This window comes from Lentzea sp. NPDC092896 (assembly GCF_044754905.1).
Taxonomy (GTDB): Bacteria; Actinomycetota; Actinomycetes; order Mycobacteriales; family Pseudonocardiaceae; genus Lentzea.
Genome location: NZ_JBIVPX010000001.1, coordinates 1756243 through 1812527, shown reverse-complemented (window position 1 = coordinate 1812527; position 56285 = coordinate 1756243). Strand labels below are relative to the sequence as shown.

The window sequence follows — 56285 nt, the reverse complement described above, 5'->3', positions numbered from 1 at the left end:
CAGTCGAACGGCAGCCCGACGTGGGTCAGGTGCGCCGCCGAGTAGACCTGACCGCTCTCGTCCACATAGGACTGCGCCGTCAGACCCCGCAGCCTCACCCTGGACGACTGGCCGGGCACCATCGGCACGCCGGTCAGCGAGCCCGTGTTCCAGGCCAGCACGACGATCCGGTCCTCGGCCGAGTACTGGATCGCGTCGTTCAGCAGGTGTGCCTCACCGCCGTGCACGACGTCACGGACGTCCTTGTAGCGGGCGATCAGCGAGGCTGCCTCGAAGCGTTCCTCTGCCGACCAGTGCCGCACGTCCGCGCCGATGCCGAGCACACCGGCCATGGCCAGCACGAACCGGAACTTCAGCGAACGCGGGCGCGCGTCGAAGAAGCCGGGAGCGTCCGTGACCCACGACGACATCAGGTGCGGGGCGTGCATGTGCAGGAAGCCGTGCTGGATCTTCAGCCGGTCGAGCGGGGCGGTGTTGTCGCTGGGCCACACCACGTCCACCTTGCCGGTGGTCGCCAGGTCCGTTCGGCCGCCGCCGCCCGCGCAGCCCTCGACCAGCACGTGCGGGTGCTTCTCGCGCAGGTGGTCGAGCACGCGCCAGTAGTTGCGGACGTGGGCGTCGTCCTGGTCGAGCGGGCGTTCGGTGGCGGGGCGGTTCATGTCCCACTTCAGGTAGCTGATCCGGTAGTCGGTCAGCAGTCTGTCCAAAGTGGAGACGACGAACTCGTGGACCTCGGGCAGGCCCAGGTTGAGCAGCATCTGGTTGCGGATGAGCGTGGGCTCGCGGCCCTCGGTGCGGTAGACCCAGTACGGGTGTTCGGCGTAGAGCTGCGACTTGGGGCTGACGCACTCGGGTTCGACCCAGAGGCCGAACTCCAGGCCCATCCCCCGGACGTCCTCGACGAACGCGCCGAAGTCCGGCGACTCCGGGTACCAGTCGCCGAGGCCGCCGGTGTCGTCGTGACGGCCGACGAACCAGCCGTCGTCCACCACGAAGAGTTCGACGCCCAGGTCGGCGGCGATGCGGGCCAGCTCGCGCTGCTTCGGCAGGTCGACCTCGAAACCCGTGGCCTCCCACGAGTTGTAGAGCACGGGCTTGCGGGCCGGCCTTGAACGAAGCCGGTCGTAGGCGTGCCAGACGCGCGCCAAGCCGTCCGTCGAGTACGCCAACGCCAGTTCCGGGGTCGTGAAGGTCTCTCCCGGTCCGACCACGACCGGGCCGAGCATTCCGGCACGCACGCGCGTGAGTCCGGAAGGCTCGACCTCGGCCGTGATCTCCCAGGAACCGGACCACGCCAGCGACACGCCCCACGTGTCGTCCACGGACAACCAGGGCGCGTAATTGTGCCCGGGAACGCCGTAGGAGCTGCCGATTCGGAACCCGCCCGCGGGCAGGGAGACGTGGTCCAGCTGGAACTCGCGAGCCCACTCACCGTGCAGAAAGGACAGCCGGGGCTCCCGGACGGGCAGGCACACACCCGCCGAGCCGATCCTGGCGAGACGAACCGATTCGTCTCGCAGGTTGGTCACCTCGACCCACCGCGACAGCACGTCGACCGCGGTTTCCGGCCGATAGCAGAGCACGGTGCGCAGGCCGGCGACCTCGTCGACGAAGGCCAGCCGCAGCACGCCGTCCGACTCGTCCGCGCCCTCGAACGTGCACCACGAGTCGCCGTCCAGTTCGAGGTCGGCGCCGGTGAACGGGCGCTCGCCGCGCGGCGCGTACTCGACCGGCGCCGCGTCGGCCTCGGTGATGAAGTGGATGTCGCCGAGGTTCCTGAGAGGCGACGGGCCGGTCTCGACGCCGTGCGGGCCCCAGGCCACGAGCTCGGCCCAGCGTCCGCCCGGTTCGACGGCCACCGTGTAGGAGGTGGTGGCCATCCGGAGGGTCCAGGTCATTTGACTGCTCCCACAGCGAGTCCGGAGATGAAGTGCCGCTGGAACCGCAGGAACACCGCCACGGTCGGGATCGCCGCGATCACCGAACCGGCCGCGATCACGTTCCAGTTGGAGACGTACTGGCCCTGCAACGCGAGCAGCGCCGGGGTCACCGGCATCACGGCCGAGGACCGCAGCACGGTGATCGCCCACAGCAGGTCGTTGAAGATCCAGGTGAACGCCAGCGCGGCCAACGCGGCCAGGGCAGGCCTGGTCATCGGCAGCACGATCCGCCAGAAGATCTGCACGGGACCGGCGCCGTCGATGGTGGCGGCCTCCTGCACCTCGTTCGGCATGGCGCGCATGAAACCCTGCAACACGAACGTGTAGAAGCCCAGCCCGAAGCCGACCTGCACCACGATCAGCGCGAAGAGCGTGTCGTAGATGCCGAGCAGTTCGGTCAGCTTCGACACCGGCACGAGCAGGATCTGCGGAGGCAGCAGGTTGCCCGCGAGCATCAGCAGGATGATCGAACGCCGGCCGGGAATCTCGAAGCGGCTCAACGCGTACGCCGCCGCCGCGCTCAGTGCGAGCGAGAGGAACACCGTCGGTACCGTGACGAGGACGCTGTTCCACATGGCGCCCGCGCCACCGTTGGTCCACGCGTCGGCGAACCCGGCGAACGTGAACGACCGGGGCACCGACGCGAGGCCGTTCGCGGCGATGTCGTCGAAGCTTCGGACCGCCGTGACGAGCACGGCGACGATCGGCAGCAGCCAGAGCACGGAGATCGTGCCCGCCACGGCGTGGAAGACGCGATTGGACATCAGTTCTCCCGGAACGCGCGGACGAGGTAGGTCACGATCACGCCGAACGCCAGCACGAAGATGACGACGGCGAGTGCCGATGCGTAGCCGAGCTTGAGCGACTGGAACGCGGTCGAGTACATGTAGGTGCTGAGCAGCTCGGACGAGTGGTAGGGACCCCCGCGCGTCATCGACCACACCACGTCGAACGACCGCAGCGAGTCGATCACGATCACCGACAGCACCACCGAGTTCACCGAGCCGAGCTGCGGCCAGGTGATGTGCCGGAACTTCTGCCAGGCCGTGGCACCGTCCAAAGTGGCCGCTTCGTAGAGCCCGGGGTCGATGCCCTTCAGACCGGCCAGGTACAGCACCATGACGTACCCGACCTGCCGCCACAACGCCGGCACCAGCACCGCGTAGAGCGCCGTGTCCGGGTCGGCCAGCGGGCTGCTGTCGAAGATCCCGCCGGGCTGGTAGAGCACCTGCCAGATCAGCGAGGTGGCGACCAGCGAGAACACCACCGGCACGAACAGCGCGGCCCGGTAGACGCCGACACCGCGGCGTTCCTTCTGCAGCAGCACGGCCATGCCGAGGCCGCCGACCGCGGACAGCCCGCCGAACAGCACGAGCCAGATCGCGGTGTTGGTGACGGCGGTGTGGAAGACCGGGTCGTCGATCATCCTGGCGTAGTTGTCGAGCCCGACGAACCGGGGCGGCGAGACGCCGTCCCAGTTCGTCAGCGCGAGCCAGAACCCCTGCAGCGCGGGCCAGAAGACCCAGAACCCCTCCACGAGCAACGGGATGAGCACGAACAACAGCAGGATCGGAGGGACCCTGGTGAAGCTTCTGGTCATGCTGGTCATGTCAGGACGACCACACCTGCTCGGCGGCCTTCTGCCACGTCGTCAGGATCGTGTCCAGCTGGTCGGGCTGCTGGAGGAACTTGATCAGCGCGGCGTCCGCGGTGGGCTGCAAGGCGTCGCTGGAGTCGCGGTTGAAGAACTGGGTGATCTCCGCGGCCTCCTTGAGGTGCTGGCGGCCCTTCGTGACCAGGGGCGTGCCGGAGTCCTTGGCGTTCGGGTGCGTCGGCAGGACCGTGCCGGACGAGGCCTTGATGTAGGCCTCCTGCCCCTCGGCCGTCGCCGCGTAGGTCAGGAACTCCTTCAGTTCCTTGACGTGCGGTGACTTGGCGCTCGCGAAGAAGCCGTCGGTCGGGCCCTCCTCCGCCAGCGGCACGTTCGGGTCGATGATCGGGAACCGGAAGAAGTCGATGTCGTCGATCGCGTCCTTCGGTGCCGCGTCGGCGAAGAACGCGCCGGTGAGCAGCATGCCCGTGCGGCCTTGCAGCATCGCGGTCGTGGCCTCCTGGAAGCCGATCGCGGTGCCGTTGGGGTCGGTGTAGGGCAGGACTTCACGCCACGGCGTGAAGATGGCCTTCACCTTGGGGTCGTCGAACTTCTGCTTGCCCGCGAGGAGCTCGCGGTGGAAGCCGGCCCCGTTGATGCGGATGTTGAAGTAGTCGAACCAGCTGGACGCGGTCCACGGCGAGTCCGATCCCGCGCCCATGCCGAGCGGGATCACACCCTTGCCCTGCAACGTCTTGCACAGGTCGACGAACTCGGTCCAGGTCTTCGGCGGGGTGACGCCCCACTTGGCGAAGTTGGACTTGCGGTAGAAGAAGCCCCACCAGTAGTACGTCGTCGGCACGAACACCTTGCCGCTCAACGTCTTGAACGACTGGGGGTAGTCGCCCATGGTCTGCCAGACGTCGCTGATGTCGAGCAGCAGCCCCTTCTCCTCGTACCCCTTGAGCAGTGCACCGGGGTACCAGGTGAAGAGGTCGGGCGGGTTGGCCGAGGTGAGGTAGCTCGGCAGCTGGGTCCGGAAGGTCTCGGAGGCAACGGTGTTGACCGAGGCCTGCGCACCCTTCTTGTCGTTGAACGCCTTCACCAGTGCGTCGATCGCCGCTTTGGCAGCAGGCGCCGAGAGGTTCGACTGGATCGTGGCCGTGCCCGCAGCCTGGGTGACCGGGCCTGAGGACGCCGAGGTGGCGCAGGAAGCCGTGCCGCTGACCAGCAACCCGGCTCCCGCGGCAGCGGTGACGCGGAGGAAGTGACGCCTGTCCATGGCGGACAGATTGCGCGCAGGTCATGATCATGTCAAGAATAATTCATAATTTATGATGTGCCGTATGCTCTCGGGTCATGAGCGAGAAGCGGCTTCGTGGCGTGCACGGCCAGACCGTCGAGGCGCTGGCGGGCCGGATCCTGGCCGGCGAGATCGGCGAGGGCGACACCCTCGACCTCCCGGCGTTGCGCGAGGAACTCGACGTCTCACTGACCGCGCTGCGCGAGGCCCTGAAGGTCCTGTCCGCCAAGGGCATGATCGACGCCAGGCAGAAGCGCGGCACGTTCGTGCAGCCGCGCTCGTCGTGGAACCTCCTCGACACCGACGTGATGCGCTGGCAGACCCAGGCCAGCAACACCGACCACAGCCTGTTCGACGAACTCACCGAGATGCGCGTGATCGTCGAACCCGCGGCGGCCCGCCTGGCCGCCGAACGCGCCTCGGCCGCCGACATCGAGGCCCTCGGCGCCGCGCTGGAGCGGATGGCGTCGGCGCGCGACCTCGCCGCGACCGTTCGGGCAGACCTGGAGTTCCACAGGCTCCTGATGGGGTCCACGCACAACGCGTTCCTGACGCACGTCGAGCGGATCATCGCGATCGGGCTGGCCGAGCGGGACAAGCTCGTGCACGGGAGCGTGGACGACGATCCGGTGCCGTCGCACCGGGCCGTGCTGGACGCGATCTCGGCTCGTGACCCCGAGGCGGCCTACGAGGCGATGCGGGCGCTGGTGGACAAGTCCGGGGCGGATCTCGATCGCCTGCGCTGACGTCCATCTGTTCTTAATCGATACGACACCATCGGGTCTCGCTTCAGCGGTTGTGAAAGACATTCACGTCCGTCAGCATCGGGCTTCATGCGCCTGATCACGCTCGCCGCCGCCGTCGCGCTGACGATCTCGGTCGCCACCCCGGCGGTCGCGGCCCCTGCTGCCCCGAGGATCGCCACCTACAACGTCTTCATGCTGTCGCGGAACCTCTACCCGAACTGGGGACAGGTCGCCCGCGCCGACCTGATCGACAGCACCGGAGTGCTGAACGGCCAGGACGTCGTCGTGCTCAACGAGGCCTTCGACAACGCCGCCTCGGACCGGCTGCTGGCGAACCTGCGCGACACCTACCCGAACCAGACGCCGGTGCTGGGCCGCAGCCGGGCCGGGTGGGACGTGACGAGCGGCAGGTACAGCGACTCGACGCCGGAGGACGGCGGTGTCGCGGTGCTGAGCCGGTGGCCGATCACCACGCGGGTCCAGCACGTCTACCGGGACGGGTGCGGCGCGGACTGGTTCTCCAACAAGGGGTTCGCGTACGTGCGGATCGAGGCGCCGACCGGGCCGCTGCACGTCATCGGAACGCACATGCAGGCAGAGGACTCGACCTGCACCAGCGCGCCGGGCGGCTACCGGGCCAGGCAGCGGGCCGAGATCAAGGCGTTCCTGACGGCGCGGAACATCCCCGCCTCCGAACCCGTGTACGTGGCGGGCGACATGAACGTCATCAAGGCGAGTGCCGAGTTCCCGCAGATGGTCGCCGAACTGGGTGCGCAGACGCCTGAGGTGGGCGGGCATCCCTTCTCGTGGGACTGCGCGGACAACAGCGTCTGCCGCGACCAGTACGGGCCGGAGTACGCGTCCGAGCACCTCGACTACGTGCTGACGGTCCAGGGGCCGGTGCTGCGCAACGAGACCCGGCGGGTGAAGAGTCCTGAGTGGTCGATCTGGTCGTGGGGGCGCAAGTACACCTTCAACGACTTCTCCGACCACTACCCCGTGTTCGCTAGCTGAGCGCGGGCGCGACGGTCAGGCCGAGTTCGGGCATGCCCAGCCAGTCCAGGGTGGCGCCCGACTCGGCCAGTTTGATCCGCACGGCGTAGACGCTGAGCAGCAAGGCCTGCAACGAGTCCACGCCGTACGCGGCGGCGATCTCTTCGTCGCCGATCTGGTGTGGACACTCCCAGTCGCCGTTGTCGCTCAACGGGTCCGGGCGGGGGGCACCGAACCGGATCACCACCTCGAAGGGTGATCCGTCCGGTGCCCTGCCCTCGATCTGCCGTTCCGCGACGACGACGCCCAAGTCCATGCGACTCAGCCTAGCGCGCTCACCAGCCGCTTCGCCTGGACGACGGACTTGCTGGAACCCTTGCGGGCCGCCACCTCCGCGAGGCCGTCGACGGTGCCGCCCGGCTTGAGCTGCTGGGCCAGTTCGACCGCGAGCTCGACCAGGTCCGCGACCCTGTTGTGCGACCAGGCCTTCGGCAGCGCGGTCGTCAGCAGGTCCCAGATCTGGGACGCGGCGCCGGAGCGTGCGGCGTCGCGCAGGCACGGGACCACGCGGTTCAGCGCCAGTTCGCCTCGTTCCAGCAGCAGGCCGACGACCTCGCCCAGTGCCTTGCCGTCGAACTGGTCGCGAGCGGCGAGGACGAGCAGGGCGTCGACCGCGTTGGCGCGGCCGACCGTCGCCTCGGCACCGAGGCCGTACGCGAGCGCCAGGTGCGAGGCGACGCCCATCGGGCCGTGCGCCTCAGCGAGTGCGGGCAAGACCGGGCCGTCGTCGCCCTTCGACTCGCGGCGGTTCGCGAGGTGGGGCACGAGGTGTGCGGCGATCACCTCGCGTTGCACGGGCAGGACGGCGGGCCACCACTCGATCATGACGCCCCACTCGTTGTGGCCGTACCAGTGCTTCTCCGGGTCGGGCAGGCCTGGCGAGAGCGTCACGAGCAGGCGCTTCTCCGTGACCGCCGGGCTGATGTAGCCGTAGCGCGTCTCGCGGGTGCGTTCGACCAGCTCGACCACCGGATCGGTCAGGTCGGCGAGCCAGTCGCGCAGCAGCCGGCCCGCGTTGCCGGTCAGCGACGCGAAGTCCTCAGGGCGGGTGTCGCGCGGCAGCCGGTGGTAGGCCTGCCTGAGGTCACGCGGCCACGGTTCCCAGTCCTCGGCGTCGGCCTTCGCGAGGCGTTCGAGCAGCGTGGCGGGGTCGAGCAGACCGGACACCTCGGTCGGGGTCGACACCAGGGCCGGGCGCGGTGACTTGACCAGGCCCTTGGCGATCTCGTGCAGCCGCTTGGCGAGCTGCTCGCTCACCGAGCCCATCTCGGCGCGTTTGAGCTGCTTCATCCACGTCCTGGCGGCGTCCATCGCCGACTCGACCGGGCCGATCGGGGTCATGGGCTCGGACACGGCGGCAATGATCGAGATGAACACCGACCAGCTGTCGCGCCGGGCGTGGTCGGGGTAGGTCTCGTAGGCGCTGCGGTTCTTGATCCACGGGTGTTTGTCGTAGATCGGCTCGAACGCCTTCGCCACCGCTTCCCTGTCCTGCCAGGCGAACCGGACCACGGACTCGATGATCCGCTCGGCGGTGACCGGGTCGACGTGGCCTGCGTTGCGGCCGAACAACGCCCGTACCTCACCGGTCAGTTCGTCGAGCGTGGCGATCGGGTCCGGCCACGGGCGCGGTGCGAACGGTGCGAGCGCGGCGACCTCCTCCGCGACGGTCTCGACGCCGAGTTGAGCGGCGAGGTCGGCGGGCAGCTGCTCGGCCAGCGCCGGCAGTTCGGTCCTCGTGGCGTCGCTGACCTTCGACTGGTGCTTGGCGATCAGCTTGACCGCCTGGCCGCGCACGTCGTCCGACTCGTGCGCGAACAGCTCCGCCACGGCGAGCACGACCTCGTCCGGAGTGGACTTCGCGTGCTTGCCGAGCCAGGTGAGCTGGGCGCGGATCAGCTTCTTCTCGGTGCGGCCGAACACCCACCGGCTCGCGTCGGCGAGCAGGTCGAAGTCGAGCCTTCCCGCCTCGTCCAGCGCCTTCAGCCGGTCCTGCGCGAGGGTGGCCACCACAGACCGCGAGTCGGGCAGCATCGCGACGTAGTCCCGTGCGTGCTCGGCGGTTTCGTCCAGCGTCACGTCGAGAATCTTGTGCAGCGCGAGGAAACCCTCCATCTCCTTGGCGCTGCCGCCCTGCTGGAGCCGGGCGAGGCAGCCGTCGAGGAGTACCTTCCGGTCCGCTCGCTCGTGCAGGAACTGCGGCCACTGCCAGATGTTCGCGAAGATCGACCCGGCGCCGACGACCTCCAGCATGCGCGGGATCAGCGCGTCGAAGGCAGGACGCCAGCGCGTGTGGCCGCCGAAGTCCATGAACGCCAGCAGGAACCCGTCGGAGTCCGGTGGGTCCTCCCCGCAGAACTCCAGCACGATCCGCAGCAGGTCGTGGCGGCCGGGTTCGCGGGTCGGCATCCTGGTGGCGATCCTGGCGACCAGGTCCGGCAACCACGCGGGGTCGCGCTGCCGCAGCACGTCCAGCGCCTCGAGCGTGCCGTTCTCCTGGCTCATGCGGTGCCACCAGATCTGGTAGCGCACCAGCCACGGCGCGAGCGTGGACGGGTTGGGCAGCAACCCTATGCCCGCGATGTGCATCGCCGGGTGGTGGTCCCAGTTCCGGCCGGACGCACGACGCGCCTTCTCGTACGCCACGAGGTCGGCGGCGCGTTCCTTGCGTTCCTCCGGGGTGAGGCTCTTGAGCACCTCCCCGAGGGCGAGCAGCTGGCCCGTCTCGATCAGCGCCTGGATCCGTTCGAAGCTCACGCCTTCTCCCCCAATGCGCTCACCAGGCGCTTCGCCTGCACGACCGCCTTGCTCGATCCCTTGCGGGCGGCGACCTCCGCGAGCCCGCCGACGGTGCCACCTGGCTGGAGCAGCTGCGCCAGTTCGACCGCCAGCTCGATCACGTCCGCCACCCGGTTGTGGGTCCAGAGTCGCGGGAGGGCGGTGGTCAGCGAGTCCCAGATCTGGCGTGCGGCACCGGAACGCGCCGCGTCGCGCAGGCCGGGCACGACCCGGTTCAGCGCGAGGTCACCGCGTTCGAGCAACTGTCCCAGCAGGTCGCCGAACGTCCTGCCGTCGAGCTGGTCGCGGGCGGCGAGAATCAGGATCGCGTCAACGGCGTGGGCGCGGTTGACGATCAGTTCGGCGCCGAGGCCGTAGGACAGCGCGAGGTGCACGGCGGGACCTGCCGGGCCGTGGGCCTCGGCGAGCATCGGCAGGAGCGGGCCGTCAGTGCCCTTCGAGGCCGTCCGTGCCCGCAGGTGCGGGACGAGGTGAGCGGCGGCGACCTCCCGTTGGACGGGCAGCACGGACGGCCACCACTCGACCAGCGGGCCCCACTCGTCGTACTCCCGCAGGGACTGCTCCGGCTCCTCCAGGCCCGGGGTGACGGTCGCGTACAGGCCGGTGTCGGCGATGTCGTCCGAGTACCGCCAGGAGTACCGGTAGCCGCGCTCGGCGATGGCGATCTCGGGCTCGGTCCTGTTCGCCAGCCGATCGCGCACCTCGGCGGCCGCCTTGCTGGTCAGCGACGCGAACAGGGCGGGGTCCGTGTCACGCGGCAGCCGCTGGACGGCCTGCCGCAGGTCGCGCCGCCACGGTTCCCAGCCCTCGGCCTCGGCCCTGGCCAGGCGGCCGGCCAGCACCACGGGGTCGATCAGGCCGGACATCTCGGTGGGCGTCGAGACCAGGGCTGGCTTCGGCAGGCGGATCAGGCCTCGCGCGATCTCGTACAGCCGCTTGGAGAGCTCGTCGGCGACTCCCCCGATGCTCGTGGTGCCCGGCCGTTCCCACTCGTGGTCGAAGTCCACTTCGGACTGCGCCTCCAGCGGGTGCGGCGTGCCGCGCCCGGCGAGAACGGCCTGGACGAACTCGGCACGGGGGTTGCGCCGCGAGCGGTCGTACCAGGGCGCCTTCTCGTAGAACGGCAGGATGGCCTTGGCGAGCGCTTCCCTGTCCTGCCAGGCGAACCGGACCAGTGCCTCGATGATCCGTTCCGCGGTCGACGCTTCGAGGTAGTCGGAGTTGCGGCTGAACGCGGCCAGCAGTTCCCCGGTGAACTCGTCGAGGGTGGCGATCGGCTCGGGGAACGGCCTGGGCTCGAACGGAGCCAGTTCCACGGCTTGGTCCTGGGAGGTGGTGCCGCCCAACTGCTGTGCCAGATCGCCCGGCAGTTGCTCGGCCAGGGCCCGGACCTCGGCCTGCGTCGCGTCGCCGGCGTTGCCGAGGTGCTTCACGATCAGCTTGACGGCCTGGCCGCGCAGGTCGTCCGACTCGTGCGCGAACAGCTCCGCGACGGTCAGCACGACCTCGTCCGGGTTCTCCTTGGCGTGCTTGCCGATCCACGCGAGCTGGGCGCGGACGAGCTTCTTCTCGGTGCGGCCGAACACCCACCGGCTCGCCTCGCACAGCAGCTCGAAGTCGAGCCTTTCCGCTTCGTCCAGCCGTTTCAGCTGCTCCTGGGCGAGCGCGGCGACCGTCGATCGCGAGTCCGGCAGCATCGCGACGTAGTCCCGCGCGTGGGTCGTGATCTCGTCGAGAGTGACCTTCATGGCCTCGTGCAGGCCCAGGAAACCATCGATCTCGCTGGGCGTTGCGCTCTGTTGAAAGCGGGCGAGGCAGCCGTCGAGGAGCACCTGACGGTCAGCTCTCCCGCGCAGGAACTCGATCCACCCCCGCCGGGTGGTGCCGAGGATCGCTCCGGCGCCGACGACCTCCAGCATCCTCGGGATCACCGCGTCGTAGGCGGGCTTCCACCTCGTCTGCGCCTCGGAGTCCATGAGGTGCAACAGGAACCCATCCGAGTCCGGCAGGTCGTCGCCGCAGAACTCCAAGATCACCGTGGTGAGGTCCTGCCGCCAGCGGTCCCGCGTCCGCATCCTGGCGGCGAGCCTCGTGACCAGGTCCGGCGTCCAGGCGAGGTCACGGTGTCGCAGCACGTCAACGAGTACGTCGACGCCGTTGTCCACCTCGTCCCCGTAGTGCTGGAAGATCCGGTGGCGGACCAGCCACGGCGCGAGAGCCGACGCGCTGGGCAGCAGGCCCGCGCCCGCGACGGAGAGCGTCTCCTCGTCGTCCCAGCGACGATCGCCCACCCGGTGCGCTTTCTCGTACGCGATCAGGTCCTTCGCGCACGCCTTGCGTTCGTCGGGCGTCAGGCTCTTCAGGAGTTCGCCGAGCGCGCGCGTCTCGTCCGACTCGATCAGGGCCTGGACTCTGTCGAAGCTCACGCCTTGCCCCTGACCATGTCCGCGGCCAGCACGTGCTTGCACTTGCCGCGCCCGCCGCGGTACTCGGCCCACCACTGGCAGGTGCAGGCCTCACCGTTGACGCGGTAGTCACCGACCAGTGCGGTGTCGCCGTCCCAGCTGACCGCGTTCTGCTCGACGAGCGCCTTCGCGTTGCGCAGCCTGGGGTTCATGGCCTGGATGTCGGCGCCGCCGTACGGGAGTTCACGGTGGAAGTACGACGCTTCGGCGAGGTCGTAGCCGACGCGACCGGACGTGCCGAGCTGTGCCAGCGCGTCCTTGACCCTCGCCGGGGTGAGGCCGGAACGGTCGGCCAGGTCCGCGATGTCCACGCGGGGTTCGAAGTCGAGGAGGGCGCCGACCAGTTCGGCGTCGGTGTCGGCGTCTCCGGCCGCGAGACCGTCGAGGACGGCGCCCTCACCGGACAGGCCTCGGGTCACCTCGGGCGAGAGGACCAGGGTCAGACGTTGCGAACCGAGGTCGACCTCCCAGCCGCTCGCCACGGGCTTGCCGTCGGCGGGCGGCCCGTAGAGGCGGACGGCTTTGGCGAAGCGCAGCAACGGGATCAGGGTCTCCAGGCGGTTCGGGCCCGCCAGGCAGACGGCGTTGGCCGAGGCCGTTCCGCTGAGCCGCAACGACTTCCCGGACGGCACCGCCCACACCGCCGCGCGTCCCTTGGGCAGCGTCTTGAGGAACCGCTGCGCGTCCATCGGGGCGAGTTCGGCCTTCAGGTCGAACTTCGAGGTGAGGACCTGGGTCTCGGCGAAGCCGCGCAGCCAGCGCGGTGGCAGCGGGACCTTCTTCTCCACGACCGCGCCGTCGAGCGTGCCGACCTCGACCTGGTCGGGGCCGACCGTGAGGTGCAGCGGGTCGCCCTTCGTGACGCGGGCCAGGGCGCGGCGCAGCGGCTCGTTGACGTCGACGTTCGTGGTGCCGCGGTCGTGGACCTCGCCGTCGAGGGCGTCGCCCAGCACGTCCAGGCGCGCGTAGACGCCGCAGCAGCCCGAGAACGACTCGAAGCGCAGCCGGTCGCCGTTGCAGGTGACGACCGGGTCGCGGAGACGTTCGGTGGTGGGCTGGAAGTAGCGGGTGCCCGCGATCTTGGCGATGGCGAGCAACGCCGTGGCGGCCTGCTGCGAGTCACCCAGGAAACCGGTGAAGAAACGCGGGTTCGGCGCCCTGCCGCCGGAGGTCTGCAGTCCCAGGGCGTGTCGCGTCTCGTCCAGCCGGGAGTCGGCGACGTAGGCGTACGAGTGCATCGCGCCACTCTAGGGAACAGACGTTCGACTCGGCGGCGGTTTGATCAAAGGTATCGGCGCAACAGGTCCTCCTCGGTCTCCCTGCGCACGATCGGCCTCGCGACCCCGTCCCTGACGGCGATGACCGGCGGCCGGCACACCTGGTTGTAGTTCGAGGCCAGCGCGTGGTGATAGGCACCCGTCGCCGGGACGGCGAGCAGGTCACCGGCGTGCACGTCCTGCGGCAGCAACACGTCCTCGGCCAGCACGTCGCCGGCCTCGCAGTGCCTGCCGACGACCGTCACCGGCTTGGGCTGCCCTCCGCGACCGACCAGGCGGACCGCGTACTTGGCGCCGTACAGGGCCGGTCGGGGGTTGTCGCTCATGCCACCGTCGACGGCCACGAACGTCCGCGCTGATGTTTTCACCGCGCACACCCGGTACAGCGTCACGCCGGCGTTCGCGACGATCGACCGTCCTGGCTCGATGAGCACGCGTGGCGGCGGCACGCGGTGCAGCGCGCACTCGTAGTTGAGGGCAGCGGTGATCCGGTGTGCGAACCCCGCGAGGTCGAAGTCGCTGTCCCCCTGCAGGTACGGCGCGCAGAAGCCGCCGCCGAGGTCGAGCTGCTCGATCCTGGTGCCGCAGGACGCGATCAGGCCGACCATCCGCCGCACGGCCTCCTCGTAACTCGCGACGTGCCTGACCTGCGAGCCGATGTGGCAGTGCAGGCCCACGAGCTTCAGCGACGGCTGTTCGACCACGCGCAGGACCGCTTCCAGGGCGGCGCCGGACGCCAGCGAGAAGCCGAACTTCTGGTCCTCGACGCCGGTCGCGATCTTGGCGTGCGTGTGGGCGTCGACGCCGGGCGTCACCCGGATCATGACCTCCTGGCCGTGCGTCGCCAACGCGCCCAACTGCGCGATCTCGTCGAGCGAGTCGACGACGATCCGGGAGACCCCGTACTCCAGCGCGGCTTTCAGGTCCTCGGCGGTCTTCACGTTGCCGTGCATGATGATCCGCCGCGCCGGGAAGCCCGCGGCCCTGGCCAGTGCGAGTTCCCCGGCCGAGGACACGTCCAGGGACAGGCCTTCCTCCGCCATCCACCGGTAGACCTCGGGGCAGGGCAACGACTTGCCCGCGAACACGACCTCCGCGTCCGGCAGGGCGGCGCGGAAGGCCTGTGCCCTGCCGCGGACCGTCCGTTCGTCCAGGATCTGGCACGGGGTGCCGAACCGGGCCGCGAGCTGCGTGGCCGGGAGTCCACCGATGACCAGGTCCTGGCCGGCGAGGTGCGTGCCGTCCGGCCAGAGACCGTCCTCCAGCACCGGTTCGGTGGCGCATCCGATGCTGGGCAACAACTCGGCGAGTGTCATGCGTCCAGCACACGCCTGGCGGCGGTCCGTGCCCAGATCCCGGACGAGACCCTGACACGGGTGGCCGCCACCTTGACGCGATCCTGACGATCACGGTGGCGGGGGCCACATCAGTGCGGGCAGCACCCCATCGGCGTCGCCGGCACCTCCACCGGTTCCTGTGCCGCGGCCTCGATCTCCCGGAGGATCCGCGCGCGGTCGGCCGGGCCGAGGTACCGGCCCCGGCTGACGACGGAGTGGACGCGGCTGACGTTCGTGATGTCCCGCAACGGGTCCGCGTCCAGCACGACCAGATCCGCCTGCTTGCCGGGCGTGACCGTGCCCGTCTCGTGCTCCAGGCCGAGGCAGCGCGCGGCGTCCCGGGTGGCCGCTTGCAGAACAGCCATGGCCGAGAGCCCGGCCTGCGCCAGGAGCGCGAGTTCGTCGTGCAGGGAGAAACCGGGGAAGACGTACGCGAACCCCGCGTCCGTGCCCGCGACGACGCCGACTCCCGCCTCGTGCATCTCTCGCAGCAGGCGCATGCGGGCGTCGCCGAACTTCCGCAGTTCGGCCACTTCCTCCGGCGTGCGCGGCTGGCGGCCGGCCATGATCGCCTGCCACTGCTCGCGCAGGCCCACCGGGATGTAGCGGATCCGTTCGAGGGCAGCCGGATCGTTCGGGAGGGTCTCGGGTGAGAGGTTCATGTTCCGCTCGACGAACAGCGTCGGCGACTGCCAGGTGCCCTGCTCGACCATGGCCGCGAACAGCTCGCGGGCGCGGGCCGGTGAGTGCGTGGCGACCGCGGCTCGTTCCATCCGGCCCGCGTGCCGGCCCCACCAGTTCGGGTCGGCCATGTCGTCGGGCATGGCGCGAAGCTGGGCGTAGAGGGCGTCGGCGTTGTCCGAAGTGGACGTGAACAGGTTGTACATGTGTTCGTGGGTGTGCTGCGCGAGCGCGTCCTGCACGGGCACGCGGGCCGGAACGTGGCCGGCGAACGGGATCCTCAGCCTGCGGGCTTCCTCGGCGATGGCGGCGTGGCACTCCGGGGACAGGAACGAGTAGACCTTGACGAAGTCCGCTCCCCCGTCCTTGGCCCTGCGCACGGCGGCGCGGGCCTCCTCCGGGGTCCGGACGATGTCCGAGCCCGGCCAGATGGCGGCGGGACCGTCGACGATGGCGCTGGCGATCACCATGCGCGGGCCGAGGATCTCACCGGATTCGATGCGCCGGCGCGTGGCGTGGACTTCGGGCAGGCCCATCATCTCGCGGATGCCCGTGACGCCTTGGACGACGTGCAGTGGTGCGACGGTGTCCTCGTAGTACGTCGCGTGGGTGTGCATGTCCCACAGGCCTGGGATCACGTACTTCCCGGTCACGTCGATCACCCGCACGCCGCGCGGGATCTCCCGGTGGCGGCCGGCGGCCAGGATCCGGTCACCAGCCAGGACGATCGTCGCGTCGCGGACGGGCGCACGGCCGGTGCCGTCGATGAGCGTCGCCCCGCGCAACACGGTCACGCCGCTCGCCGCCATCGCGGGTTGCCCCACGACACCCAGCGCGACTGCTCCGAGCGCGCCTTTCCCCAGCCAGGACAACACGTCCCGGCGCGCCAGATCCCCCACCGCTCCACCTTCCCCCGAAGTCCCCTGCCGCCAAGCTAGCGACTTCGGGGTGGTGGAGCAGTAGGGCTGACCCCCGTTCTACGGTCGGGTCCACACCGCCACGTAGTCGACCAGCATCGGCCTGCCCGGTGTGGTCTGCGCGGTCGGCGTCGCCCGTCCCGCCACGCCGTTCGGGAACGCGCCACCCACCGCCACGTTCAGCAGGACGAAGTAGCCCTGGTGCGAGGTCATGTTGTTCCACGAGGTGGCGTCCATCTGGTTCTGCCGCACGCTGTGGAACTGCTGGCCGTCGACGTACCACCGCAGCTGGTTCGGGCTGACCGACCGGTCCCACTCGAAGCGGTAGGTGTGGAACGCGGACTGGCAGGTGCTGCCGGGGCAGGCCCGGGACGCGCCGAGGCCGTTCGTCTCGTTGCACGGGCCGCCGGGGTTGACGCCGCAGTGCAGCACGCCCCAGACGCTGTTGATGCCGTTGACGTTCTCCATGACGTCGAACTCACCGATGCTCGGCCAGTTCCAGTAGTTGCCGCGGTACGGCGAGCCCAGTGCCCAGAACGCCGGCCAGTAGCCCAACGCGGCCGCGCCGGTGACGTTCGGCATCTGGATGCGGCCCTCGATGCGCAGGATGCCGCCCGCCGGTGCCTTGAAGTTCGAGCGACGGGTCTCGATGCGCGCCGAGGTCCACTCGCCCGACCCGGACCGCAACGGGGTGATGCGCAGGTTGCCGGAGCCGTCGAGGGCGAGGTTGGCGCGGTCGTCGGTGTAGCGCTGGATCTCGCCGGTGCCCCAGTTGCCGGGGCCGCCGGGGTAGCCGTGGCCGGTGTCGACGATCCAGTTGTTCCCGTTCGGTGCGGTGTTGTTCGCGCCGGTGAAGTCGTCCGACCAGGCCAGGGACCAGCCCGTCGGGGTGGGCGGGACCGCTGCCTGCGCGATGCCGGAGAGCGGGAGGATCAAAGCCAGTCCCAGCAGGGCGCGCGTGAGTTTTCGAGCCACGATGATGACCTCTCTGTCACGATCGCACGGCAGCGGAACTCCATGGAAGCGCTCTCACGGTCTCGCGTCAACCTCACACCTCGAAGCGGTACCCCATTCCGGGCTCGGTGATGAGGTGCCGCGGGTGGGCCGGGTCGTCCTCCAGCTTGCGCCGCAACTGGGCGAAGTAGACGCGCAGGTACTGGGACTCGTTGACGTGCATCGGGCCCCACACCTCCTGCAGCAGCTGCTTCTGCGACACGAGCCGGCCGGGGTTGCGCGCCAGGATCTCGACCAGGCCCCACTCGGTCGGCGTCAGGTGCACTTCGTGGCCGTCGCGGCGCACCTTCTTCACCGCCAGGTCCACGACGAACGACGACGTCTCGACCACCGGATCGCCCGCCTCCCGCGCGAGGTCGCGGCGCACGGCCGCGCGCAACCGGGCCAGCAGCTCGTCCATGCCGAACGGCTTGGTCACGTAGTCGTCGGCACCCGCGTCCAGGGCCTCGACCTTGGCCGACGAGTCGGTGCGCGCGGACAGCACGATGATCGGGATCGTGGACCAGCCGCGCAGCCCGGCGATCACGTCCACGCCGTCGATGTCGGGCAGGCCGAGGTCGAGCACGACCACGTCCGGCTTGCCCTCAACGGCGACGCCCAGCGCGGACTTGCCGTCGTAGGCCGTCATCACGTCGTATCCGCGCGCGCTGAGGTTGATCCGCAACGCGCGCACGATCTGCGGTTCGTCGTCCACTACCAGCACTGACGTCATCCGGAAGTCTCCTCGTAGGCGGGCAGCGAAATGACCACGGTCAGGCCGCCGCCCGGGGTGTCCTCGGCACTGATCTCCCCGCCCATGGCCGCGGTGAAGCCCTTCGCGACGCTCAGGCCGAGCCCGACGCCCGGTGTGGCGGAGCGGTCGCCGAGGCGTTGGAACGGCGCGAACACCTTGTGCCCCGCCTTCTTCGGCAGTCCTGGGCCGTGGTCCACGATCCTCAGCTCGACGTGGGAGCCGTGCGCGCTGGCCCGGACCGCCACGTCGGACCTGCCGTGCCGCACCGCGTTGTCCACGACGTTCGCGACGACCCGTTCCAGCAGTCCCAGGTCCGCCAGCACCGGCGGCAGGTGCTCGTCCACCACGACGGAGACGGTGTGCCGGTCGTCGACACCGGCCAGCGCCCGAGCGACCGCCTCGTAGTAGCTGACGGGCCGCAGCACCGGTTCCACGGACCCGGTGGCGAGCCGCGACGAGTCCAGCAGGTTGTCGACCAGCCCTGTCAACCGGTCCGCCGACTCCTCCACGGTCGCCATCAGCTCCGACACGTCCTCAGTGGACAGTGGCAGCGAGTCGTCACGCAGGCTGCCGATCGCCGCTTTGATCGACGTCAGCGGCGTGCGCAGGTCGTGCCCCACGGCCGACAGCAACGCCGTGCGCAGCTCGGTCGTCTCTACCTTGCGGTGCGCGTCACGCGTCTCGTCGGCCATTCGCTGCTGCCGCAACGCCATCAGCGCCTGTCCGGCCGCCGCTTCCAGCACGCGCTGGTCGCTCGCGGGCAACACCCGGCCGCGGAGCGCCAGGTGGATGTCGGACGTCACCATGACGTCCGCATCGGCCTCGTCCGGTTCGTCGCACGGCCGCGGTCCCACGCACGCGACGCGTTCCCAACCGCCTGCGCGGCGTTCGAGCAGCGCCACCGACTCCAGGCCGAAGTTCACCCGGATCTTGTCCAGCAGCCGCGCCAACGGGTACGGACTGGTGAGCACGGTGCGGGAGTAGGAGGCCAGCAGCGCGGCCTCCGTCCTTGCCCGCGCGCCCTGCTCCCCCAGCCGTGCCGCCCGGTCGACGGTCAGCGCCACGACCGTCGCGACGATCACCATGGCGGCCAGCGTGATCACGTTCTCCGGCGACCGCACGGCCAGGCTGTAGTAGGGCTCGGTGAAGAAGAAGTTCAGCAGCCCGGCGCCGAGAACCGCGCAGAACAACGCGGGCCCCAGTCCGCCCGCGATCGCCACCATGCACGTGACCAGCAGGAACGCCACCAGGTCGGTGGAGAAGTCCAGCTCGTCGCGCCACAGCATGCCGAGCCCCGTGACTGCGGCCGGCAGCACGAGCGACAGTCCCCAGCCGGTCAGGCGTCGTTTCAGCGACAACGGGTCGGTCGCGACCTTCCAGCGGAGACCGCGCCGCGCCTCGTCGTGCGTGACCATGTGCACGTCGATCGCGCCGGACTCCTGCACCACGGCGGCGCCGATGCCCTCGTCGAACGCCCGCGCGACCCGTGACCTGCGCGAAGTCCCCAGCACGAGCTGGGTGGCATTGACGCCGCGGGCGAACTCCAGCAACGCCGTCGGCACGTCGTCGCCGACCACCGAGTGGAAGGTCGCGCCAACGTCCTCGGTGATCTTGCGGGAGCGGGCGATGTGCTCGGGCGTCACGCCGGACAGCCCGTCGCCACGCATCACGTGCACGACGAGGAGTTCCGCGCCCGCCCGCACCGCGATCCGGCGCGCCCGGCGGATCAGCGTCTCGCTCTCCGGCCCGCCGGTGATCGACGCGACGACCCGTTCCCTGGTCTCCCAGGTGTCGGTGATCTCCTTCTCGCTGCGGTAGCGCTGCAACGCGACGTCGACCTGGTCCGCCACCCACAACAACGCCAGTTCGCGCAACGCCGTCAGGTTGCCGAGCCGGAAGTAGTTGCCCAGCGCGGCGTCGATCCGGTGCGCCGGGTAGACGTTGCCGTGCGCCAGCCGCCGGCGCAACGCCTCGGGCGTGAGGTCGATCAGCTCGACCTGTTCTGCGCGGCGGACCACCTCGTCCGGCACGGTCTCCCGTTGCCGCACACCGGTGATCCGCTCCACGACGTCGTTGAGCGACTCCAGGTGCTGGACGTTGACCGTGGACAGGACGTCGATGCCCGCTTCGAGCAGCTCCTCGACGTCCTGCCACCGCTTCTCGTTGCGCGAACCCGGCGCGTTGGTGTGCGCGAGCTCGTCGATCACCGCGACCTCCGGCCCGCGGGCCAGGATCGCGTCGACGTCCATCTCCTCGACCTCGAGGTCGCGGTGCCGGATCACCTTGCGCGGCAACACCTCCAGGTCCTTCAGCAGGGAGGCGGTCTTGTCACGGCCGTGGGTCTCCACGAGTCCGACGACCACCTCCGTGCCGCGCTCCCGGCGCCGGTGGGCCTCGCCGAGCATGGCGAAGGTCTTGCCGACGCCGGGAGCGGCGCCGAGGTAGATCCTCAGCTCACCCCGGCGACCGTCAACGGGCGCTGTCGACGGCACGGTTCAGCGCAGTCACGTTGACGGTGGTGGTGAAGGTGCCGTGAGTGTTGGCAGCGACCAGCTCGCGGACCTTCTCCACCGGCAACCCGGACGCGCGCGCCACACGAGGCACCTGCAACGCCGCGTACTCCGGGCTGATGTGCGGGTCGAGGCCGGATGCCGACGCCGTCACGGCGTCCTGCGGAACCTGGCTCTCGGGCACGCCTTCGCGTTGCGCGATCTCGGTCGTGCGCTCGGCGATGACCTTGGTGTAGTCCTCGTTCAGCTCGCCCTTGTTCGACCCACCGGACGCCGGCAGCGTCGCGGCGGACGGCCTCGGCACGAAGTACTGGTCGCCTTCGCGGGTGACGGCGACCAGCGTCGTGTCGGTGGCCTCGGCGTTGGCGTGCAGGCCGGGAATCCGCGACACACCCCACACCGACAGCGGGTAGAGCACCCCGAGGAGCACCGTGAGTGCGAGCAGGATCCGCAGACCCGCCCACGACTGCTTCAGAAAGTTGTCCATGGTTCAGCCGATCCCGGGGATGAGTCGCACGAGCAGGTCGATCAGCCAGATCCCGGCGAACGGCGTCACGACGCCGCCCAGGCCGTAGATCAGCAGGTTGCGCCGCAGCAGCGCCGACGCGCTGGACGGCCGGTACCGGACACCCTTGAGAGCCAGCGGGATCAGCGCCACGATGATCAGCGCGTTGAAGATCACCGCCGACAGGATCGCGGACTGCGGCGTGGCCAGGTGCATGATGTTGAGCTTGTCCAGCGCCGGGTAGATCGCCGCGAACATGGCAGGCAGGATCGCGAAGTACTTCGCCAGGTCGTTCGCCACGGAGAACGTCGTCAGCGCACCACGCGTGATCAGCAGCTGCTTGCCGATCTCCACGATCTCGATGAGCTTGGTCGGGTCCGAGTCGAGGTCGACCATGTTGCCGGCCTCCTTCGCGGCCGACGTGCCGGTGTTCATCGCGACGCCGACGTCCGCCTGGGCCAGCGCGGGCGCGTCGTTCGTGCCGTCACCGGTCATCGCGACGAGCCGTCCGCCCTCCTGTTCCTTGCGGATCAGGGCCATCTTGTCCTCGGGCTTGGCCTCGGCGAGGAAGTCGTCGACACCCGCCTCCGACGCGATGGCCTTGGCGGTCAACGGGTTGTCGCCGGTGACCATGACCGTCCGGATGCCCATGGCGCGCAGCTCGGCGAAGCGTTCCTTCATGCCGGGCTTCACGACGTCCGAAAGCCTGATGACGCCGAGGACCTGGCCGTTCTCCGCCACGACGAGCGGAGTGCCGCCCTGCGAACTGATCTCGTCCACGATCTCGCGGGCCGTGTCGGTCAGCTCGAACGCCGACGCGGCACCCTTGCGGATGATCCGGTCGCCCAGGTCGATGCCGGACATGCGGGTCTGTGCGGTGAACGGCACGAACTCGCCGGTCTTCTCGTGCTCGCCGGCGGGTTGCCCGCCCGCGAGTTCGAGGATGCTGCGCCCTTCCGGGGTGTCGTCGGCCAGGCTCGCCAGCCGTGCGGCCGCCACGAGCGTGTCGTGGGAGGTCGGGCCGACCGGGATGAACTCGGTGGCGCGCCGGTTTCCCCAGGTGATCGTGCCGGTCTTGTCGAGCAGCAACGTGTCGATGTCGCCGGCGGCCTCGACCGCCTTGCCGGACGTGGCGAGCACGTTGCGCTGCACCAGCCGGTCCATGCCGGCGATGCCGATCGCGGACAGCAACGCGCCGATCGTCGTCGGGATCAGGCAGACCAGCAGCGCGGTCAGCACGACCACCGACTGCTCGCCGCCGGAGTAGATCGCGAACGGCTGCAGCGCCACGACCGCGAGCACGAAGATGATCGTCAGCGTGGACAGCAGGATCGTCAGCGCGATCTCGTTCGGCGTCTTCTGCCGTTCCGCGCCCTCGACCAACGCGATCATGCGGTCCACGAAGGACTCACCGGGCTTCGTCGTGATCCTGACGACGATCCGGTCCGACAGCACCGTCGTGCCACCCGTGACCGCGCACCGGTCGCCACCCGATTCGCGGATGACGGGCGCGGACTCGCCGGTGATCGCCGACTCGTCGACGGTCGCGATGCCCTCGACCACGTCACCGTCGCCGGGGATGACCTCGCCGGCCTCCACGACCACCAGGTCGCCGATCTTGAGCTCGGTGCCGGCCACGACGTCGCCGTTGAGCATCCGGGCGACGGCGTCCTTCTTGGTCTTGCGCAACGAGTCGGCCTGCGCCTTGCCGCGTCCTTCCGCGACGGCCTCGGCGAGGTTCGCGAACAGCACGGTGAACCACAGCCACAGCGCCACCGCGACGGTGAACACGCTCGGGTCGGTCGCCGCGAACACGGTGACCAGCAGCGAGCCCACCCAGACCACGAACATGACGGGACTGCGCAGCTGGTGACGCGGGTGGAGCTTGCGCAACGCCTCCGGGATCGCCGCGGCGATGCTGGGCTTGGCAGGTGTCTTCTCCTGTGCCACAGCCGGTTTCTGAAGTGTGGTGGTCACAGCAGTGCCTCCGCGATGGGACCGAGGGCGAGAGCGGGAACGAACGTCAGCGCGGCGACCAGGACGATCGAGCCGGTCAGCAGCGTCGCGAACAACGGTCCGGTGGTGGGCAGTGTGCCCGCCGTCACCGGCACCTTCTTCTGCGCGGCAAGGGATCCGGCGAGCGCCAGCACCGCGACGATCGGGATGAACCGGCCGAACAACATGCACAGGCCGAGCGACGACTGGAACCAGTCGTTGGTCACCGTGATTCCGGCGAACGCCGACCCGTTGTTGTTCGACGCCGACGCGTAGGCGTACAGGATCTCCGACAGCCCGTGCTCTCCCGGGTTGTTCAGCGCGCCCTGCGTGCTCGGCAGGATCGCGGCGATCCCGGCGCCGATCAGCAGCACGGTCGGCATCGCGAGGATCGACACCGCGGCGGCCGTGACCTCCTTGCGCCCCAGCTTCTTGCCGAGGTACTCGGGCGTGCGGCCGACCATCAGGCCCGCCAGGAACATCGCGATGATCGCCATCACCAGGATGCTGTAGAGCCCGGTGCCGACGCCGCCCGGCGTCATCTCGCCGAACAGCATGTTCAGCAGCGTGCCGCCGCCGCCGAGTCCGGTGTAGCTGTCGTGCAGCGAGTTGATCGCGCCCGTCGACGTGCCCGTCGTGGAGTTGGCGAACAGCGCGCTGGCCGGGATGCCGAACCGGAGTTCCTTGCCCTCCAGGGGCCGCAGACCGTTCGCCTCCGCCACCCAGATCACGGTCAGCATCGCCGCCCAGATCACGCCCATCACGCCGATCAGGACATAACCCTGCTTCCTGTTGCCGACCAGCTGACCGAACGTGCGGGTCAGCGCCACCGGGATCACCAGCAGCAGGAAGATCTCGATCAGGTTCGACCACTCGTTGGGGTTCTCGAACGGGTGCGCCGAGTTCGCGTTGAGCACGCCGCCGCCGTTGGTGCCGAGTTCCTTGATGGCTTCCTGGCCGGCCACGGGCGCGTTCGCGATCGTCTGTCCGTCAACGTCCACACCGGACTTGAGGCTCATCGTGACGCCCGTGATCACCAGCACGATCGCCGCGATGAACGCGATCGGCAGCAGGATGCGGACGGTGCCGCGGACGAGGTCTACCCAGAAGTTGCCGAGCCGGTCGGTCTGGCTGCGCACGAAACCGCGGATCAGGGCGATGGCGACGGCCAGGCCGACCGCGGCCGACACGAAGTTCTGCACGGTCAGGCCGATCATCTGGACCGTGTGGCCCATGACGGCTTCCGGAACGTACGACTGCCAGTTCGTGTTCGTCACGAAGCTGATCGCCGTGTTGAACGCCATGCCCTCAGGCACGTTGCCGCGGTCGAAGTTGAACGGCAGCACGGACTGGATCCGCTGGATCACGTACAGGAACACGATGCCGACGAACGAGAAGCCCAGCACGCCGTACGCGTAGGTGCTCCACTTCTGCTCGGCGTCGGGGTTGATCCGCGCGAACCGGTAGATGGCCTTCTCGGCTCTCAAGTGGCCCTTCGCGGTGAACACGCGGGCCATGTAGTCGCCGAGGGGCCGGTACACGACCGCGAGGGCCGCGACGAGGATGCCGACCTGCAGGAGGCCGGCCACGAGAGGTGACATCAGAACTTCTCCGGCCTGACGAGTGCGATGAACAGGTAGACGATCAGCGCGAGCGCGATCACACCGGCGACGGCGTTCGCGACAAGTCCCGTGCTCACAACTTCTCCAGTCCACGCACCGTCAGGCCCAGCACGACGAAACTCCCGATCAGCAGCAACGCGTAGGCCAGGTCGGCCATGACGCCGCTCCCTTCAACGACAAGGATTCTTGATGACGCACGGAAGCGTGCATCACGAAATGCCTGATCAGGGGGTGCCTGACAGCGTCCTTACGGGGTGGGGCCCGGCTTTTACGCGTTCTTGAGGCCGGGGAGACCTGGGTCTCATCCGATAGGGCCTGTGGCGGTCACGATGTGTGAGAACGTCGGTGCCATGACGCGTGCGGAGATGCTCGACGAGGTCGCCGACCTGCTGCCGTCCCGGGGGCTGGTCGGGGTCGACGGCGTCGACGGCGCGGGCAAGACGACGTTCTGCGACGACCTGGCTCAGGTGCTGCGTTCCAGGGGCCGCGAAGTGGTGCGCGCCTCCGTGGACGACTTCCACCACCCGCGCGCGATTCGCTGGCGGCGCGGGCGGGCGTCGCCGGAGGGCTTCTTCCTGGACAGCTACGACTACGAGCGCTTCACCGGGCTCCTGCTCACGCCGTTCGCGGCCGGGCGGCCGTTCCGGCGGGCGAGCCACGACCTGGAGACCGACGAGTACGTGGACGCGCCGGCCGAGGTCGCGTCGCCGTCCGCGCTGCTGCTGGTGGACGGCATCTTCCTGCACCGCGACGAGCTCGTGGGGCACTGGGACTTCTCGGTGTTCCTGGACGTCGGCTTCGCGGTCTCGGTGGCGCGGATGGCCGTGCGCGACGGCAGCCCGCCCGATCCGGACGACCCCCGCAACCGCCGTTACGTCGAGGGGCAGCGCCTGTACTTGGCGCAGTGCGATCCGGCGGCTCGGGCAAGGCTGCTGATCGACCACCGGGACGTGATATCCACTCGCGCGTGATCAACCCAGTGAGCCGCGGCGAGACGAGGCACCGCCCTGCCAGAGGCGGCCATCCGGACCCCTTGAAGATGCTGGGCTACGTCTGGCCGGTCGTCGAGGAACTGCGGGCCGAACCCTCCGCGGACTGGCCGAGTCCGGACGCGTTGACGGAAGCCCTGGTGGAACTGGCGGAGTGGTTCGAAGAGGCGGGCTGGGACGACTTCGCGTTGCGGACGCACGAAGAGGTGCTGGAGTTCCGCCGGAAGGCCGGTGACGCCGAGAAGCTGCGACGCGTCCTGACGTTGATGCGCGACAACCTCATGCGGCAGGAGCGGCACGAGGAAGCGCTGGCGGTCGTGCGGGAAGAGCTACCGCTCGCGCGGCAGCTGGCCGTGCCGGGCGAGTACAGCACCGAGATCGCCAACGTGGCCAGGTACTGGATCACCAACCTGCTCGGCAAGACGGGCAGGCACGCCGAGGCCGCCGACAACGCCCGCGAGGCGGTCGCCGAACTGCGCGAGCAGCACGAGCCGATCAAGCACGGGTCGCCGCCCGGCTACCGGCTCGCGCACGCCCACAGCGAGTACGCGCGCCGCCTCACGGCGATCGGCCGGTACGAGGAGGCGTCCGACTCCCTCGCCGACGCGGCCGCGTTCTGGCGTCAGCACGCGGCCCTGAACTGTCACATCGCGCTCGAGGAGCTCGGTCTCCTCCAGCTGCGCCTGGGCCGGTTCGAGGAGGCTCGCATGTCCGCGGTCGAGGCGGTGGCCGTCCTCCGGCAGGAAGCGGAGACCGAGGGCAACTGGGACACCGTCGCCGGCGCCCTGCACAACCACGGCAACCGCCTGCGCGACCTCGGACTCGACCAGCAGGCGGTGGAGGCGGCCCAGGAATCGACTGACCGCTTTCGCGAGCTTCTCGCCAAAGCGGAGGGCCGGGCGACGATCATGAAGATGGAGCTGCGGGTCGCCCTCGCGCTCGTCAGTCTCGGCAGCCGGTTGCACGACGTCGGCAGGCTCGACGAGTCGCTCGCGGCCAGCGACGAGGCCATCGCCCTCGCCACCAAGCACGAGGAACGCGAGCTGGGCCGCAAGGAACTCGCACGGGCGTGGGCGAACCGGGCCAGTCTGCTGATCTCGCGCCAGGACTACCCCGGTGCCGCGGAGGCCGCAGCGAAGAGCATCGAGCTGCACCAGACGGAGGACGGCAAAGCATTGGCGCGCAACAACTTTGCTCTGGCCGCGGCGCACGCGGGCGAGCACGACGCCGCGCTGGAGGCGTCCCTCCGGTCGGTCGCTCACTACCGGAATCGGCATGCCGACGACCCGTACGAGTACAGCTACCTGCTGGCCGACGCCCTCTCCGACCACGCGCTGATCCGCGTCCTGCGCGCCGAACGCGCGGAGGCCGAGGCGGCGATCACCGAATCCCTGGCGATGTACGAGGAACTCGCCGCGCACAACCCCGGCCGCTACCAGCGCGAGCTGGACCGCGCTCAAGCGGTCGCCGCCCGGATCTAGAGGTTCTTCGCGAAGAACTCGGTCACCCGCTCGACGACCTGGGGCACGTACCTGTCGTACAGGTCGACGTGCGTGGCTCCGTCGACCCAGTGGAACTCCTTGGGGCCGCCCGCTTTCTGGTACGCCTCGACGCTCATCCAGGAAGTGACCGCCTCGCGCCCGGCCACCAGCAGCAACGGCCGCGGCGCGATCAGGTCGACCGCGCGGAACGCGTCGAACGCGGCGATCCGGCCGACGCTGCTCCACGTCACCGTCTTCGCCGAGCGCGGGTGCTCGCCGCGCGGCGTGCGGTAGTACTCCCAGCCCTCGTACGAGTGCGGGCCGCCGGCGCGGGCCTGCTCACCGGTCTCCGGGAACAGCGTGAAGCCGCCGTCCCGCACCTGGTCCAGCATGCCCTGCAGCACAACGGGATCCTGGGTGCCGTCGGCGCCGAACCGGAACTGGCGGGCGATGTCGGCCAGGCTGACGGTGGCGATCGCCCTGATCCGGTGGTCGGTCCCGGCGGCCGCCACCCCGTACCCGCCGGACGCGCAGATGCCGAGCACGCCGACCCGTTCGTCCTGCTCGCTCAGGAACGCCGCGGCCGCGCGGATGTCCTCGACCCGTTGGAACGGGTCCTCCAGGCCGCGCGGTTCTCCCGCGCTCTCGCCCTGGTAGGCGGCGTCGAACGCCAGCGCGAGAAAGCCCTGTTCGGCGAGCTGCCGTGCGTACAGTCCCGCCGTCTGCTCCTTGACGCCGGTGCCGGGATGCCCGACGACGATCGCTCCACGCGGAGCGCCTTCCGGCCGGTACAGGTGGCCGGCGATCTCGAGTCCGTTGCTGGGGAAGGTCACGTTGTCCATGTCCACCACGTTCGTCCCGCGAGGCAGGCGCAACCAGGGACGACCCAGCCTATGCACACCAGTACCAGGCACACGTCCCGAAAAACACGGACACTGGAGGCATGACCGACCTGGGCGAGTTCCTCCGCACCCGTCGCGCCGCGGCCGACCCGCAGCGCGCGGGATTCCCCGACGACGGCAGGACCCGCCGCGTCCCGGGGCTGCGCCGCGAGGAACTGGCCCAGCTCGCGCACGTGAGCGTCGACTACGTCGTCCGGCTGGAACAGGGCCGCACCAACCGGGTGTCCCGCACCGTCCTCGACGCACTGGCCGACGCGCTCCAGCTGGCCCCGGACGAACGCGACTACCTGTTCACGCTCGCGGACGTCACCCCGGCCAGACAGCCCGCCGCTCCCGAGGTCGCCGGACGGTTGCAGCAGTTGCTGGACGGCATGCCGGACATCCCGGCGATGGTCCTGCACCGCCGCATGGACGTGCTCGCCTGGAACACCGCGGCGTCCGCGCTGCTGACGGATTTCGGCGCTCTTGAGGCGCCGGAACGCAACCTGATCCGCCTGACGTTCCTCGACCCGGCGTTCCGCGCCCTGTACGGCGACTGGGAACGCTCGGCGCAGGAATGCGTTGCGGTGCTGCGGATGGAGGCGGGTCGCACCCCGCACGATCGCGCTCTCGCGGCACTCGTCGGCGAGCTGAGCGTGAAGGACCTCGACTTCCGCACGTGGTGGGCGACGCATCAGGTGCGCGGGCCGCGTCAGCTCGTGAAGACCTACCACCACCCGGTGGCGGGCACGCTGACCCTCGACGTGCAGCAGTTCACTGTGGACACCCACCCGGACCAGCTGCTCGTCGCCTACACGGCGGCGGATGACGCGTCACGGGAGGGCCTGCGCTTCCTTCTGCTGTCGGCGCAGGCCCTCCCGGCAGATCACTTGCCGGCGCGGTAGGCCGTCCAGGCACTCTGCATGCGGGTGTTCTGACCAGGGGTGAACTGGTTGTAGCAGTCGTCGAAGGAGTAGTCCATGTAGTTGTGGATCGGGTCGAGGCCCGTCGCCGTGCAGGAGTCACGGCCGGTCGGGCAGCCCGAGGTGGAGCTGGCCTGCGCCGGGGTGTCCGCGACCTCGTCGCCGGGCGTCCGGCAACCGCCCTGGAAGGTGTGCCAGAGCCCCATCCAGTGGCCGACCTCGTGCGTCACGGTCTTGCCGAGGTTGAAGTTGACCTCGGAACCGCCGGGGACGGTGGCGTAGTCGACCACGACGCCGTCCAGCTTCGGGTCGCTCCTGTACTCGCTCGGGAACGTCGCGAAGCCGAAGCCGTCGATGTCCGCGAACCAGACGTTGAGCGTCGCGGCCGTGCCGACGCGGGTCTGGGTCTTCATCTGGCGCTCGGTGCTCGCGTTGTCGGCGCCCCCGTTGAACCACGTGTTGTTCGTGTAGCGCTTGGTCTGCTGCAACACGAACTTGAAGCCCGTCTTCGCCGCGGCGCTCGACTCCACGCCCGCGAAGCCGTCGTTGAGGACCTTGAGCTGCTTGGTCAGGGTGGCGTCGGTGATCGCGCCCTTGCCCGCGGTGGTGGTCACGACGTGGAAGACCACGTTGATCGTGCCGCCCGCCAGCGCGCTGAACTCGCCGAGCGAGTTGTTCTTGGCGATCTTCGCGCGCAGGTCCGCGTTCATCCGGGCGGCCTGGTCGTCGGAGATCTCGTTGCGGTCGTGGCCGGTGCTGCCGGGCCGGCCGCGCGCGGCCGAGTGCTCGTCAGCGTGCGTGTCGAGGCACTCGGCAGAGCCGACGGCGGTCGCGGCGGGGGAACCGCCGAGCAGGGTGATCGCGCCGGCCGCGAGCAGTGCGGCGGCGAACGCCGGCAGCACGCGCTTTCTCGTGAGAGACATTGAACTTTCCTCCATGCAGGGTGGAGGAATAGTGACTCACGAACGGTCCTTTGTGGATCTTGACGTATTCACACAGTACGAACGTCGTGGGCCGGAAGGCCGCTCCACCACCGTGCGTAACGTTTGTAGACCTGGGGTTCCCGATCACCGAGGAGCTTGCGCAGTGCTGCGGCCTCGTCCGCCAGTCCGGCCCATTGTTCCTCGTCCAGGGCGTGGAACGCGGTCGCTTCAACGCCTCCGTCCTCGGTGGGACGCCACACCCCGGCCACGTGGCCGTCGACGAGAAGTGTCGGCAGTGTGTCACCGTTGTTGCGGATGACGAGTTTGCGATATTCATTCGGAATGATCCGGCTGCGGTCGGCGTAGGCGAGCAACGTGCTGTCCCACATGGCCATCAGCCGTGGCGGAGCCGGGGTGTCTTCGTCCGGGATTGTCCGATTGGGAATGTCGTAGTGATCGCCGTGCTGAACGAGGTCCAGCAACGCCAGCGCTTCCCGGATCGTGGTGCGCGGCAGCATGCTGAACTGGTTCATGTCGAGGACGGTCGCGGGCCCGAAGCCGGTGAGGTAGCGGCGCAGCATCTCGGCGACGGCCGCCATCCGTTCGCGGGGCTCGGCCGCCACGGCCTGATAGGACGGCCGCAGCCCGAACGACCACGGCCCGCCCGTCGGCGCGTGCACGAGACCGCCGTAGGTCCGCAGCGCCCACCAGACGCCGGGCTCACCGACGTCGCCGACGTGCGAGTGCAGCAGTTCCTCGATCTCCGCCTTCTGCCGGGGTGTGGCCGCGAACTCCAGCAGGTGTTCCAGCAGTGCGTCGGCCTGCTCGATCGTGACGTTCATGGACTTGAACCGCTTGTCGTACAGCCGTGACGCCCTCAACGCGGGCAGCATCGCGTGGTGGAACACCTCGTGGTCCGCGGCCGTGACGGCGTGCAGGGTGATCCGCATCAGCGATGCCTTGCGGACCACCCCGCTCGTGAACGCCTCGTCCAGATCAGCGGGGTCGAAACCCTCGATCCGGTTCCACAGCGCGATGTAGGGCGACGCGGGTTCCTGCGCCTGGATCGCCACGACCCGGCCCACGGCCGTCAGCAGGTCGACCGGTTCGCGCCGCAGCAACATCTGCCGGTCGAGCGTGGCGCGGTTGAGCTGACGTGCCGTGAAGGTCATGCCCGGAATCCTGACTCACCGCAGCTTCGACGGCCACCAGATTCGCCCGCCGATGTCCACCGACAGCGCCGGCACGAGCAACGACCGCACCAGCAACGTGTCCAGCAGCACGCCGAACGCCACGATGAACGCGATCTGCGTCAGGAACAGGATCGGCAGCACGGCGAGCGCCGCGAACGTGGCCGCCAGCACCACGCCCGCCGACGTGATCACGCCACCGGTCAGGCTGAGTCCTCTGAGCGTGCCCTCGACCGTCCCGAGTTGTTGAGTCTCTTCACGGACGCGGGTCATCAGGAAGATGTTGTAGTCGATGCCCAACGCCACGAGGAACACGAACCCGAACAGCGGCACCACGGGATCGGCGCCCGGGAAGTCGAAGACGTGGTTGAACACCAGCGCCGACACGCCCATCGTGGCCGCGAACGACAGCACGACGGTCGCGATCAGCAGCAACGGTGCCAGCAGTGACCGCAGCAGCAGGGCCAGGATCAGGAAGATCACGAGCAGCACGATCGGGATGATCAGCGCCCGGTCGTGCTCGGACGTGGTCCTGGTGTCGAGCAACGTCGCCGTCGGCCCGCCCACCTTGGTGCCGTCGATGCCGTCCACGGCCGCTCGAAGCCGTTGCACGGTCTCGACCGCGGCGTCGGAGTCCGGCGCGTCCTTCAGCGTGGCCTCGATCCGCACGAGCCCGTCGGCCGTTCCGGACGGCCGGACGTCCGCGACACCGTCCACCTTGGACTTCGTCACGACCTCGGCGGTCTGGCTCTCGGCGGTGATGATCACGGTCGGTGAGCCGGTGCCGCCGGGGAAGTGCCGCGACAGCACCTCCTGTCCCGCAACGGACTCGACCGGCGTCAGGAACACGTCGGACTGCGCGGTGCCGGAGGCCTTGAGCTGCGGCAGGAACGCGGCACCCGCGAGGAGCACCAGCGACGTGACGATCCAGATCGCGCGAGGCTTGCGGCGCACCATGTTCGCGACGCGGCCCCAGAGCCCGCTGGTCTCGGGGTGCTTCGAGCCGAACTTCGGTGCGAACGGCCAGAAGGCGCCCCGTCCGAGCAGTGCCAGCGTCGCCGGCAGGAACGTCATCGTGGTCAGCAGCGCGGCGCCGATGCCGATGGCCGCGACCGGCCCGAGGCCCTTGTTCGAGTCGAGGTCGCTGAACAGCAGGCACAGCACGCCGAGGATCACCGTGCCGGCCGAGGCCGCGATGGGTTCGATCGTGCCGCGCCAGGCCAGGCGGATGGACTCGTACTTGTCCTGCGTGTCGCGCAGTTGCTCGCGGAACCTGGACACGAGCAGCAACGCGTAGTCCGTCGCGGCGCCGAAGACCAGGATCGAGAGGATGCCCTGGCTTTGCCCGTTCAACGCCAGCACGTCGTTCTTCGCGAGCAGGTACACGACGAAACTGGCCAGGCCGAGCGCGAACACCGCCGACACGAGCACGACGAGCGGCAGCAGTGGACTTCGGTAGACCACCAGCAGGATCAACGCGACCACGGCGCCCGCGACGATCAGCAGCAGCCCGTCGATCCCGCCGAACGCCTCGACGAGGTCCGCCACCTGCGCCGCCGGGCCCGTGACCAGCACCGTCAGCCCCTGCGGAGCGCCACGCGTGCCGTCGCGGAGCTGGAAGACCGAGTCCTTGACGTCGTTGCCCGGGTCGAGCAGCACGACGAGCTGGGCGGCGTCCTTGTCGTTCGGCGCGGGGATGACCGGCGACGCCTGGAATCCCTTGGCCTGGTCGGCGAGGTACTTCCGGTCCTCTTCGGTCAGTCCGCCGGACCGTTCGATCACGACGATCGCCGGGATCGCGGTCTCGCGCTGGAACTTCTTCTGCAGCTCGGCGACCTGGGTGGACTCGGCGGAGTTCGGGAGGAACGCACTGCTGTCGTTCTCCGCGACCTCCGACAGCTTGCCCGCGTACGGCCCGGTGAAGCCGCCCAGGGCCAACCAGACGACGAGCAGTACCCCGGCGAGGACTCGCATCACGCATTCCTTCGATCGTCGAACGTTTCGATGGCCGAAACAGTAAGCTGTGACCGTGAGCGACGCAAGTGACTACGACCTGAGCATGATGCTGCGCGCTTTGGTGATGGAGTCGAACCGATTCCTGGAGATCTTCAGCGCCGCGCACGCCCTGCACCCGACAGACATGACAGCGCTGAACCTCATCATGACGGGTCCCATGACACCCGGCACGCTGGCGAAGGCCCTGAACCTGAGCGCGTCGGCCACGACGTCCGTGCTGGACCGGCTGGAGAAGGCCGGTCACGTGACGCGCGAGCGCGACCCGGACGACCGCCGCCGGGTCGAACTCCAGGTGCTCGACCGGGCGACGGCGCTGGCGGCGACGTTCTTCCAGCCGCTGGCCCGCGAGTACGCGGCGGTGTGGGGCGGGATGAGTGTCGCGGAGCGTCAGGTCGTACTTCGGTTCCTCGTGGCCACGACCGAGGCGACGGCCCGCGTGCGCGACGCGGTCAGCTGAGTCTTCCCGGCGGCAGCGTCCGTCCGCAGACCAGCAGCAACAGGTCCTGGGCCAGCGCTCGGACGGGTTCTCCCCCGCCGAACGTCCAGTCCAGGTCGGTGGCCTCCAGGCGTTTGCCGTCGAGGTCCGCGCCGAAGTACTTGACGTTGCCGGGCTTCATGCCGTCCAGGACGATTTTCAGCCGTTCGTGCGGGACTTTGCGGTCGATGCCCAGCGCGGTGGTGATGTCGAGGCCGTGGATGACGTCGTGCGAGAGCGCGCCTGCCGGACCACCGCCGGGCGGCGTCCACGGGTGGTCGATGTTGTTCTTCAGCGCGCCGAGCAGGTCTGCGGTGGGGAGCTGAGCGTCCTTGCGGGCCATGCGGTCGGAGGCGTGGTTGAAGCGGCCGGCCGACTTCAGGATTTCCAGGACCACTCGCGTGCCCGAGGAGCGGAACGGCAGTGTCGTGTGCGCGACGACGTGCTTCACGGTCCAGCCTTCGCACAGGCTCGGCGCGTTCCACTGGTCCTCGGTGAGGCCGCTCAGAAGTTCGGCCTGGTCTCGTCGTTCCGCCGCCACCGCGGCGCGGATGTCTTCAGTCATGCCTGTCGTACGTACCGGCCGCCGGGAACTCATCGGTGTCGGCTGAGCGGTCCGGTGAAAACAAGACTGTTCCTGCGCGAATCCGCCGTGCACCCTCGTCGTCACCGATCACCGAACAGCTGGGAGTTCTGGGGTGCCGACCAGCAACGAGGACGAGCTCGTCGCCGAGCAGGAGTACGTGACCGCGCTGTACGCCAGGCTGGACGCCCTGCGCGAGCAGGCCCGGCGGTCGACCGGCGAGGCGGGGGTCTGGCGGAGGGAACTGGCCCGCCTGGAGGCCGCGGAGGACGGACTGTGCTTCGGGCGGCTGGATCTGCGGGACGGGCGCCGCGTCTACATCGGCAGGCTCGGGATGTTCGAGAACGACGAGCCGCTGCTGCTCGACTGGCGCGCACCGGCGGCCCAGCCGTTCTACACCGCGACCATGGCCGACTCGCAGGACGTGCGACGGCGGCGGCGCATCACGACGCGTGGCCGGACCGTCCTGGCGCTGGACGACGACCTGCTCGACGCCGACACCGCCGGGCAGCCCGGCCTGGTCGGCGAGGCCGCGTTGCTGGCGGTGCTGACGGCGGAGCGGACCGGGCGGATGCGCGACGTCGTGACCACGCTGCAGGCGGAGCAGGACCGGATCGTCCGCGACGGGCACGGCGGGGTGCTGGTGGTGCAGGGCGGTCCGGGGACGGGCAAGACGGCGGTCGCGCTGCTCCGGCTGGCGTTCCTGATGTACACGCGTCCGCACCTGCGCACTCGGGGCGTGCTGGTCGTCGGGCCCAGCGAGGTCTTCCTGGACTACATCGGGCAGGTGCTGCCCGGCCTGGGCGAGCACGCCGTGGTGACGGCGACCATCGGCCTGCTGCGCCCGGAGATCCAGGTCGGCCGCACGGACTCGCCCGACGTCGCCGAACGCAAGGGCCGCGCCGGCATGGCGGGCCGGATCGCCGCCGCGGTGCGGGCTTCGGTGCGCGCTCCCGGCGAACCGGTCGAGGTGGAGTTCGAGCAGCAGGTGGTGCGGCTGGATCCGGCAGGCCACCAGGACGCCCTGGACGTGGCCTTCCGCAGCGGGTTGCCGCACAACCAGGCCAGGCTGGTGTTCCAGCGGCAGGTCGTCGACCTGCTCGCGCGCCGCCTGATCGACGAGATGGAGAACGTGGTGTTCACCGACACCGGCGAGGCCATCGACGGCGGCGATGCCGACGGCCGGCTCAGCGCGGCCGAACTGCGCGCGCTGGCCGCCGCCGGGGTGGTGCTCGGCCAGGACGAGGACCCGGACGGTCCACGGCACCTGCTCGACGAGGTCGACGCCACCCGGCTGTGCGGCGCGTTGTCGGCGGACGCCGGGGTGGCCCGCGTGCTGGACGGGCTGTGGCCGCCGCTGACCGCGCGGGACGTGGTGACCGGGCTGGTCGGCGGGGCCGGTCGCTGGAGTGCGGCGGACGTCCCGCTGCTGGACGAGGCCGCCGCGCTGATCGGGGAGAACGGCCGGGCGACGTTCGGGCACGTCGTCGTCGACGAAGCGCAGGAACTGTCCGAGATGGCCTGGCGGATGGTGATGAGGCGGTGTCCCAGCAGGTCGATGACGATCGTCGGCGATCTCGCGCAGACCAGCGACCCGGCCGGTGCGTCGTCGTGGGATCGCGTGCTGCGGCCGCACGTGGACGATCGCTGGCGGCTCGCCCAGCTCACGGTCAACTACCGGACCCCGGCGGAGATCATGGACGCCACCGCCGACCTGTTCGCCGCGCACCACCCCGGCCTGCTCCCTCCCCGTTCCGTGCGCGCCACCGGTGAACCGCCCTGGCGCCGAGGCGTCGCGCTCGCCGAACTTCCGCGGGTCGTCGCGGGTCTCGCGGCCGCGTTGGCGGGCGGCCAGTGCGCGATCATCACCCCTCCAGCCCACGTCGCCGTGCTCGGCCAGGCGCTGCGTTTCGCCACGCCACCCGCGATCACCGATCCGGTCGTTCTGCTGACGCCGGTGCAGGCCAAGGGACTGGAGTTCGACTCCGTGCTGGTCGTCGACCCGGCCGCGATCCTCGCCGCACCGTTGGGGCACAACGATCTCTACGTCGCCATGACGCGGGCCACCCGGCGGCTCGGGATCGTGCACCCCGGCCCGGTGCCGGACGAACTGGCGCGGATCCGCGTAGGGTCCGGTGCGTGATCGAGACGCTGGAGCCGTTCCGCGTCGAGCTGACCGGCTACTGCTACCGCATGCTCGGCTCGGGCTTCGAGGCCGAGGACGCCGCGCAGGAAACACTCGTGCGCGCGTGGAAGGCGTTCGACAGCTACGACTCCGCGCGCGCGTCGCTGCGGACGTGGCTCTACCGGATCGCCACGAACATCTGCATCGACATGCAGCGCAGCGCCCAACGCCGCGCCCTGGCCGTCGACCTGGGACCGGCCGGCGGCGATCTCGGGGCTCCCCTGCTGGAGAACGTCTTCGTGCAGCCCGTTCCCGACGCGCTGGTGCTGCCGGAGGACCAGGCGATCCGCCGCGAGACCGTGCGGCTGGCGTTCGTGGCGGCGTTGCAACACCTGCCCGCGCGCCAGCGAGCCGTGCTGATCCTGCGCGATGTGCTGGCGTGGCAGGCGTCCGAGGTCGCCGCGCTGCTGGACATCTCGGTGGCGGCGGCGAACAGCGCGTTGCAACGGGCACGCGCGACGTTGCCGGTCGCGGACGCCGGCGAGCCGTTCCTGCCCTCCGATCCCGCGCAGAAGTCGCTGCTGAGCCGCTACTGCGAGGCGTTCGAACGGCATGACGTGAAGACGCTTGTGGCTTTGTTGCACGAGGACGCGACGATGTCGATGCCGCCGTTCAGCTGGTGGCTGCGGGGGCGCGGGCCGATCTCGGTGGCTTTGAACGATCCTGCGGCCGCCTGTGCCGGCGCGTGGCTGGTGCCGGTGCGGGCCAACGGGTCGCCCGCGTACTGGCAGATGCGGCCGGGGATTTCGCGGCCGTTCGGGCTGGTGTTCCTGGACGTGCGGGGTGGGCAGGTGATCGGCAGCACCACGTTCTTGAACGTGGAGGAGTTGCTGCCTTTGTTCGGTGCACCTCCGATGAGTTCCGGGCAGTCGTCCCGTATCCCTGTGGACGACTAGGAGGATTTCATGGCCATCCAGCCCATCATCGTGACGCCGGGCCTCGACCGGATGCAGGCGTTCTACGAGCAGGTCCTCGGAGCACGCGAGGTGTACTCGTACCCGCCGGACGGTCCGGTGTTCTACCGAACGCTGAAGATCGGCGACGCGGAACTCGGGCTCGTCGCCGAGCCTGCTGACCTGTCCGCGCCGCCGCGCATCGCGCTGAGCATCGGAGTGGCCGACGTCGACGCGTTGCTGCCGTTGGTCGAGGCCGCGGGCGGCCGCGTGCAGGGTCCGGCGAACGACATGCCCTGGGGGCAACGGGTGGCGCACGTGTTCGATCCGGACGGAAACCCGGTCAACCTGACCCAGGAGCTCTAGGGACGTTGACCCTTCTGCAGGCGTTGCCCCTTCTGCAGGCGTGGTCCCTGTCTGCAGGCGTGGTCCCTGCCTGCGGGCGTGGTCCCTGTCTGCAGGCGTGGTCCCTGCCTGCAGGCGTGGCTCAGAACGGCGCCGGACACGTCCGGGGTATCGCGCCGTGGTTGTCGCGGTCACCGTGTTTGTCGCGGTCACCGTGCTTGTCGCGGCATCTGCAGCAGCACCGACACAGATCGAATCTTGTGCGACCACGCCCCTGCCGAGTGGCTCAAGATCTCAAGTTGTCCACAGGCTTGCAGTTCGCTGACCTGCGTCTTCACTGTTCACGGTAGCCTGTGGACAGAGCGGGAACCGGAATCGCGATCTGTTCGTTCCGCATAGGAGGAAGCGCGGGGGGCGAGGAGTCGGGTCGGACCACACCGCCGGGATGGGACCTCGTCATCGGTCAGGTCAGGCTTCGTCACCGGTCGGGTCAGGCCTCGTCATCGGTCGGGTCGGGCTACCGAATCGGCCAAGTCGGGACAGTGCCCGTCACGACCGCCCCGATCGTTCTAGTCTGGCTGACATGATCCGGATCGTGCCGTCGGACGAGGTGCCGTGGGAGGACGTCGAGGCGATCTTCGACAGCTCCGAGCCCGGCAAGTGCCACTGCCAGCGGTACAAGGTGAAGGGCTGGATGTGGCGCGACTCGACGCTCGACGAACGCGTCGCCGCGCACGAGGAGCAGTCCGCGCGCGGCAGCGGCCTCGTGGCCTATGTGGACGAACAGCCCGCCGGGTGGGTGGCGGTCGAGCCGCGGTGTGACTACGCGAAGCTGCTCGACATGCCCATCCCGTGGAAGGACCGCGCCGAGGACAAGGACGACGACGGCGTGTGGGCCGTGACGTGTTTCGTGGTGCGCAAGGGGTTTCGGAAGCAGGGGCTCACCTACGAGCTGGCGGCGGCGACCGTGGAGCACGCGCGCAAGCACGGGGCCCGGGCCGTCGAGGCGTATCCGATGATCGCCGCGCCTGGGCAGAACGTCACGTGGGGCGAGTTGCACGTCGGTGCGCGGCAGGTGTTCGAGGAGGCCGGGTTCGCGCAGGTGACGCACCCGACGAAGCGGCGGTTCGTGATGAGGGTGGACTTCTGACGCCGGTGAGTTCCAAGGCGAGTGGGCTTCCCGCGCGGGCGGCCCCCAAACGAGCGGACCTTCGACGCAGACCAGGCTTCAAGAACGCGGGCTTCCGACGCAAACCGGGCTTCAAAAGCGCGGGCTTCCGACGCGGGTGGGACCCAAACGAGCGGATCTTCAACGCAGGCAGGCATCAAGGAGCGAGCGGGCTTCCGACGCAGGAGAGGCCCAAAGACGAGCGGGCTTCCGACGCAGGAGAGGCCCAAAGACGAGCGGGCTTCCGACGCAGGAGAGGCCCAAAGACGAGCGGGCTTCCGACGCAGGAGGGGCCCAAAGACGAGCGGGCTTCCTGCGCGGGTGGCGTCGAAGACGAGCGGGCATTCGACGCGGCCAGCTTCGAAAAGCGCCGGACTTCCGAGGCGAGCGGGCCCCGAAGCGAGCGGGCTTCCGACGCGAGCGGGGCCCGAAGCGAGCGGGCTTCCGAGGCGAGCGGGCCTCTAACGCAGTTCGACTTCTGATGTGGAGGGACTTCTGATGCGGTTCGACGAGATCGTCATCCAGACTGAGCGGGGCGACGTTCCGGCGCTGGCCGCGGGCGACGGGCCGGTCGTCGTGTGCTGGCACGGGTTTCCCGACCATCCGGCGTCGTTCGGCCCCCTCGCCGAACGACTGGTGGCCGCCGGGCGCCGGGTGGTCACGCCGTTCCTGCGCGGGCATCACCCGTCGACGGCGGACCAACTGACGTTCAGCGACGGACTGACGCTGGCCGCGGACGCCGCCGCGGTGAACTCGGCGCTGGGTGGGGCGGTCGACGTGATCGGGCACGACATCGGGGCGGGGGTGGCCGGGCGGCTCGCGGCCGTCAGGCCCGACCTGGTTCGGCGGGTGATCACCATGTCGGTGCCGCCGCCGGCGACGCTGGGGCGGATCTTCGACGAACCCGCGCAGCAGCAACGGTTCTTCTACCTGTTTCTGTTCCAGGTGCCTGGGGTCGGTGAGGCGCTGCTGAACGACACGTTGATCGACTACCTGTGGCGCACCTGGTCACCGGGCCTGGAAGTGCCGGACTACGTCAGCGACATGTACGCGGATCCGGCGATCCGGGCCAACGCGCTGAAGCTGTACCGGGCCAACTTCGACCGGTCGTTGCACGATCCCGAGCTCGCCGATCTGGCCAAGCGAGCCGAGAAGCCCGCGGAGGTCCCGATGCTGGTGCTGGCCGGCGCCCGGGACGGGTGCATCACGCCGGACAACTACGCCGATGCCGCCACGGGTCTCGCGCCCGGTTCCCGGGTCGAGATCGTGGCGGGCGGCGGGCACTTCCTGCAGTTAGACAGCACCGACGAGGTCGCGGCGCTGGCCCTTGACTGGCTGGGCTGACTTGCGGATCCGGCCCCACGGCTTGAACACGGACAGGACGTAGGCGAACAGCAGCAGGGTGGGCGCGACTACCACCGGGTGGATGAGTCCAGAAGGGATCACGGCGGACGGGTCGCCCGCCAGCATGCGCCGGCCGATCCGGGCGGCTTCCGCTACGCCGGGGCGCAGGGCGAACGCGATCAGCAGGGACATGCCCACGTTCAGCACCAGCTTGATCGCGACCCACCAGTACCTGACGAGGCCGTACTTGCTGCCGACGCCGAGCACGACGCCGGAGATCATGCAGACGACGCTGGCACCGAACATCGGCCAGATCGCGAAGAGGTCCACCGCCTGGATCGCGACGCCTGCGGTGCCGGCGTCCTTAGTGGACAGTGCGATCACGACGAGGATCCCCAGCGCGAGGTCGATGCCGAGCCACGCCGCCGCCGACAGGACGTGCACGAGCAGCACGGCCTTGCGGGCGCGGCCACTGAGCTTGCGGGTGGTAGCCATTGCTCTCCCTCTCTCGTGGTGTCGAGATCCATGCTCGTCACCACGAGGGGCCGCATCATCCGCTCACGCTCTGATCTCGCCTACGTCAGTTTGCGTACAAAGAGCATCAGGCCAGGCCGAACTTCTCGGCGTGCACCTGGCCGCGAGGCACGTTGAGCGCCCGGAGTCCGCTCAGCACAGCCGCGGTCATCGCCGGCGGGCCGCAGACGTACACGTCGCGAACCACGACGTCGGGTACCAGCTGTCGCAAGGCGCCCGGTTCGAACGGCCGGGCTCCCTGGCCGGTCCTGCCGGTGAGCAGGTGCAGCCGGCCGCGGCGGGCCGCGACCAGTTGGCGCAACTCGTTCAGCAGCACGGCCTCGCGCTCGTCACGCACCCGGTAGAGCACGACGAAGTCGCCGGGGACGTGCTCCTGCAGCAGCGCTCGGATGGGTGTGACACCGACACCGCCCGCGATCAGCAGCACGCCCGGCCGGGTTCGGTGCAGCGAGGTGAACGCCCCGTACGGGCCTTCGACGAACACGCGTGTCCCGACCTGCAGGGTGCGCAGGCCCGCGCTGCCCTTGCCGACGGCCTTGGCGGTCAGCCGCAGCGTGCGGCCGTCGGGCTCGGCCGACAGCGAGAACGGGTTCGCGAGCCACCAGTGGCGGTGTCCGGGGAACCGCCAGATGCAGAACTGGCCGGACTTGGCGGCCAGCCGGTCGAGACCCTGTCCGGTCACGTACACCGACACCGCGTCGGGCGACTCCGGCACGACGGCCGCGACCCGGAACTGGTGGCGGGAGTTGAGGATCAGCGGCGTCACGATCCGGCCCGCGACCAGCGAACCGAAGGCGAACAGCCACAGCGCCCACCAGTAGACCGTCGCGAACACCGACGACTTGAACGTCGTGGTCTCCAGCAGCTGGTGCACGAACGCGAGCCCGAGCGCCAAGTACAGCAGCAGGTGCAGGCCGTGCCAGGTCTCGTACTGCAGTCGCCGCCGGATCGCGCGCGTCGAGACGACCCCGATCACCACGATGGTGGTCGCCGCGAGCATGCCGAGCAGCGAGGCGGGAACACCCGCCAGCGCGAGGAACGTCTTCCCCATCGACGCGTCGTCCAGGGTCGCGTAGCCCAACACGACGATCGTGGCGTGCGTGAGGACCGTCCACAACAGCGTGAAACCGGTCCACCGGTGCCACACCGTCAGGCGGTCCATGCCGATGCGCCGGTCCAGCCACGGCAGCCGCGCCACCAGCAGCAACTGGAACATCATGATCAGCGCGGCGTGCAGGCCGAAGAACTTCGCGACGGTGAGAACCTCGTTCTTGCCCGCACCCGCGGTCAGGAAGAGGAACTCGACGATCGCCAGGTTCACGACGACGAAAGCCCACAGCGCCAATCGCGCCTGGGTGACCGGGGCCAGACCGTTGCGGCGCGAGTTCGTCGTCACCAAGCCCACCTCTCACGGCGATGTGAAGCCGGGACAGTATGAGTTCCCGACAGCTTCAGCCGCCAGGCGTGACGATCCCTCTCTCGTAGGCGAACACCACGGCGTGCGTGCGGTCGCGCAGACCGAGCTTGGTCAGCACACGGGAGACGTGCGTCTTCACGGTGGTCTCCCCCAGGAACAACGTCGCGGCGATCTCCGCGTTGGACGCGCCCTTGGCCAGCTCCACCAGCACCTCGAACTCACGGTCGGTGAGCTCCGGCGGGCGCGTGCGTTCCCTTGGCGCCGTGCTGAAGCGGGCGATCACTCGTCGTGTCACCTCGGGCGAGAGCAACGCGTCCCCGCGCGCAACGACCCGCACGGACTCCACTAGGTCTTCCGGCGAGGCGTTCTTCAGCAGGAACCCGCTCGCGCCCGCCTGCAGCGCCTCGAAGAGGTAGTCCTCTCGGTCGAACGTGGTCAGGATGACGACTCGGGTGCCCTGACCCGCGGAAAGGATGTGGCGGGTGGCTTCCAGGCCGTCCATGCGCGGCATCTGGACGTCCATCAGGACGACGTCGGGGCGCAGCGACGCGACGAGTTCCACGGCCTGGGCGCCGTCGCCCGCCTCACCGACGACCTCGATGCCGGGCTCGGTGCCGAGGATGACCCGGAACCCGGCGCGGACCAGGTCCTGGTCGTCGGCCAGCACGACTCGCAAGCTCACGCCTTCTCCTCCACCACGGTCGGCAGTGACGCACGGACCAGATAGCCCGCGTCACGCCGTGGACCTACTTCCAGCGAACCGCCGTGCACGGCAAGACGTTCGCGCATACCGACGAGCCCGAATCCCGGATTCGTGGACGCGGCACGGCCACGGCCGTCGTCGGCGATCTCCAGTTCCAGAGCGCTGTCCAGGAACCGCATCCGCACGTCGACATGGTGCGCGCCGGCGTGCTTGACCACGTTCGTGAGTGCTTCCTGCACGACGCGATACGCCGACAACGCGACACCGGGTGGCACGTCGCGAGGTGCGCCGTAGACGCCGTGCGAGACATCAAGGCCGGCCGCGCGGGCACTGTCGAACAGTTCCGGCAGGTCGTCCAGGCCGGGCGCCGCCTTCAGATCGGGCTCCGCGTCGGCCCGCAGCACGCCCAGCAGGCCGCGCAGTTCGCTGATCGCGGTCCGGGCGGTCTGCTCGACGGTCTGCAACGCGTCGCGGGCCATGACGGGATCGGAGTCGAGAACCCGGCGCGCGGCACCGGCCTGGATGCCCATCACGGACACGTGGTGCGCCACGACGTCGTGCAGGTCGCGGGCGATGCGCATGCGTTCGGCGGCGATGGCGCCACGGGTGTTCTGCTCCTGCGAACGGCGCAGCTCCTCGGCCTGGAACTCCAGCTGGGCCCGGCGCCGGGCGCCCGACCAAGCCATCTCCCCCACCACGTAGGCGAGCATGAAGAAGAAGATGTTGAACTCCAGTCCGTAGAGGACGGAGGCGAGCACCGGGTCCATCGGCCCGGCGGCGTCCTTGAAATCGCCCTTGGGGCCGAGCAGGGAACGCACGAGGCTGAACCCGAGCCACAGGAACATGGCCCCGATCACTCCGATGCGGGACCAGCGCGCGAGGCGGCGGTTCTGCTCCCACGCGCCGACCGTGTAGATCGCGAGGAACAGGATCGCGGAGGGCACCAGGGTGTCGCCGGCGCGGTTGATCTGCGCTGCGATGAACAGGGCCGACACCACGAGCATGACTGCCAGCGGATAGCGGCGGCGCACGACCAGCGGCACGGACAACGCGAGCACCCAGGCGAGCTGCGCGGGCAGACCGGGCGGGTCCCGGAAGACGTACGCACCCATGCTGTTGACCAGCGTGGTGACCTCGACGGCGCACAGCAGCACGATCACGGCGATGCCGATGTCGCGCCGCCGTTGCGCGGGCGTCGGGCCTGGCCGCCGCCACTCGTTCCACACGGGCTCTTCCACCCGATCACGGTACCCGGCACGCGTTTTGCATCGGAAATCGAAGCAGTTCACCCCGCGGGGGTGTTCCGGGCCACAAAATTGGACGACCCCCGTCCCCCTGTTCAATACTGCGGCCCCGCCGCTGATTCATTTCTCCTGCGACAAGGCCTGGAATGTCCATTCGTCAGCTGTTCTTGCCCACTGTCCTCCTACTGGCGGCGCTCACCGGCTGCGCGGGGAATGACCAGATGAATCAGCCGGTCAGGACCGGCCCTGGCATCACCGACGAGGCGATCTCACTCGGCGTCCTGACCGACATGACCGGTCCCTTCAAAGGGACTTCAGTTCTCCGGATTCGCGGATATGAACTTTATCTGGACCAGGTCAACAAACGCGGCGGCGTGTGCGGACGGCGTATCGAACTGAAGCAGAAGGACCACGCCTACGACGTTCAGAAGGCACTGGACGGCTATTTCGAGCTCGAGCCGCAGGTGCTGGGATTCATCGACGTGACCGGCCAGCCGATGACCGCGGCCATCGAGCCCGACCTGATGCAGACGCGGGCGCTCACCGTGCCCGGCTCGTGGGCGGCCTCCCTGCTGGGCAACCCGCACATGATGATCGTCGGCACCACCTACGACCTCGACATCATCAACGGCCTCGACCACCACAAGCGCAAGGGCTCGCTGAAGGACGGCGACACGATCGGTCACCTGCACCTCAAGGGCAGCTTCGGCGAGAACGCGCTGGAGGGCAGCCGGTTCGTCGCGGAGAACTGGGGCATGAAGATCTCGGAGCAGGCGGTCACCGAGACGACGGCGAACCTCACCACCCAGATCGCCGCGCTGAAGGCGGCCGACGCCAAGGTCCTGGTGCTCAGCCTGACGCCGCCGCAGACCGCCGCGGCCGTGGGGATCGCCGCACAGCTCGGCTGGACGGTGCCGATCCTGTCGAGCGCGGTCAGCTACGACCCGGCGATCATGCAGTCGCCGGTGGCCGCGGTGTTCGCCGAGCAGGTCCTGTTGACGGCACCGGTCGCGCCGTGGAGCGGCGAGGCGCGGGGCGTCCGGGAACTGCGCGACGCCTACGGGCAACGGTGGCCGGGCGAACCGGGTTCGCTCAACACCGTGCACGGCTACACGGTCGCGTTGGCGTACGTCGCGGTGCTGGAGAAGGCGTGCGAGAAGAAGGACCTCACGCGTGACGGCGTGCTGCGGGCGTTCCACGAGACCAACTCCATCGACACCCTGGGACTCACCGGCGAGCTGCGCTTCTCGTTGGTGGGACGGCCTTCCGCGACGCAGTCGTACATGAGCAGGCCGGACGCGGGCGTGCCCGGAACGTTGAAGGTCGAGCAGAACCTGTTCGAGTCGGAACTGGTGAAGCTCAAGGGAACGCGGGCCCGTTGATCTACGGTTGACCGATGGACCTCAGCCTGACCGTGCTCGGGTGCGCGACGCCGTACCCGAGCACGGACAACCCGTGTTCGGGCTATCTGGTGTCGCACGGCGACACTCGCGTGTGGATGGACGCCGGCACCGGCACGCTCGGCCCGTTGCAGCGCCACACGCGGCTGGAGGACCTGGACGCGATCTGGATCTCGCACCTGCACGCCGACCACAGCGCGGACCTGCTCACCGCCTACTACGCCCTGCTGTTCGCGGACGTCGAACGCGAGCCGGTCCCCCTGTACGGCCCTCCCGGCATCGCCGACCGCCTCGCCGGGTTCCTCACCAACGGACCGGTGCGCAGCCCGATCGAGGACGGGTTCGCGATCACCGAGTTGCACGACGGCCACCAGGCCGCGGTCGGTTCGCTGCGGCTGACCACGGCGGCGGTCGAGCACGGCATCCCGGCGTTCGGCGTCCGGATCGAGTCCGAGAACCGCTCGCTGACCTACTCCGGCGACACCGCGGCGTGCCAGAGCCTCGTCGAACTGGCCCGCGGCACCGACGTGCTGCTGTGCGAGGCCGAGAGCGCGGAGAAGACTCCGGACATGGCCCACCACACGCCGGAAGACGCAGGTGAGACGGCATCCCGGGCGGGTGCGGGACGGTTGGTCGTCACGCACGTGGGCCGCTTCCTGGCTCCTCAGGAAGCGGTCGCCCGTGCCTCGGCCCGATACGCGGGGCAGGTCGACTACGCCGCGCCGGGCACCACGTTCAGAGTTGGTTGACGCGGACCAGGTTGCCGGCCGGGTCGCGGAACGCGCAGTCCCGCACGCCCCACGGCTGGTCCTCGGGCTCCTGCAGCACTTCGCCCGCACCTGACTTCTCGACCCATTCGCGCGCACGGTCGAACGTGCCCTGCAGGTCCTTGGTGGCGAGCGAAAGTGCCGTGTAGACGCCCTTCGCCATGAGGACGGCGATCGTGCGGCGTTCCTCGTCGCTCACGCCGGGATCGGCGGCGGGCGGGTGCAGCACGATGCCGGTCTCGGGCTGGTCGGGCGGACCGACGGTGATCCAGCGCATGGTGCCCTGGCCGACGTCCTGGCGGACCTCGAAGCCGAGCGCGTCGCGGAAGAAGCCGAGTGACTTCTCGGGGTCGTCTGCGGGCAGGAAGGCCGCGGCGATGATGACTGACATGCCGGTCAACCTAATCGGACGGACCGGTCGCCGCTTCTCGATTCCTGATCGGCCTCATCACGGCCTTGGCCAGGCAGTTCGGGATGCCCTGCCCGTCCTCGCCGGCGACCTTCTTGTACTGGCTCGGCGACATGCCGACCAGTTCGGAGAAACGGGTGCTGAACGTGCCGAGCGACGTGCAGCCGACCTCGAAGCAGACGTCGGTGACGGACATGTCGCCCCGGCGCAGCAACGTCATGGCCCGCTCGATGCGGCGGGTCATCAGGTAGCTGTAGGGCGACTCGCCGAACGCCGCGCGGAACGCCCGCGAGAGATGCCCCGCGGACAGGTGCACGCCGCGAGCCAGCGCCGCGACGTCCAGCGGTTGCCGGTACTCGCGGTCGATCCGGTCGCGGACCTTGCGGAGCAGCAGGAGTTCCTGCAGGCGCGGGTCTTGGGCGGTCACGATGAACAGCCTAAGCCCCGCGCCTGACAGTTTCCTGACTTCGAGCCGGAGAGAACTCAGGGAGTGCTAGCAGGCACCCTGGTCACGCCAGACGCCCCACTCGCCGGTGGTTCCTGGCTCCTCGCCGGTCGTCCACCACTGGGCACGCCACTTGCGACCGTTGTGCGACACCTCGTTGCCACCGGTGTAGACCTTGCCGCGCTCCCACGCGGGCAGCGAGCAGGCCGGCGGGTTCGTGGTGGTCGTGGTCGTGGTGGTCGTAGTAGTGGTGGTCGTGGACGTCGTAGTGGACGTCGGCGGGTTGCCGCCGCCGATGCGCGGGTAGTCCGCGGTGATCGCGTACGACTGACCGCCGAACGTGAACACGAAGTTCGACGGCGTCGAGATCGGCAGCTGGTAGCTGACGGTCACGTCGATCGACGCGCCCGGTGCCAGCGACTGCCACGACGGCAGCGTGAGCTCCGCCTTCTGGAAGTCGCCCTTCAGGCCGCCGACGTTGGCCCCGCTGTGTCCCTTCGACACGATCTTCAGCCCGAATCCGGACTGGTCGGCCATGCTGCCCGGCGCGCTGGTGCCGTAGTCGAACGCGATCTTCGTGCCACCGGGGATGGTGACGGTCGAGCGGTTCGTGAACTTGATCTTCGGCGTGATCGGGTAGTTGTTGTCGCCCAACGCGAAGCCGTAGACGTCCACGTCGACCGCGAGGGACTGGGTCTGCTGCGTCGTGGCCTTCTGGGCACCGTAAGGCGCGGCGCCGTTCAGGCCGGTGTTGATGGTCGACAGCAGCGTGTCGCCGATGAAGTACTCCTTCTTCACGGAGTCGTACCTGTAGTCGCCCGCGAGCTCCCAGATCATGATGCCGCCGAGGCCCTTGTCCTTGACGTACTTGGCCTTCTCCGCGATCGACTGCTCGGTCTCGGTGGACAGGAACACCTTCTTGTCGTCGTTCCACAGCCACGGCGACTTCAACGTCGAGTCGTAGTACGGCGCGTACGTGCCGGTGAGGCGGTCGGTCGGGTCGTTGACCGGGTCCAGGCCGTACTGCGAGGAGTACGAACCGGTGATCTTGGCTTCCAGGTTCTTGGTGTGCCACAACGGGTTCACACCGGACGGAACCTCGGCGCCACCCGCGGTGACGTCGTGCCAGATGTTGTCGATGCCGGCCGCGCCGTTGCCGCACGGCGTGGTCGAGCCGACCGACGAACCGGTGCCGGGCGGGCACTGCGACTGGTTGGGCAGCGGAGCCTTGCCCCACAACCCGTTCGTGCCACCGGTGACGCCCTGCCAGCCGCGCGAGTAGAACGGCACGCCGATGTTGATGCGCCCGGCCTGCATGGCGCCGCGGAAGTAGTGGTACGCCCAGTCGGTGTTCAGGTACCCCATGCCCTCGTACTGACCCGCGCCGTACACGCCGCCGGCCGCGAGCTCCCCGTCCTTGCCGTCGTCGTAGAGAGCCGCGTTCGGGCCGACGAACTGGTTCCACGAACCGTGCAGGTCGTAGCTCATGACGTTGAGGTAGTCGAGGTACTTGGTGACCTGGTACGCCTCCTGGCCGCGCAGCAGCCAGCCGGACGCGGGCACGGCGGCGGTCAGCATGTAGTGCTTGCCGTCGGCGGCACCGGCGCGGTCGAGCTTCTCGCGCAGCGTCTTCATGATCTTCTCGTAGCCGGCCCACAGCGTGCCGCGGTTGGCGTTGGAGATCCAGAAGTCGTCCGGGTTGCCGGCGTGGTTGTTCGACGTCGCGTACTCGTAGTCGATGTCGGCGCCGTTGAAGCCGTACTTGCGCAGGAACTCCACGGTGCTGTCGGCGAACGTGTCGATCGCCGCCTGGTTCTGGCCGAGCTTGTAGAAGCCGCCCGACGCGTTGCGCGTGCCGTCGGCGTTGAAGAAGCCGCCGGTCTCCGCCCAGCCGCCGACCGAGATCAGCGTCTTGACGTTCGGGTACTGCTTCTTGAACTTCGTGAGCTGGTTGAAGTTCCCCTTGTAGGGCAGCGACGGGTCCATCTCGGCGCCGGCTACGCCCGGCCACTCCATGCCGATGGACGAGTTGTTCGCGTTGCTGTCACCGACCGAGATCTTGTTCTGGCCGTCGATGTGCGCGAACGCGTAGTTCAGGTGCGTGACCTTGTTCCAGGGGATGTCCTTGGCGAGGTACCCCGGCTGGCCGTTCTTGCCGGTCCGCCAGCTGGTGAAGTACCCGATGACACGTCTGGACTTGTCCCCCATGTTCTCGCGGCCGGCGGTGTCGTAGACCGTGCAGTACGGCGATTCGACACCCGGCGTCTTGTACAGCCCGTCCGGCCGGCAGTCCTCGTGGGCTGCGGCTGCGGTGGGCGCGTTGGTCACGGCTATCACGGTCCCGGCTAGCAGAGCTAGCACCGGGACCACTCTGGCGAGCAGTCGCAAGGGAAAGGACCTCCTGGCTAGGGCGGCGGCCACTGGCAGGAACGGTAAAATGGTCCAGACCTTTGCGTCAATAGTCGATCACTGACAAAAGGTGTCAGTGAATCGGTTTAGCGTCTTTTCCATGAGTGAGAACGATTTCAACTTCCTGCACGGCCGCTGGCGGGTCGCCAACCGCAAGATCGCCGACATCGTCGGGCGCGGCACCGAGTGGGTCGAGTTCGAGACGCGGGCCGAGGCCAGACCCCTGCTGGGCGGCGCGGCGATCATCGACAGCGTCTTCGCGGACGACTGGGAGGGCATGACCCTGCGCCAGTACGACCCGGCCGGCGACGTCTGGCGCATCTGGTGGGCCTCCACCCGCGCTCCCGGACACCTCGACCCGCCGCTGGAGGGGCGGTTCGACGACGGGCACGGGGTGTTCTTCGGTGACGACGTGGTCGGCGGGCACGCGGTGAAGGTGCGGTTCGACTGGACGGTGGCCCCCGAACCCGTCTGGCAGCAGCAGTTCTCCTACGACGGCGGCGAGTCCTGGGAGACGAACTGGGTGATGACGTTCAGCCGCGCCTGACCAGCGCGTTCAAGGTTCCGCCATGACCGCGTCGGCATCCTGGGACCTCACACCGAACTGGGGAGGTTCCATGGTGGGCAGGAAGACCGCGGGCGCACTGGCGCTCGCAGCGGCCGCGCTCGTGCTGGGCATCGGCGCGGCGGCGGCCGCGGAGGACAACCGCGACCTGGGCACGGACGGCACGCGGGTGACGTCGGAACACGCCGACGCCACAAAACCGCCGACGCTGGTCGCGCAGCCCGACGGCAAGGAGCAGTGACGGGAAGGCCGGGGCACCTGCCCCGGCCTTTCTCTCAGTGGTGGTGCTGGTGGACGACCGCGTGGCCCTTGCCGCGCGCGATCATCCAGCGGTTCACCGGCACCGTCACCACGAACGCGACGGCCAGTGAGAACACCAGCGCCGCCCAGAACACCCAGTTCGCGAGGCCGGCGTTCATCGCGCCGGGCACGAGCAGCATCACCGCGTTGTCGACGACCTCCATGACCGCGATCGACACGGTGTCCGCGGCCAGCGCCACCCCGAGGGCCGCCTTGAACGCGAGGCCCGAGCGCAGCACCGGGCGGATCGTCAGCGAGTAGCCGAACACGAACGCGAGCACCACGGACAGCACGACCGTGGCGAGGTTGCCCCAGCCCAGCGCCGTGCCGATGACCATGCCGAGCACCTCGCCGATCGCGCAGCCGGTGAGGCAGTGCAGCGTCGCGGAGATCGCCTGCCTGGTAAGACTCATGACGGGGACAATACCCCTAGGGGGTACCCGTATCAAGCCCGGTAGTCGTAGGGTGTGCCGCATGACGAGGCGCCGGTTCACCCAATGGGTGCTGCTGTGCGCGCTCGTCTTCTCCGTCGTGGGAATGCACCACGTCGCGGCGGCGGAGACTCCCCACGCCGCGCACACGATGTCCCAGCAACAGGAACAGCCCCACGAACACGACCTGACGCACCTGTGCCTCGCGGTCTTGGTCGCCGCGGCCGTCGTGCTGCTGGGCTGGTTCCTGGTCCGGACGGCCCTCCCCCGGCTCGCCGAGCCCGTGGGCGAAACGCCGGCGAGCACCCCTCAACGTCCGCCTCCTGGCGGAAGACAGCTCCTCACGACTCTCTGCGTGCTGCGGAACTGAGTTCGTCAGTCCACCCAGCACCGTCCACAAACGCAGAGAGAAGAATCCCTTGAAGAAGTCCCTCATCGGGGCTGTCGTCGGCATGCTCATCTTGGGCGCCTGCGGCGGTCCCGCGAACACGGCTGCCGACGTCACGTTCGCGCAAGCCATGGTCCCGCACCACGAGCAGGCGCTGGAGATGGCGAAGCTCGTGCCGTCGCGCAGCAGCGACGACGAGGTCCGCTCCCTCGCCCAGCGCATCGAGAAGGCGCAGGGCCCGGAGATCGCTCAGATGAACGAGTGGCTCCAGCAGTGGGGCGCCGAGCAGGACCACGCCGGCCACGACATGACCGGGATGATGAGCCAGGACGACATGGCGAAGCTGGAGAGGTCCAGCGGCGCCGAGTTCGACCGGCTGTGGCTCGACATGATGATCAAGCACCACGAAGGTGCCGTCGAGATGGCGAAGACCGAGCTCGCCCAGGGCGAGGACGACAAGGCGAAGAAGCTCGCTCAGGCGATCGTCGACGGCCAGCAGCAGGAGATCACCGAGATGAAGGCGCTCCTGGGCTAGCCGATCTGGGTCAGCGCGAGCCCGCCCGCCATCAGCACGGCGCACGCCAGGCCGTGCACGACGGGGTTGCGGACCAGGAGCGCCACGAACTCACGCAGGAACGCGCTCGGCACGAAGTACCAGGCCGTGGGCGCGCCGATGACCTGCAGCCGCAGGCCCTGCTTGCGGGAGAGCACGGCGGTGCGGAACACGTGGTAGTTGTTCGTGACCGCGACGACCCGGCCGTTGAGACCTCGTTCGGCGAGCAAAGCCTTGCTGTAGCGCAGGTTCTCCTCGGTCGTGGTCGCCTGGTCCTCCATCACGACGTCGGCGTCGGGCACGCCGTGCTCGAGGAGGTACTCGCGCATGGCGAACGCCTCGGAGACCTCCTCGTCCGCGCCCTGCCCACCGGACACGACGAGCACGGGTGACCGGCCGGCCTCGCGGTCGCGGTGGTAGAGCCGCATCGCGCGGTCGAGCCGGTTCGCCAGCAGCTTCGGCACGCGGGATCCGATCAGGCCCGCGCCGAGCACCACGATGCCGTCGAACCCGTGGCGGCGGCCCGTGCGGCCGTAGATCACCGAGTACAGCAGGAGGCTCACGAACAAGAACGCGATGTACGCCGACATCAGGAACAGGCCGATGGCGGTGCCGCGAATCCAGTCGTTGGGCTGGGCGATTCCCCAGAAGAAGTAGATCATCTCGCCGAGCAGGGCGATGCCCGCGAGCAACGACAGGAGGTTGCCCAGCGAACGGCCCTCGCGGCGGACCATCACCATGCCGTTGGCCAGCAAGGCGAGCGGGAGCAGCAGCAGGCCGAGCACGGCCAGCATGAACACGAGCAGCAACGGCAGGCTCAGCACCGGGTTGTCCCGCCCGGCCTCCGCCAGCAACAGCAGCAGCATCACGAGCGAGATGCCGAGCCAGACGGCGTTGCTCAGCCTGCGGCGGTCACGCACCATCCCGATGACGAAGAAGAGGGCGGGGATGAGGAAGAGCAGGCCTGCTAGCACCGGCCAAGGGTAGTACCGGTGATCACTCGTCGCTCTCGGGCGCCGGAACCGGCTTCGGGCGCGGCCTCAAGCGCACCGCGCCCGCCGTCAGGTCGAGCGGTCCGGTCTCCTCGTAGTCCTCACCGGTGCCCGCGTCCGTCGCCTCGCGGCGGACCTTGGGGCCCGGGAACAACTCACCCAACTGTCCCATGCCTTCGACACTACCCTCAGAACAAGGCGATGAGCAGCACGATCACGGCGATCGCGACGACGATCGGAATCCACATCGAACCCGCCGGCCTGCGGTAGTGGCTGCGGACCGTGGTGCTGCGGAAGAAGCTGTACGGGGCGCTGCGGCGGTGGCGGCGAACCCAAGGCATGTCGTCCTCCTCGATCGGGGCTGTCCGCCTCCGGTTACCCGGTTCTCAGCCGTTCGAGTACTCCAGCCAGCCCAACCTTCGTCATTTCCGCGTCGTCGGTGTCGTTGCCGCGCAGGACCTCGTGCCAAGGGCCGAGCCGGTGCCAGAACGACGCCCGCTCGCGCAGTTCCGGCGTCACCCCGTAGGTCTCGGCGACGGCGTGGGCGAACTCGGGGGACGTGGAGTGCAGCGCCCACGCGAGATCGATCGCCGCGTCCCCGATGTGCAGGTCGCCGAAGTCGATCACGCCGGTCAGCACGCCGTCATCGCCGAGCACGTGTTCGGTGCCGAGGTCGCCGTGCACCAGCGTGTCGGCGGGCAACCCGTCGATCCTGGCCAGCAGCTCCTCGCCACCGGGCACCCGGACCTCGGCCCGGAAGCGGTCGACGGGCAACGGCATCGGGCCGACACCCCGTCGCTCCGCCTCCGCCACGGGTACCGCGTGCAACGCCAGCAGGAACTCCCCCAGCTGCCGGCCCGGAACGGCGTTGAGGCGGGTCAGTTCCTCGCCCCGCACCAGCTCGTGCCGCACCACCAACGGCTCCCGCGACACGATCTCCGGCACCGGGACGGGCAGCGGCAGCACGGGCGCGAGCCATGGCATCACCACCGTCTCGCGCACGAGTTGCGGCTCGATCTCGGGACGGCGCGGCCGTCGTTCCACCCAGCGCCCATCGACCAGGAACGCGGTGCTGTCCCAGCCTTCACCGAGGTACGTCACGTGCCCAGTTCTACCGGAGCGTGCAGAATCCTGGCGTGGCCGCCACCGTCTCCTCCAAGCTGCTGTCGCTGCTCGGCACGTTCGACGGCCGGCATCGCCGCCAGACCCTGAGCGGCATCGCGCGGCGCTGCGGGTTGCCGATCAGCACCACGCACCGGCTGCTGGCCGAGCTCACGGAGTGGGGCGCGGTGCGGCGGCTGGACTCGGGCGAGTACGTGATCGGGCGGCGGATCTGGCGGCTCGGGTTGCTGGCGTCCGGCGAGGTGGAGCTGAGCCGGGTCGCGGAGCCGTTCCTGCACGACATCCACGCGGCGACGCGGGCGGTGGTGCACCTGGCCGTGCGGGAGGGCACCGAGGTGCTGTACCTCGATCGGGTGTCGGGGCACGCGTCGGTGCCGATCGTGAGCTCGACCGGCAGCCGGTTGCCGTTGCACTCGACGGGCGTCGGGAAGGTGTTGCTCGCGCACGCGCCCGCGGAGGTGCAGGACGAGGTGCTCGCGCACGGGCTGACGCGGATCACGGCGTTCACGGTCACGGAACCCGGCCGGATGCGGGCGCAGCTGCACCGGATCCGGCGCGACGGGTACGCGCAGACGTTCGAGGAGATGACGCTCGGGGCGTGCAGCGTGGCGGTGCCGGTCGAGGTGGAGGGGAACGTCGTCGCGGCGCTCGGGATCGTGGTGCCGGACCTGCGCAACGTGCGGGCGCAGTTGGTGGCCGCGTTGCAGGTGGCGGCCAGGGGCATCGCCCGGATGCTGGAGCCCAGTTTCCATCCACCGGAAGCCGGGCTTGGATGATCACCCCGTCTGACGGTTGAATCGTCAACTGTGGCAAGCGACATGCGTGAGCTCCTCATCGGCGGCGACAGCGTTCCCGCGCTGGACGGCCGCACCACCGACGATCTCAACCCCTTCACCGGCGAGGTGTACGCCGTGGTGGCCGCGGGTGGGCCCGCGGACGTCACGCGGGCCGTCAATGCGGCCTCGGAGGCTTTCGCGGGCTGGGCGGCGACGGCTCCGTCCGTGAAGCGCGGGATCCTGCTGCGGGCGGCGGACGTGCTGGAGACCAGGACGGCCGAGGTCGTGGCGCTGATGGCCGCCGAGGTCGGTGGTGTCGGCGGGTGGGCCGGGTTCAACGTGATGCTGGCGGCCAACGTCCTGCGCGAGGCCGCCGCTGCCGTCACCCAGCCCATCGGCGAGGTGCTGACGACGGACGTGCCCGGTCAGCTGTCGCTCGCCGTCCGGGAACCGCTCGGCGTGGTGGCGGCGTTCGCGCCGTGGAACGCGCCGGTCATCCTGAGCGCGCGGGCCGTCGCGGCGCCTCTCGCCGCCGGGAACACCGTGGTGCTCAAGCCCAGCGAGGACGCGCCGATCGCGGCCGGGCTGTTCATCGCCGACGTGCTGCGCGAGGCCGGGTTGCCGGCGGGCGTGCTCAACGTCGTGACGAACGCTCCCGCCGACGCCGCCGCGGTGGCCGAGGCGTTGATCACCGACTCGCGGGTGCGGGCCGTGAACTTCACCGGGTCGACCGAGGTCGGCCGGATCGTCGGAACCCTTGCCGCACAACACCTCAAGCCCGCCGTGCTGGAGCTCGGCGGCAAGAACTCGTTGCTCGTGCTCGACGACGCCGATCTCGACCACGCGGTCGACGCGGCGACGTTCGGCGCGTTCCACAACGCCGGCCAGATCTGCATGTCGACCGACCGCATCCTGGTGCACCGGTCGGTCGCCGAGGAGTTCACCGCGAAGCTCGCGGCCAAGGTCGGGTCGCTGCCGCACGGCGATCCCGCCGACCCCGGCACGGTGATCGGCCCGGTGATCAACCCGCGGTCCGCCTCCCGCGTCGCCGCGCTGGTGGCCGAGGCGGTCGAGGCCGGTGCCACGGTGCGTGCCGGTGGCAACGGGGGTGCGACCGTGCTGGACGGCGTGACTCCGTCGATGCGCGTGTTCCAGGAGGAGATCTTCGGCCCGGCCGTCATCGTCGTCCCCGTCGCCGACGACGACGAGGCCGTGGCCGTCGCGAACGACACCGAGCACGGCCTCACCGCGGGCATCCTCACCGAGGACTCGCGGCGTGGTCTCGCTCTGGCGCAACGGATCCGGACCGGCATCGTGCACGTCGGCAACCAGACGGTGGACGACGAGCCGCAGGCGCCGTTCGGTGGCGTGAAGTCCAGCGGGTACGGGCGGTTCGGTGGCCGGTGGGGCCTCGAGGCGTTCTCCGCGACCCGCTGGGTCACCGTAGCCAGCGAGCACGGCCACTTCCCCTTCTAGAGGCCCGCTTCGTGGGCCACGATCGCCGCCTGGACCCGGTTCTCCGCGCCCAGGCGGCTCAGGATCGCGCTCACGTGCCCCTTCACCGTGCCCTCGACCAGGTCGAGGCGGCGGGCGATCTGCGCGTTAGACAGGCCCTGGCCGAGCAGCGCGAGCACGTCGCGTTCCCGCACGGTCAGCGACTCGACCTGAGCCCGTGCCTGCCCGATCCGGCCGCCGCGGAACCGGCTGATCATCCTGGCCGCGACCTTCGGCGCCAGGTAGGCGCCGCCGGACGCGAGCGCGTGCACGCCCGCGATCAGTTCGCGCGGATCGCCTGACTTCAGCAGGAATCCGCGCGCGCCGCCGTCCAGCGCCCGTTCCAGGTAGCCGTCGTCGTTGAACGTCGTCAGCATCGCCACCCCGAAACCGTTACGTACCAGCTCTTTGGCCGCTTCCAGCCCGTCGAGGCGGGGCATGCGGATGTCCAG

General features: G+C 69.4%; 54 protein-coding genes (2 of these 54 only partly in view). 19 read left to right on the top strand and 35 right to left on the bottom strand.

The window, feature by feature from the left end; translation table 11 throughout:
* The 4 genes in view from ACIQF0_RS08100 to ACIQF0_RS08085 are tightly spaced (at most 10 nt apart) and all read right to left on the bottom strand, a layout consistent with a single transcriptional unit that may run on beyond the window.
* Positions 1-1898, bottom strand: the 5' portion of a protein-coding gene (locus tag ACIQF0_RS08100; protein WP_401025967.1) for an alpha-galactosidase. The gene continues 46 nt to the left of window position 1, outside the view; the window shows 1898 of its 1944 coding nt (coding positions 1-1898); the start codon lies at positions 1896-1898; its stop codon lies beyond the left edge, outside the window.
* Positions 1895-2704: a carbohydrate ABC transporter permease gene (locus ACIQF0_RS08095; protein ID WP_360029640.1), complete on the bottom strand. Its 810-nt coding sequence runs from the start codon at positions 2702-2704 to the stop codon at positions 1895-1897. Before ACIQF0_RS08095 ends, ACIQF0_RS08100 begins: the two co-directional genes overlap by 4 nt.
* Positions 2704-3540: a sugar ABC transporter permease gene (locus ACIQF0_RS08090; RefSeq protein WP_360029639.1), complete on the bottom strand. Its 837-nt coding sequence runs from the start codon at positions 3538-3540 to the stop codon at positions 2704-2706. Before ACIQF0_RS08090 ends, ACIQF0_RS08095 begins: the two co-directional genes overlap by 1 nt.
* Positions 3541-3550: 10 nt before the next feature.
* Positions 3551-4813 (bottom strand): ABC transporter substrate-binding protein, encoded by a 1263-nt coding sequence (locus tag ACIQF0_RS08085; RefSeq protein WP_401025963.1) that lies wholly within the window; start codon positions 4811-4813, stop codon positions 3551-3553.
* Between the two features lie 77 nt (positions 4814-4890).
* Between ACIQF0_RS08085 and ACIQF0_RS08080 the strand changes: the two genes are divergently transcribed.
* Both ACIQF0_RS08080 and sph read left to right on the top strand, forming a co-directional pair.
* Positions 4891-5580, top strand: coding sequence for a FadR/GntR family transcriptional regulator (locus ACIQF0_RS08080; protein WP_401025961.1), 690 nt, complete (start codon positions 4891-4893; stop codon positions 5578-5580).
* 87 nt (positions 5581-5667) lie between these two features.
* The gene (sph, locus tag ACIQF0_RS08075; protein ID WP_401025958.1) at positions 5668-6594 is read left to right on the top strand and encodes a sphingomyelin phosphodiesterase; all 927 of its coding nucleotides are present in this window, start codon (positions 5668-5670) and stop codon (positions 6592-6594) included.
* Here the strand turns inward: sph and ACIQF0_RS08070 are convergent.
* From ACIQF0_RS08070 to kdpF, 13 genes are all read right to left on the bottom strand, one after another.
* Positions 6587-6889 carry a DUF6968 family protein gene (locus ACIQF0_RS08070; protein ID WP_401025955.1) on the bottom strand — a complete coding sequence of 101 codons (303 nt, stop codon included), beginning with the start codon at positions 6887-6889 and terminating at the stop codon, positions 6587-6589. The two genes, sph and ACIQF0_RS08070, sit on opposite strands and share 8 nt — an antisense overlap.
* A 5-nt stretch (positions 6890-6894) precedes the next feature.
* The gene (locus tag ACIQF0_RS08065) at positions 6895-9390 is read right to left on the bottom strand and encodes a DUF6493 family protein (protein ID WP_401025952.1); all 2496 of its coding nucleotides are present in this window, start codon (positions 9388-9390) and stop codon (positions 6895-6897) included.
* A complete protein-coding gene (locus tag ACIQF0_RS08060; RefSeq protein WP_401025950.1) occupies positions 9387-11858 on the bottom strand; it encodes a DUF6493 family protein in 2472 nt (823 codons plus the stop codon). Before ACIQF0_RS08060 ends, ACIQF0_RS08065 begins: the two co-directional genes overlap by 4 nt.
* Complete coding sequence (locus tag ACIQF0_RS08055; RefSeq protein WP_401025947.1) at positions 11855-13135, bottom strand: SWIM zinc finger family protein; 1281 nt, start codon at positions 13133-13135, stop codon at positions 11855-11857. Before ACIQF0_RS08055 ends, ACIQF0_RS08060 begins: the two co-directional genes overlap by 4 nt.
* A gap of 44 nt (positions 13136-13179) precedes the next feature.
* Complete coding sequence (gene lysA / locus ACIQF0_RS08050; RefSeq protein WP_401025944.1) at positions 13180-14490, bottom strand: diaminopimelate decarboxylase; 1311 nt, start codon at positions 14488-14490, stop codon at positions 13180-13182.
* Between the two features lie 110 nt (positions 14491-14600).
* Positions 14601-16091, bottom strand: a complete 1491-nt coding sequence (locus tag ACIQF0_RS08045) for an amidohydrolase family protein (protein ID WP_401025940.1) — start codon at positions 16089-16091, stop codon at positions 14601-14603.
* 78 nt (positions 16092-16169) lie between these two features.
* Positions 16170-17084 (bottom strand): glycoside hydrolase family 16 protein, encoded by a 915-nt coding sequence (locus ACIQF0_RS08040; protein ID WP_401025938.1) that lies wholly within the window; start codon positions 17082-17084, stop codon positions 16170-16172.
* A gap of 73 nt (positions 17085-17157) precedes the next feature.
* Positions 17158-17835, bottom strand: a complete 678-nt coding sequence (locus ACIQF0_RS08035; protein WP_401025936.1) for a response regulator — start codon at positions 17833-17835, stop codon at positions 17158-17160.
* Positions 17832-20348 carry a DUF4118 domain-containing protein gene (locus ACIQF0_RS08030; protein WP_401025933.1) on the bottom strand — a complete coding sequence of 839 codons (2517 nt, stop codon included), beginning with the start codon at positions 20346-20348 and terminating at the stop codon, positions 17832-17834. Before ACIQF0_RS08030 ends, ACIQF0_RS08035 begins: the two co-directional genes overlap by 4 nt.
* A complete protein-coding gene (locus ACIQF0_RS08025; RefSeq protein ID WP_401025930.1) occupies positions 20326-20853 on the bottom strand; it encodes a potassium-transporting ATPase subunit C in 528 nt (175 codons plus the stop codon). Before ACIQF0_RS08025 ends, ACIQF0_RS08030 begins: the two co-directional genes overlap by 23 nt.
* A gap of 3 nt (positions 20854-20856) precedes the next feature.
* Positions 20857-22821, bottom strand: a complete 1965-nt coding sequence (kdpB, locus tag ACIQF0_RS08020; RefSeq protein WP_401027752.1) for a potassium-transporting ATPase subunit KdpB — start codon at positions 22819-22821, stop codon at positions 20857-20859.
* A 23-nt stretch (positions 22822-22844) separates the two neighbouring features.
* On the bottom strand, positions 22845-24467 hold the full coding sequence (gene kdpA, locus ACIQF0_RS08015; RefSeq protein ID WP_401025927.1) for a potassium-transporting ATPase subunit KdpA: 1623 nt from the start codon (positions 24465-24467) through the stop codon (positions 22845-22847).
* Positions 24467-24565, bottom strand: a complete 99-nt coding sequence (gene kdpF, locus ACIQF0_RS08010; protein WP_319979798.1) for a K(+)-transporting ATPase subunit F — start codon at positions 24563-24565, stop codon at positions 24467-24469. The genes kdpA and kdpF overlap by 1 nt, the downstream gene beginning before the upstream one ends.
* A 273-nt stretch (positions 24566-24838) precedes the next feature.
* Here kdpF and ACIQF0_RS08005 point away from each other — a divergent pair, with 273 nt between their 5' ends.
* Together ACIQF0_RS08005 and ACIQF0_RS08000 are read left to right on the top strand one after the other, a co-directional pair.
* Positions 24839-25459: a uridine kinase gene (locus tag ACIQF0_RS08005; RefSeq protein ID WP_401025923.1), complete on the top strand. Its 621-nt coding sequence runs from the start codon at positions 24839-24841 to the stop codon at positions 25457-25459.
* On the top strand, positions 25456-26958 hold the full coding sequence (locus ACIQF0_RS08000) for a hypothetical protein (RefSeq protein ID WP_401025920.1): 1503 nt from the start codon (positions 25456-25458) through the stop codon (positions 26956-26958). Before ACIQF0_RS08005 ends, ACIQF0_RS08000 begins: the two co-directional genes overlap by 4 nt.
* On the opposite strand, the gene ACIQF0_RS07995 is transcribed toward ACIQF0_RS08000, so the two are convergent.
* Positions 26955-27800 (bottom strand): alpha/beta hydrolase, encoded by an 846-nt coding sequence (locus ACIQF0_RS07995; protein ID WP_401025917.1) that lies wholly within the window; start codon positions 27798-27800, stop codon positions 26955-26957. The two genes, ACIQF0_RS08000 and ACIQF0_RS07995, sit on opposite strands and share 4 nt — an antisense overlap.
* Positions 27801-27901: 101 nt before the next feature.
* Between ACIQF0_RS07995 and ACIQF0_RS07990 the strand changes: the two genes are divergently transcribed.
* Positions 27902-28744 (top strand): helix-turn-helix transcriptional regulator, encoded by an 843-nt coding sequence (locus ACIQF0_RS07990; protein WP_401025914.1) that lies wholly within the window; start codon positions 27902-27904, stop codon positions 28742-28744.
* Here the strand turns inward: ACIQF0_RS07990 and ACIQF0_RS07985 are convergent.
* The 3 genes from ACIQF0_RS07985 to ACIQF0_RS07975 all read right to left on the bottom strand — a co-directional run bounded on the left by ACIQF0_RS07985 (position 28726) and on the right by ACIQF0_RS07975 (position 32849).
* The gene (locus ACIQF0_RS07985; RefSeq protein WP_401025912.1) at positions 28726-29685 is read right to left on the bottom strand and encodes a zinc metalloprotease; all 960 of its coding nucleotides are present in this window, start codon (positions 29683-29685) and stop codon (positions 28726-28728) included. The two genes, ACIQF0_RS07990 and ACIQF0_RS07985, sit on opposite strands and share 19 nt — an antisense overlap.
* Before the next feature lie 68 nt (positions 29686-29753).
* A complete protein-coding gene (locus ACIQF0_RS07980) occupies positions 29754-30857 on the bottom strand; it encodes a winged helix DNA-binding domain-containing protein (protein WP_401025910.1) in 1104 nt (367 codons plus the stop codon).
* A 15-nt stretch (positions 30858-30872) separates the two neighbouring features.
* Positions 30873-32849 (bottom strand): MMPL family transporter, encoded by a 1977-nt coding sequence (locus ACIQF0_RS07975; protein ID WP_401025907.1) that lies wholly within the window; start codon positions 32847-32849, stop codon positions 30873-30875.
* A 55-nt stretch (positions 32850-32904) separates the two neighbouring features.
* Here ACIQF0_RS07975 and ACIQF0_RS07970 point away from each other — a divergent pair, with 55 nt between their 5' ends.
* On the top strand, positions 32905-33348 hold the full coding sequence (locus ACIQF0_RS07970; protein ID WP_401025904.1) for a MarR family winged helix-turn-helix transcriptional regulator: 444 nt from the start codon (positions 32905-32907) through the stop codon (positions 33346-33348).
* Here the strand turns inward: ACIQF0_RS07970 and ACIQF0_RS07965 are convergent.
* Positions 33341-33931 carry a maleylpyruvate isomerase family mycothiol-dependent enzyme gene (locus ACIQF0_RS07965; RefSeq protein WP_401025902.1) on the bottom strand — a complete coding sequence of 197 codons (591 nt, stop codon included), beginning with the start codon at positions 33929-33931 and terminating at the stop codon, positions 33341-33343. The genes ACIQF0_RS07970 and ACIQF0_RS07965 overlap by 8 nt on opposite strands.
* A 133-nt stretch (positions 33932-34064) precedes the next feature.
* Between ACIQF0_RS07965 and ACIQF0_RS07960 the strand changes: the two genes are divergently transcribed.
* From ACIQF0_RS07960 to ACIQF0_RS07940, 5 genes are all read left to right on the top strand, one after another.
* Entirely contained in the window at positions 34065-36092 is a 2028-nt protein-coding gene (locus ACIQF0_RS07960; RefSeq protein ID WP_401025900.1) for a HelD family protein, read from the top strand.
* Positions 36089-37030, top strand: coding sequence for an RNA polymerase subunit sigma-70 (locus ACIQF0_RS07955; protein ID WP_401025897.1), 942 nt, complete (start codon positions 36089-36091; stop codon positions 37028-37030). The genes ACIQF0_RS07960 and ACIQF0_RS07955 overlap by 4 nt, the downstream gene beginning before the upstream one ends.
* 9 nt (positions 37031-37039) lie before the next feature.
* Entirely contained in the window at positions 37040-37393 is a 354-nt protein-coding gene (locus ACIQF0_RS07950; protein ID WP_401025894.1) for a VOC family protein, read from the top strand.
* A gap of 562 nt (positions 37394-37955) precedes the next feature.
* A complete protein-coding gene (locus ACIQF0_RS07945; RefSeq protein WP_401025892.1) occupies positions 37956-38522 on the top strand; it encodes a GNAT family N-acetyltransferase in 567 nt (188 codons plus the stop codon).
* Positions 38523-39038: 516 nt separating this feature from the next.
* Positions 39039-39884, top strand: coding sequence for an alpha/beta fold hydrolase (locus ACIQF0_RS07940; RefSeq protein ID WP_401025889.1), 846 nt, complete (start codon positions 39039-39041; stop codon positions 39882-39884).
* Here ACIQF0_RS07940 and ACIQF0_RS07935 read toward each other — a convergent pair.
* The 4 genes from ACIQF0_RS07935 to ACIQF0_RS07920 form a co-directional block, all read right to left on the bottom strand.
* On the bottom strand, positions 39834-40379 hold the full coding sequence (locus tag ACIQF0_RS07935; RefSeq protein ID WP_401025887.1) for a hypothetical protein: 546 nt from the start codon (positions 40377-40379) through the stop codon (positions 39834-39836). The two genes, ACIQF0_RS07940 and ACIQF0_RS07935, sit on opposite strands and share 51 nt — an antisense overlap.
* Positions 40380-40485: 106 nt before the next feature.
* Complete coding sequence (locus ACIQF0_RS07930) at positions 40486-41814, bottom strand: ferric reductase-like transmembrane domain-containing protein (RefSeq protein ID WP_401025884.1); 1329 nt, start codon at positions 41812-41814, stop codon at positions 40486-40488.
* A 55-nt stretch (positions 41815-41869) separates the two neighbouring features.
* Positions 41870-42517 (bottom strand): response regulator transcription factor, encoded by a 648-nt coding sequence (locus ACIQF0_RS07925; protein ID WP_360029608.1) that lies wholly within the window; start codon positions 42515-42517, stop codon positions 41870-41872.
* The gene (locus ACIQF0_RS07920) at positions 42514-43776 is read right to left on the bottom strand and encodes a sensor histidine kinase (protein WP_401025880.1); all 1263 of its coding nucleotides are present in this window, start codon (positions 43774-43776) and stop codon (positions 42514-42516) included. Before ACIQF0_RS07920 ends, ACIQF0_RS07925 begins: the two co-directional genes overlap by 4 nt.
* A gap of 227 nt (positions 43777-44003) precedes the next feature.
* Here ACIQF0_RS07920 and ACIQF0_RS07915 point away from each other — a divergent pair, with 227 nt between their 5' ends.
* Together ACIQF0_RS07915 and ACIQF0_RS07910 are read left to right on the top strand one after the other, a co-directional pair.
* Positions 44004-45164 (top strand): ABC transporter substrate-binding protein, encoded by a 1161-nt coding sequence (locus ACIQF0_RS07915; RefSeq protein ID WP_401025878.1) that lies wholly within the window; start codon positions 44004-44006, stop codon positions 45162-45164.
* Between the two features lie 14 nt (positions 45165-45178).
* Positions 45179-45931: an MBL fold metallo-hydrolase gene (locus ACIQF0_RS07910; protein ID WP_401025876.1), complete on the top strand. Its 753-nt coding sequence runs from the start codon at positions 45179-45181 to the stop codon at positions 45929-45931.
* Here the strand turns inward: ACIQF0_RS07910 and ACIQF0_RS07905 are convergent.
* The 3 genes from ACIQF0_RS07905 to ACIQF0_RS07895 all read right to left on the bottom strand — a co-directional run bounded on the left by ACIQF0_RS07905 (position 45918) and on the right by ACIQF0_RS07895 (position 49173).
* Complete coding sequence (locus ACIQF0_RS07905; RefSeq protein ID WP_401025873.1) at positions 45918-46340, bottom strand: VOC family protein; 423 nt, start codon at positions 46338-46340, stop codon at positions 45918-45920. The genes ACIQF0_RS07910 and ACIQF0_RS07905 overlap by 14 nt on opposite strands.
* A gap of 10 nt (positions 46341-46350) precedes the next feature.
* Positions 46351-46785 (bottom strand): helix-turn-helix transcriptional regulator, encoded by a 435-nt coding sequence (locus ACIQF0_RS07900; RefSeq protein ID WP_360029603.1) that lies wholly within the window; start codon positions 46783-46785, stop codon positions 46351-46353.
* Between the two features lie 66 nt (positions 46786-46851).
* Positions 46852-49173, bottom strand: a complete 2322-nt coding sequence (locus ACIQF0_RS07895; RefSeq protein ID WP_401027749.1) for a glycosyl hydrolase family 18 protein — start codon at positions 49171-49173, stop codon at positions 46852-46854.
* A gap of 139 nt (positions 49174-49312) precedes the next feature.
* Between ACIQF0_RS07895 and ACIQF0_RS07890 the strand changes: the two genes are divergently transcribed.
* Entirely contained in the window at positions 49313-49759 is a 447-nt protein-coding gene (locus ACIQF0_RS07890) for a hypothetical protein (protein WP_401025870.1), read from the top strand.
* Between the two features lie 22 nt (positions 49760-49781).
* Positions 49782-50018 (top strand): hypothetical protein, encoded by a 237-nt coding sequence (locus ACIQF0_RS07885; protein ID WP_401025867.1) that lies wholly within the window; start codon positions 49782-49784, stop codon positions 50016-50018.
* A gap of 34 nt (positions 50019-50052) precedes the next feature.
* Here ACIQF0_RS07885 and ACIQF0_RS07880 read toward each other — a convergent pair whose 3' ends face one another.
* A complete protein-coding gene (locus ACIQF0_RS07880; RefSeq protein WP_360029599.1) occupies positions 50053-50490 on the bottom strand; it encodes a DUF4396 domain-containing protein in 438 nt (145 codons plus the stop codon).
* A 61-nt stretch (positions 50491-50551) separates the two neighbouring features.
* Between ACIQF0_RS07880 and ACIQF0_RS07875 the strand changes: the two genes are divergently transcribed.
* Together ACIQF0_RS07875 and ACIQF0_RS07870 are read left to right on the top strand one after the other, a co-directional pair.
* On the top strand, positions 50552-50878 hold the full coding sequence (locus tag ACIQF0_RS07875) for a hypothetical protein (RefSeq protein ID WP_401025864.1): 327 nt from the start codon (positions 50552-50554) through the stop codon (positions 50876-50878).
* 49 nt (positions 50879-50927) lie between these two features.
* Positions 50928-51431, top strand: a complete 504-nt coding sequence (locus ACIQF0_RS07870) for a DUF305 domain-containing protein (RefSeq protein WP_401025862.1) — start codon at positions 50928-50930, stop codon at positions 51429-51431.
* Here ACIQF0_RS07870 and ACIQF0_RS07865 read toward each other — a convergent pair.
* Genes ACIQF0_RS07865 through ACIQF0_RS07850 form a run of 4 tightly spaced genes read right to left on the bottom strand, consistent with a single transcriptional unit; the run spans position 51428 to position 53542 of the window.
* Positions 51428-52423, bottom strand: coding sequence for a YdcF family protein (locus ACIQF0_RS07865; RefSeq protein ID WP_360029596.1), 996 nt, complete (start codon positions 52421-52423; stop codon positions 51428-51430). The genes ACIQF0_RS07870 and ACIQF0_RS07865 overlap by 4 nt on opposite strands.
* Before the next feature lie 22 nt (positions 52424-52445).
* A complete protein-coding gene (locus ACIQF0_RS07860) occupies positions 52446-52613 on the bottom strand; it encodes a hypothetical protein (protein WP_177320962.1) in 168 nt (55 codons plus the stop codon).
* Positions 52614-52629: 16 nt separating this feature from the next.
* On the bottom strand, positions 52630-52782 hold the full coding sequence (locus tag ACIQF0_RS07855; protein ID WP_401025859.1) for a hypothetical protein: 153 nt from the start codon (positions 52780-52782) through the stop codon (positions 52630-52632).
* Between the two features lie 34 nt (positions 52783-52816).
* Positions 52817-53542, bottom strand: a complete 726-nt coding sequence (locus tag ACIQF0_RS07850) for a phosphotransferase (RefSeq protein ID WP_401025855.1) — start codon at positions 53540-53542, stop codon at positions 52817-52819.
* Positions 53543-53577: 35 nt separating this feature from the next.
* On the opposite strand from ACIQF0_RS07850, the gene ACIQF0_RS07845 reads away from it, so the two are divergent.
* On the top strand, positions 53578-54339 hold the full coding sequence (locus ACIQF0_RS07845; protein WP_401025852.1) for an IclR family transcriptional regulator: 762 nt from the start codon (positions 53578-53580) through the stop codon (positions 54337-54339).
* A 42-nt stretch (positions 54340-54381) separates the two neighbouring features.
* Positions 54382-55815: an aldehyde dehydrogenase family protein gene (locus ACIQF0_RS07840; RefSeq protein ID WP_401025849.1), complete on the top strand. Its 1434-nt coding sequence runs from the start codon at positions 54382-54384 to the stop codon at positions 55813-55815.
* Here the strand turns inward: ACIQF0_RS07840 and ACIQF0_RS07835 are convergent.
* Positions 55812-56285, bottom strand: the 3' portion of a protein-coding gene (locus ACIQF0_RS07835; RefSeq protein ID WP_401025847.1) for a response regulator. It continues 156 nt past the right edge of the window; the window shows 474 of its 630 coding nt (coding positions 157-630); its start codon lies off the right edge, out of view; the stop codon is at positions 55812-55814. The two genes, ACIQF0_RS07840 and ACIQF0_RS07835, sit on opposite strands and share 4 nt — an antisense overlap.

What these genes read in the sequence shown, in the direction of transcription:
- ACIQF0_RS07980 (WP_401025910.1), bottom strand. Translation starts at nt 30,857, where the DNA reads ATGACCTTCACGGCACGTCAGCTCAACCGCGCCACGCTCGACCGGCAG.
- sph (WP_401025958.1), top strand. Translation starts at nt 5,668, where the DNA reads ATGCGCCTGATCACGCTCGCCGCCGCCGTCGCGCTGACGATCTCGGTC.
- ACIQF0_RS07875 (WP_401025864.1), top strand. Translation starts at nt 50,552, where the DNA reads ATGACGAGGCGCCGGTTCACCCAATGGGTGCTGCTGTGCGCGCTCGTC.
- ACIQF0_RS07905 (WP_401025873.1), bottom strand. Translation starts at nt 46,340, where the DNA reads ATGTCAGTCATCATCGCCGCGGCCTTCCTGCCCGCAGACGACCCCGAG.
- ACIQF0_RS07860 (WP_177320962.1), bottom strand. Translation starts at nt 52,613, where the DNA reads ATGGGACAGTTGGGTGAGTTGTTCCCGGGCCCCAAGGTCCGCCGCGAG.
- ACIQF0_RS07975 (WP_401025907.1), bottom strand. Translation starts at nt 32,849, where the DNA reads ATGCGAGTCCTCGCCGGGGTACTGCTCGTCGTCTGGTTGGCCCTGGGC.
- ACIQF0_RS07945 (WP_401025892.1), top strand. Translation starts at nt 37,956, where the DNA reads ATGATCCGGATCGTGCCGTCGGACGAGGTGCCGTGGGAGGACGTCGAG.
- ACIQF0_RS08090 (WP_360029639.1), bottom strand. Translation starts at nt 3,540, where the DNA reads ATGACCAGAAGCTTCACCAGGGTCCCTCCGATCCTGCTGTTGTTCGTG.
- ACIQF0_RS07965 (WP_401025902.1), bottom strand. Translation starts at nt 33,931, where the DNA reads ATGACTGAAGACATCCGCGCCGCGGTGGCGGCGGAACGACGAGACCAG.
- ACIQF0_RS07935 (WP_401025887.1), bottom strand. Translation starts at nt 40,379, where the DNA reads ATGGCTACCACCCGCAAGCTCAGTGGCCGCGCCCGCAAGGCCGTGCTG.
- ACIQF0_RS07995 (WP_401025917.1), bottom strand. Translation starts at nt 27,800, where the DNA reads ATGGACAACGTGACCTTCCCCAGCAACGGACTCGAGATCGCCGGCCAC.
- ACIQF0_RS07885 (WP_401025867.1), top strand. Translation starts at nt 49,782, where the DNA reads ATGACCGCGTCGGCATCCTGGGACCTCACACCGAACTGGGGAGGTTCC.
- ACIQF0_RS08055 (WP_401025947.1), bottom strand. Translation starts at nt 13,135, where the DNA reads ATGCACTCGTACGCCTACGTCGCCGACTCCCGGCTGGACGAGACGCGA.
- ACIQF0_RS07915 (WP_401025878.1), top strand. Translation starts at nt 44,004, where the DNA reads ATGAATCAGCCGGTCAGGACCGGCCCTGGCATCACCGACGAGGCGATC.
- ACIQF0_RS07990 (WP_401025914.1), top strand. Translation starts at nt 27,902, where the DNA reads ATGACCGACCTGGGCGAGTTCCTCCGCACCCGTCGCGCCGCGGCCGAC.
- kdpA (WP_401025927.1), bottom strand. Translation starts at nt 24,467, where the DNA reads ATGTCACCTCTCGTGGCCGGCCTCCTGCAGGTCGGCATCCTCGTCGCG.
- lysA (WP_401025944.1), bottom strand. Translation starts at nt 14,490, where the DNA reads ATGACACTCGCCGAGTTGTTGCCCAGCATCGGATGCGCCACCGAACCG.
- ACIQF0_RS07880 (WP_360029599.1), bottom strand. Translation starts at nt 50,490, where the DNA reads ATGAGTCTTACCAGGCAGGCGATCTCCGCGACGCTGCACTGCCTCACC.
- ACIQF0_RS07840 (WP_401025849.1), top strand. Translation starts at nt 54,382, where the DNA reads ATGCGTGAGCTCCTCATCGGCGGCGACAGCGTTCCCGCGCTGGACGGC.
- ACIQF0_RS07940 (WP_401025889.1), top strand. Translation starts at nt 39,039, where the DNA reads ATGCGGTTCGACGAGATCGTCATCCAGACTGAGCGGGGCGACGTTCCG.
- ACIQF0_RS08025 (WP_401025930.1), bottom strand. Translation starts at nt 20,853, where the DNA reads ATGGACAACTTTCTGAAGCAGTCGTGGGCGGGTCTGCGGATCCTGCTC.
- ACIQF0_RS07910 (WP_401025876.1), top strand. Translation starts at nt 45,179, where the DNA reads ATGGACCTCAGCCTGACCGTGCTCGGGTGCGCGACGCCGTACCCGAGC.
- ACIQF0_RS08085 (WP_401025963.1), bottom strand. Translation starts at nt 4,813, where the DNA reads ATGGACAGGCGTCACTTCCTCCGCGTCACCGCTGCCGCGGGAGCCGGG.
- ACIQF0_RS07855 (WP_401025859.1), bottom strand. Translation starts at nt 52,782, where the DNA reads ATGCCTTGGGTTCGCCGCCACCGCCGCAGCGCCCCGTACAGCTTCTTC.
- ACIQF0_RS08035 (WP_401025936.1), bottom strand. Translation starts at nt 17,835, where the DNA reads ATGACGTCAGTGCTGGTAGTGGACGACGAACCGCAGATCGTGCGCGCG.
- ACIQF0_RS07950 (WP_401025894.1), top strand. Translation starts at nt 37,040, where the DNA reads ATGGCCATCCAGCCCATCATCGTGACGCCGGGCCTCGACCGGATGCAG.
- ACIQF0_RS07890 (WP_401025870.1), top strand. Translation starts at nt 49,313, where the DNA reads ATGAGTGAGAACGATTTCAACTTCCTGCACGGCCGCTGGCGGGTCGCC.
- ACIQF0_RS07985 (WP_401025912.1), bottom strand. Translation starts at nt 29,685, where the DNA reads ATGTCTCTCACGAGAAAGCGCGTGCTGCCGGCGTTCGCCGCCGCACTG.
- ACIQF0_RS08005 (WP_401025923.1), top strand. Translation starts at nt 24,839, where the DNA reads ATGACGCGTGCGGAGATGCTCGACGAGGTCGCCGACCTGCTGCCGTCC.
- ACIQF0_RS08095 (WP_360029640.1), bottom strand. Translation starts at nt 2,704, where the DNA reads ATGTCCAATCGCGTCTTCCACGCCGTGGCGGGCACGATCTCCGTGCTC.
- ACIQF0_RS08080 (WP_401025961.1), top strand. Translation starts at nt 4,891, where the DNA reads ATGAGCGAGAAGCGGCTTCGTGGCGTGCACGGCCAGACCGTCGAGGCG.
- ACIQF0_RS08070 (WP_401025955.1), bottom strand. Translation starts at nt 6,889, where the DNA reads ATGGACTTGGGCGTCGTCGTCGCGGAACGGCAGATCGAGGGCAGGGCA.